Below are 53,393 nucleotides of genomic sequence, written 5' to 3' on the forward strand. Positions count from 1 at the left end.
CCAGGGCGCCCCGCTGTGCCGGGCCCTGGCCCTGCCCGCCCTCCGCGCCGCCGCCGACCCGGACCCGCTGCGCGCCGCGCTCGGCGCCCTCTTCGCCGCCGCGGTGGCCCACGGCACCGACTACCCGACCCTGTTCGCGGAGGCCCGGCAGTGCTTTCCCGGCCTGGGCGGGGGCGCGTTGCCGGGAGCGTGACGGTGTTACCGCGTGACGGATGGGGATGCCGGGGGCTTCACGCGTCGCCGGTGGGCTTCACCAGGGCCGGAGCCGGAGCCGGGGCCGGGGCCCGTCGGGGCAGCAGCAGCGGGGTCGTCAGGAGTACGGCGCCCGCGAGCGCGACCGCCGTACGCGTTCCGGTCAGACCGGCCAGCAGGCCCCAGACCGCGGTCAGCGCCGCGGTCGTGAGCTTCCCGCTGACCGTCCAGGCCGACAGGGTGCGCGCCACCCGGTCCGCGGGCGTCAACTCCAGCCGACGCGTGGCGTACACCGGGTTGTACACGCCGACGGACGTGATCAGCCCGAACTCGACGGCCATCACCAGGACAAGGCCCGCCGTCCCCGGACCCACGAAGGCCAGCCCGACGGGCCAGCACACGCGCAGCACCCCACTGGTGACCAGCACCCGGTGTTCCCCGAAGCGCGCCACGAGCGGTCCGGCCAGCCGCGAGCCGACCAGCCCGCCGACGCACGGCACCGCGAAGGCGAGGGAGTACTGCCAGGGCGCGAAGCCCAGATCACCCAGCATGAGCACGGCCAGCAGCGGTGCCGTCGCCATGATCAGCCCGTTGACCAGGACCGTGTTGAGGAACAGCGGACGCAGACCCGGCGAGGCGAGCACATACCGCCAGCCGTCCAGCAGGTCACCGGCGCGCAGCCGGCCCGCTTCCGTGCTCCGCGGGCACGGCTCCCCGCCCCCGATCGCGCGGATGCCCAGCGCCGAGAGGAGGTAGCTGACCGCGTCGGCCGCCACCGTCACCACCGGACCGAAGAGCCCGACCGCGGCCCCGCCGACCGGGGGTCCGAGCAGGGCCGCGGTCCAGGTCGTCGACTCGAGCCGGCCGTTGGCCCGCAGCAGGTCCGGCGGCCGCACCAGCGCCTTGAGACAGGAACCGGCGGCGGCCCTGAACGTGATGTCCGCCGCGGCGACGACGACCGACACGACCAGCAGCTGGGCGAAGCCGAGCCGGCCGAAGGCGTACGCGAGCGGCACGCTCAGCAGCACCGCGCACCGGACCAGGTCCATCGCGACCATCACCGGCCACTTGCGCCGGAACTCCACCCACGGCCCCAGCGGCACGGCCACCACCGCGCCCACCGCGAGACCGGCCGCCGCGAGCGCCGCCACCCGCGCCGGTCCGGCGTCCAGCACCAGGACCGCGATCAACGGAAAGGCGTCGAAGGCGAGCCGCGTGCCGAACGCGCTGACCGCGTACGCCGCCCACAACCATCCGAACCCCCGCCCCGACGATCCGCCGCCCACCAGGTCCGACTCGACCACACCCGACTCCGTCACGCCCGACATCAAAGCGAGCCGGGCCGGGCGGATCAAACAACCGGACGGGCGGCACGTACAACCGATCGTTGTGCACCTGCCCCGGCGTGCCCTACCGGGCCAGCAGGTCGCGCAGCGCCCCGGCGACCTCGCCCGGCGCCTCCTCCGCCATGAAGTGCCCGCAGCCGACGGTCTGGTGCCGCAGGTCCGGGGCCCACGCCCGCCACAGCGCGGCGGCGTCGTAGCCGAGAGCGGCGCCCCAGTCCTGCTGGAGCACGGTCACCGGCATCCGCAGCCGGTTGCCGTGCTCCCGGTCCGCCCGGTCGTGGTCGACGTCGATACCGGCCGAGGCCCGGTAGTCGGCCACGATGGAGGGCACCGCCTCGCGGGACGCCTTCAGGTAGGCGGCGCGGACGTCGGCGGGCAGGGCGTCCGGGTCGCGGGTCCACACGTCGAGGAAGTGACCGAAGAACGCGTCCGGCGCGGCGCCGATCAGCTGCTCCGGCAGCCCCGGCGGCTGCGCCATCAGATACAGGTGGAAACCCACCGCCGCCGTCGTGCCGTGCAGGACGTCCCACATGTCCAGCGTCGGCAGCACGTCGAGCGCGGCCAGGTGCGTCACCGCGTCGGGATGGTCGAGCCCGGCGCGCACCGCGACCAGCGCGCCCCGGTCGTGACCGGCCAGCGCGAACCGCTCGTGCCCCAGCTCCCGGGCCAGGGCGACCACGTCGGCGGCCATGGCACGCTTGGCGTACGCGGTGCCGTCCGGGTCGGCGGGCTTGTCGCTGGCGCCGTAGCCGCGCAGGTCGGGGCAGATGACCGTGTGGTCGGCCGCCAGGTCGGCGGCGACGTGCCGCCACATCAGGTGGGTCTGGGGAAAGCCGTGCAGCAGCACGACGGGGCTGCCCGCGCCGCCGACGGCCACGTGCAGGCCGATGCCGTCGGCGACCGTCACGCGTTCCTGGGTGAAGCCGGGGACGGCCGGTTCCGTGGTGGTCATGGTGGTCAGTGCCTCTCTGTTCCCGCTCGTGTCACATGTCCCTGTGACGCCTTCGAGGCTGCCGCGCGCCGATCAGCAACCGATCAGCAACCGGCCGGGAGCCCTCCCGCACGCGTACCGTGGTGATCGCGCACGCGGGGGCTGATCGGAGCGGACGGAACACGGAACATGGAAGCGGTCACGTTCGGTGTGCTCGGAGCGGTCACCGCCCGGCGCGGCCCCCGGGCGCTCGCGCTCAAGGGCCCCCGGCACCGGGCCGTGCTCGCCCGGCTGATCCTGGCCCGGCGGCGGGTCGTCCCGGTCGCCCGGCTGGTCGAGGACCTGTGGGAGGCGCCGCCGCCCCGGGCCGTGGGAGCGGTGCGCACCTTCGTCGGGGACCTGCGCCGCGCCCTGGAACCCGACCGCCCGCCGCGCGCCCCCGCCCGGCTGCTCGTCACCGAGGGCCCGGGATACGCCCTGCGCGCGGCGCCCGGCACCGTGGACGCGTGGCGCTTCGAGGCCGCCGTCGCCGAGGCGGACCGGCTGCCGGCCGCTCAGGCCCCCGACCGGCTGCGGGCCGCCCTGGGGGAGTGGCGGCGCCGCCGAGGCGGTCCCCGACCTGGACGCGCACCTCGCCGAGCACCCCTGGCGCGAGGAGTCCTGGCGCCTGCTCGCGCTCGCCCTGTACCGGACCGGACGGCAGGCGGACGCCCTGGCCGTGCTGCGCCGAGCCCGTGCCCTGCTGGCCGGACGGCTGGGCATCGACCCCGGTCCCCGGCTGCGCCGACTGGAGGCCGGGATCCTCGCCCAGGACCCGGACCTGGACCCGCCCGGCGAACCGGCGGACGCGGCGGCCCGGCTGTGGGCCCGGGCGACCGAGGCGTACGACCGCACGGTCGCCGCCGGTTCCCCGGCCCGCCTGGAATCCACCGTCGGCCTGCTGCGGAGCCTCGCGGTCACCGGCGGCGGTGGCCTGGAGGCCGCCCGGGAGCACCGGACGGCGGCGGCCCAGGCGGCGGAGGAGACGGGCGACGCGGAACTGACGGCCCGGGTGATCGGCGCCTACGACGTCCCCGCCAACTGGACCCGCAGCGACGACCCCGAACTGGCCCGGAGCCTCGTCGCCGCGGCCGAACGCACCCTCGCCGCCCTGCCGGAGGACCCCGCAGGCGACGCGGCACGCTGCCGCCTGCTGGCCACCGTCGCCCTGGAGTCGCGGGGCGTGCGCTCCCCGCGCGGGCCCCGTGCCGCCGCCGGGGCCGAGCGGATCGCCCGCCGCCTGGACGACCCCGCGCTGCTCGCGTTCGCCCTCAACGGCGTCTACATGCAGTCCTGCACCCGCGCCGGACTGGCTCCCCGCCGCGACGCGATCGGCGCCGAACTCGTCGCCCTCGGCACCCGGCACGGCCTGGTCAACTACGAGATCCTCGGCCACCTGGTCCGGCTCCAGGCCCGCTCCGCCCTCGCCGACCTCACCGCCGCCGACGCCCACGCGACGGCCGTGGACCGGCTCGCCGAACGGCACGAACGGCCCCTCGTCGCCGTCTTCACCGCCTGGTACGCGGCCCTGCGCCAGGCCGCCACCGCCGGCCCCTCCGCCGACTCCCACGACCGCGCCGAGGCCGCCTACCGGTCGGCCGCCGGGCGGCTCGACGGCGCGGGGATGCCGGGCCTGGAACGCGGGCTGCTGCCGCTCGCCCTGCTCGGCCTGCGCCTGGCCCACGGGCGGCCCGCGCAGGTGGACCCGGGCGCGGACTGGGGACCGTACCGGCCCTGGGCCGAGCCGTTCGCCCTGCTGGCCGAGGGCCGGGACGCCGAGGCCCGCGGCGCCCTGCGCGCCCTGCCCGAACCGCCGCCCGACCTGCTCTACGAGGCGCTGTGCTGCGCCGAGGCCGCGCTCGCCCTCGCCCTCGGCGACCGTCCGGCCCTGCGGCGGACGTACGACAGACTGCTGCCCGCGTCCGGTGAACTCGCGGGCGCGGGCAGCGGGCTGCTCACCTTCGGACCGGTCGACGGCTGGCTCGACGCGATCGGCCGGGCCCTGGACGCCTGACGGCGTCGCGGCGAGGCGTCGTCACCGGCGCGCGGATGCCGACGGGACCGGCGTACGCCGAGACCGGGGTTGCCCCGGGCCGTGCCGGGTACCCGCCGGGCCATGAAGTGGCAGCAGGTCCAGGACGGTCCGTCCGCGGTGTACGTGGTGGTGCTCGACGCGGGAGAGGACGCGGTCGCCGAGCTGACCGCCTTCGCCCGTGACCGGTCGCTGGGGGCCAGCCAGGTGACCGCCGTGGGCGCCTTCTCCGAGGCGGTCGTCGGCTGGTTCGACCGGCAGGCCAAGGACTACCGGCCCCTCCCGGTGGAGGAGCAGTGCGAGGTGCTGTCCCTCATCGGGGACATCGCCGTCGCCGACGACGGACCCACCCCGCACCTGCACGCCGTACTGGGCCTGTCCGACGGCTCCACCCGCGGCGGCCACCTGCTGTCCGGCCGGGTCTGGCCGACGCTGGAGGTCGTCGTCCGGGACAGCCCGACGGAGCTGGCCAAGACCCACCGCCCCGACATCGGCCTGGCCCTGATCGACCTGGGCTGAGCCGGCCGCCACGGCACGGTTCACCGGCCCGGGCGCGGGCCGCGCGGCCCGCAGACCCACCCGTACCGACACCCCGGGAGGCGCGACATGACACAGCGCATCCGAGACGTGATGTCACCGGCCGCGGTGGCCGTGGAGCCCATGACGACCGTGACGCGGGCGGCCCGGCTGATGCGCGAGGAGGACGTCGGCGACGTCCTGGTGACCTACGACTGCGACCTGTTCGGCGTCCTCACCGACCGCGACATCGTGCTCCGCGGCGTCGCCGACGGCCGGGACCCCGACACCACCACGGTCGGCGCGGTGTGCACGCCCCCGCCCGTCGTCACCCTCGGACCCGACGACACCACCGACCGCGCCGCCGAGCTGATGCGCCGCCACGCCGTGCGCCGGCTCCCGGTCGTCGAGCACGGCGGCGTCCCGGTCGGCGTGGTCACCCTCGGCGACCTCGCGGCCACCGACGACCCGCACTCCGCTCTCGCGGACATCAGCCGGGCCGCACCCGGCCACTGACCCGCCCACACCCCACCGCCGGGGAGGAACGGCATGAGCGAACCGGTCCACGCGCGGAGCGCGCTCCGGCTGCGGCTGCTGCTGTCGGCGGTCTTCGTGCCGCTGTTCCTCGCCGGGACCGTGTTCTTCGGCGTGTGGGCCGCCGACACCGGCTCCGGCGACAGCCCGGGCCGCGGCACCCTCGTGGTCATCGCCGTGGTGTGCGGGGCGCTCGCCCTGCTGGCGACGGCCGACCTGCTGGTGGTGATCCGCCGGCTGAGCAGCGAACGCGGGACCGGAGCCCCGTGATCCGGAAGGGGACGGAGGAGACGACATGGCGCCCAAGGCACGCACACCCCAGGCAGGCACCCGGGACGACCGCCGCGCCACCACCCGCACCGCACGGCTGCGCACCCGGATCCCCGAACCCGACGAGGAACCCGATCTGCTCGGCCAGTACCTGACCCAGATCGGCGCCACCCCGCTGCTGACCGCCGAGGACGAGGTGCGGCTCGCCACCCGCATCGAGGCGGGGGTGCGGGCCCGGGAGGAACTGGAGGCGGCCGACACCGGCGAGCCCGCCCCCGCGCCCGGGCGGCGCCGGGCGCTGGAGGAGGCCGTCCACGACGGCCGGGAGGCCAAGGACCACATGGTGCGGGCCAACCTGCGGCTCGTGGTGTCGATGGCCAAGCGCCACGCCCACCGCGGGCTGCCGCTCCTCGACGTCATCCAGGAGGGCAACCTCGGACTGATCCGGGCCGTGGAGAAGTTCGACCACACCAAGGGCTTCAAGTTCTCCACGTACGCCACCTGGTGGATCCGCCAGGCCATCGAACGGGGCCTGGCCACCCACGCGCGCACGGTACGGCTGCCGGTCCACGTCGTGGAGCAGTTGCAGAAGCTCGCCAAGGTGGAACGCAAGCTCCGCGCCGGCCTCGACCGCGAGCCGACCACCGAGGAGGTCGCCGACGAGAGCGGCATCGACGTGGACAAGGTCGTCTGGCTGCGCCGGGTCGGACGGGACGCGGTCAGCCTGGACACCCCCGTCGACGAGACCGGGGACACCGTCGTCGGCGACCTCATCCCCGACACCGAGGTGCTGCGGGCCCCGGAGGTCGCCGAGTTCCAGGCGCTCGCGGCGGAGTTGCGGGAGGCCGTCGGCACCCTCGCGCCCCGCGAGTCCCTGATCCTCAGCCTGCGCTACGGACTGCACGACGGCCGCCCCCGCACCCTGCAACAGGTCGCCCAGCACGTGGGTCTCACCCGCGAACGCGTACGCCAGCTGGAGAAGGAGTCCCTCGCCCACCTGCGCGCCCCCGAGCACCGGGAACGCCTGCTCGACTGGGCGGGCTGACCGGGGACCCGGCCCGGAGCGTCAGTCGGGCCGCCCCGTCCGCAGCCGGGCCCCCTGCCGCAGCAGTTCCCGCTGGACCAGCCGGTAGGGCAGCCCGCGCGGTCCGCGCCCGTGCCGTACGGTCAGCGCCGCGCACACCCCGGCCGCGTGCCCGGTCGCCATGGCGATGGGCATCACCCGGTACGACGAGTGCGCCACGTGCGTCCCGGAGATGCAGCGGCCCGCCACCAGCAGCCGGTCGGTGCCCCGGGGCAGCAGACAGCGCAGCGGGATGTCGTAGAAGCTGCCCCGCGGCACCCTTTTCAGGACGGTGCCGGAGCCGCGCGGGTTGTGGATGTCGACCGGATAGGCGCCGTGCGCGACCACGTCCGGGAAGGTGCGCGCCGCCAGGATGTCGTGACCGGTCAGCTGGTAGTCGCCGAGCACCCGCCGGCTCTCCCGCACACCGATGTGCGTGCCGCTCTGCACCACGTACGACTCCTCGAAGCCGGGCACGCGGGTGCGCAGGAAGCGGTCGATCTGCGCCAGTTGGTGCCGGGCCGTGTACTCGGCGCGGGTGAGGTCCCAGACGCTGGTGCCGAGGACCCGGTTCACCCGGGTGCTGTTGACGGCGACCTCGCGCGGGTGCGGGGTCGCGAAGAAGAGGATGTCCTCGCGCGGCAGCCGCAGTTCGCCGCCCGCCCTGGCCTCCTCGATCAGCTCCCACAGCCCGTGCACACCCCGCCACTGGTCGGGGTGCTCGCGCACGTACGCGGCGAAGTCCGGCCGGGCGAAGTCGGCGACGCGGAACATCAGCGTCATGGGCTGCACCAGCCCGTCCTCCGGCCGCCCGATCTCGTACGGCGCCCCGCACGCCGTCGCCACGTCGCCGTCGCCGGTGCCGTCCACGACCACCCCGGCGTCGATCACCACCGGCCCCGACTTGGTCTCGAACACCACCCGCCAGCCCGAGCCGTCGTCCAGCGGCAGCGCGCCGGAGGCGAAGGAGTGGAACAGCATCCGCACCCCCGACTCGTCCATCATCTCCAGCAGGGACAACTTGAACAGCTCCGGGTCGAAGGGGACCGTGTACCCGGTCTTCGGGGAGGGCGGCAGGCAGCCGCCGCGGCCCATGAGCCGGTCCAGCAACTGCCACAGGACGCCCGCGACCACCGGTTCGCCCTCGCCGTGGTCGGTGGGCAGCAGCCGCGAGGCGTCCCCGGCCTCGGTGAACGCGGCCTGCTTGTGCTCGTTGTGGAACGACATCAGCGGCATCACCAGCGCCACGGTCGCGTTGCCGCCGAGGAAGCCGTACCGCTCCACCAGCACGACGTCGGCCCCGGCGTCGGCCGCGCCGACCGCGGCCGCGAACCCGGCGGGGCCGCCGCCCACCACCAGGACGTCGCAGCGGCCCCCGTGCCGGGCGGGCCGGGGCGGCAGGGTGACGGTGCGGGCGTCGTGGGGCTCTTCGAGGATCGGCATCGCTCACCTCCGGGTCAGGCGTTCAGCGGCCGTGGCTCGGCGCGGTAGGGCCCGTCGCCGGTCGGCCCCTCGTCCGCCGGCCCTTCATCGGTTGCGGGGCCGCCGCCCGATCCTCGTGCGGCGCCGATCTCGTCGAGCAGGGACCCGCACCGTTCGCAGGTCTCCCGCGCCGACGCGGACAGCTCGCCCATCCGGGTCCGCAGGTCGTCCCGGCGCTGCGGATACTCGTCCCAGAGCCGGTCCACCTCCGCCAGCAGCAGCCCGGCCTGCTCCCGCGCCACCCCCACCAGGGCCGGTGCGCCCAGCCTGCGCGCGAAGTCGAAGACCTTGCCGGAGTACGGCAGCGGGAGCACCGGTACGCCGGTGAGCGCCGCGAAGATCACGAAGTGCAGCCGCATGCCCACGGCCACGTCGAGGTGGCGCATGAAGCCGAGGACCTGCCCGGGGCTGTAGTCGCCGTGCAGGATGCGGCCCTGGTCCGGGGCCGTCATGTGGGACAGCACCGCGTGCGCGTGCCGTACGTCGTGCCGCTCCATCGGCAGGAACACCACGCGCGCGTCCAGCCGGCGGACCAGGAAGTCCGCGACGTCGGCGAGCAGCGCGTGGTAGTCGCCCTCGTCGAGTTTCTCGGCGGCCCGACCCGGCTCGCGCACCGACATCCCCACCAGCCGGGTGCCGGACGGGATGCCCTCGTCGCGCATCATCGCCTCGGTGAACGGCTCCGGGGCCAGCAGCAGCGCCGGGTCGGCGGTGACCGCGACCTCCCGCTCCAGGCCGACCTCCTCCAGGACCAGCCGCGACTCCTCGTCCCGCACCACGACGTCGGCCATCTCCGCCAGCACCGTGCGCACCGCGTCCCGGTCCTCCGCGTCGGTCAGCGGGCCGGCGCCGACGGCGTAGGCGAAGGTGGGCACGTGCCGGGTCTGCGCGGCGCGCACCAGCCGCAGATAGCGCCGCGCCTCGCCGTCGTACAGGATGCCGCCGCCGCCCAGTACCAGGAGGTCCAGGCCGGGCAGCACGTCGAGGACGTGGTTGCGGCTGACCCCCTCCCACGGCACCACCTCGTCGGCGTCGGGATGGTGCGCGCGGGTGTGCTCCGCGTCCCGGCTCAGCACGACGAGGTGCGCGTCCGGACGCCGGGCGCGCAGACAGCTCAGCACGCAGGTCAGGATCGCCTCGTCGCCGATGTTGAAGCCGCCGTAGGAACCCAGCACGCCGATGCGCGGGCCCCGGCGGGCGGGGAGCGGATGCGAGGGCCGAAGGTTCATCCGGGGGGCTCCCGTCACGTCGGAATCGGCCGGTGCGCGCCGGTCTCGGTGCGTGGGGCCGCGCACAGCCGGGTTGCCTGCGCGGCATCCCGGAAACACCCTGACCAAGAACCACCCGTACGCGATCCGTCCCGCACGAGGAGCACCGGTGAACGTCTCCCTCAGCGTCTGGCTGCTGACCGTCGCGGGCCTGTGCGTCCTCGTCGCCGCCGACTTCTTCATCGGGCGCAAGCCGCACGACGTCTCCATCCGGGAGGCCGGGATCTGGACGGCCGTCTGGGTGGCCCTGGCCTGCCTGTTCGGCGTGGGGTTGCTGGTGGCCGGCGGCGGCGGGCCCGGGGGCGAGTTCTTCGCCGGCTACCTCACCGAGAAGTCGCTCAGCGTCGACAACCTCTTCGTCTTCGTGCTGATCATGGCCAAGTTCGCGGTGCCCTCGCGGTACCAGCAGCGGGTGCTGATGGTCGGCGTCCTGGTGGCCCTGGTGCTGCGCGCCGCGTTCATCGCGGCCGGCGCGGCGATCATCTCCGCGTTCTCCTGGGTGTTCTACCTCTTCGGCGCCTTCCTGATCTGGACCGCCTGGAAGCTCGTCCAGGACGCCCGCAAGGGAGAGCACGAGCAGGAGTACGAGGAGAACAAGCTGCTGAAGTCGATCGAGCGCCGCTTCGGCGTCGCCGACCGGTACCACGGCACCCGGCTGTGGGTGGAGGAGAACGGCAGGCGGGTGATGACCCCGATGCTGGTCGTGATGCTCGCGATCGGGTTCACCGACATCCTGTTCGCCCTGGACTCCATCCCCGCCATCTACGGGCTGACCCAGGACCCGTACATCGTGTTCACCGCCAACGCGTTCGCCCTGATGGGCCTGCGCCAGCTGTACTTCCTCATCGGCGGCCTGCTGAAGAAGCTGGTCCACCTCTCCTACGGCCTGTCCGTCATCCTCGGTTTCATCGGCGTCAAGCTGGTGCTGCACGCCCTGCACGAGTCCGGCGTCCACGTGCCCGAGATCGGCATCGCGTTCTCGCTCGGGTTCATCGTGCTGGTCCTCGCGGTCACCACGGCCAGCAGCCTGTGGGTCACCAGGCGGCGGGAGCGGGCGTGACGCCTTCGAGCGGACGGGCTACTCCACCAGCTCCTGGGTGCCCAGGACCGTGAGCAGGGCGAGCCGCTCCGCGTCGGCGGTGCCCGGCTCGGCCGTGTAGACCATGATCCGCAGATCGCTGCCCGCCACACCGAGCACGTCGCAGTCCAGGGTGACGGGCCCCACCCGTGGATGGTCCACGACCTTGCGGGCCGCCTCGTGCCGGCCGACCGCGTCCGCCCGCCACAGTTCGTCGAACCGCTCGCTGCGGGCACGCAGCTCCGCGACCAGCCGGGCCAGCTCGCGGTCGGCGGGGTAGCGGGCGGCGGTGGCGCGCAGGTCCGCGACGAGGGCCGCCTCAAAGGCCCGGCGCTCCTCGGGGGTGTACCGGGCCCGGCTGCCCGGCCCGACGAAGTTGCGCCACACGCCGTTGCGCTCCGGGCCCCGCCACCGGGACGGGTCGCCCATCAGCGCCGCGTAGGGCGGGTTGGCGAGCAGCAGCGTCCACGCCGCGTCGTACACGGCGACCGGGGTGCCGGCCAGTCGGTCGAGCAGCCGGTGGACGCTCGGCGGGATGTACGCCGGAACGGTCTCGGGCCCCGGCGGCACCAGCCCGGCCAGCCGGAACAGGTGCGCGCGCTCCTCGGCAGGCAGCCGCAGCGCCCGTACGAGCGCCTCGACGACCTGTGCCGACGGGTTGGCCGCCCGGCCCTGTTCGAGGCGGGTGACGTAGTCGACGGAGACACCGGCCAGCAGGGCCAGCTCCTCGCGCCGCAGCCCCGCCGCCCGCCGGTGCCCGCCCGCGGGCAGCCCGGCCGACCCGGGGGAGAGGCGGTCCCTGCGCAGCCGCAACGCCCGCCCGAACTCCGTAGCCGTCATGCGCCCCAGTGAACACCCCGGGCGCCCGGTCTTCCTGGTACCCGTGGTCCCAGGAAGACCGGACGCCTGGCTGCCGGCGCCGGCGCGCCGCAGGCTCGATCCCATGACGACCACACTGATCACCGGAGCCAACAAGGGCCTCGGCTTCGAGACGGCCCGCCGCCTCGTCGCCGCCGGCCACACCGTCTACGCCGCCGCCCGCGACCCCGAGCGCGGCCGCCGCGCCGCCGGGGAACTGGGCGCGCGCCCCCTCGTCCTGGACGTCACCGACGACGCCTCCGTCGCCGCCGCCGTGCAGACCGTGGCGGCCGACGGCGGCCTCGACGTCCTGGTCAACAACGCCGGCGTCGAGCAGCGCGGCGAGCACAACTCGGTGACCGGGGCGGCGGACACGACCGCCGGCCTGGTGCGCACCGTCTTCGAGACCAACGTCCTCGGCCTGGTGCGGGTGACCCACGCGTTCCTGCCCCTGCTGCGCCGCTCCGCCGCGCCCGTCGTGGTCAACGTGAGCAGCGGGCTGGCCTCGCTGACCGGACTCACCTCACCGGAGAGCCCCGGGTACGGCTACCCGGGCCTCGCCTATCCGGCGTCGAAGACCGCGGTCAACGCGCTGACCGTGCAGTACGCGAAGGCGTTCCCCGGGATGCGGATCAACGCGGTCGAGCCGGGCTTCACCGCGACCGACCTGAACGGCAACACCGGCACGCAGACCGTGGCCGAGGGCGCCGAGGTCATCGTCCGGATGGCCCGGCTGGGCCCGGACGGACCCACCGGGGGCTACTTCGACGCGGCGGGTCCGCTGCCCTGGTAGCGGGTCAGCGGACCGCCGGCGTGGGCCTGCCGCGCGACACCACCCGGGTGCCGTGGCCGTCGACGACGCGGGCCTGGAGCGAACCGCAGGCACACCGGGTCCACAGGGTGCCGCCCGCCCCGGTGGAGTGGGCGGACAGCACCTGGAAGGGCTCGGCACCGTCGGGCCACCCGCAGTGCGGGCAGACGACACCGGTCGTGCTGGGCATGGCGACTCCTCGTCAGTGGTACGTCGGGATGCTGGTGCGGGCCTCGGTCCCACCGTGGCGCCACCGACAGCGTGCGGCCACGGATCCGTTCACGTCCAGGTTGACTTTACGGACTCCACCGTGAAGCGTGCACTTCATGATTGATCTGCGCAGGCTGCACGTGCTGCGGGCCGTCGCCCACTACGGCACCGTCACCGCGGCGGCCCGTGCCCTGCACTTCACCCCCTCGGCCGCCTCCCAGCAGATCCGGCAGCTCGCCCGGGACCTCGGCGTCGACCTGCTGGAGCCGCAGGGGCGCGGGGTGCGGCTGACCGCGGCCGCGGAGAGCCTGCTGGAACACGCCGACGCGATCGAGGCCCGCTGGGACGAGGCCGAACAGGATCTGCGGGCGGGGGAGGGGGCCCCGGCCGGGCCGCTGCGGGTGACGGGGTTCCCGGTGGCCGTCGCCGTCCTGCTGGCCCCGATGGCGGCGCGGCTGCGGGAGCGGCACCCCCGGCTGTCGGTGCGGATCCGGGAGGTCGAGGTGGCGGAGAGCTTCGACCTGCTCTTCGAGGGGGAGAGCGATCTGGCGGTGGTGGAGGCGACCCCGGCCAGCCCGCCGTCGGCCGACACGCGCTTCGAACAGCGGCCGCTGCTGGACGAGCCGTTCGACCTGGTCGTCCCCGCGGACCATCCGCTGGCCGGACGGGAGGAGGCCGACCTCGCCGACGTGGCCCACGAGGGCTGGATCGCGCCGCTGCCGCAGAGCCCGTGCCGGACCCACCTGGTGGCGGCGTGCGGTGCCGCCGGGTTCACTCCCGACGTGGTCCATCTCGCGGTGGACTGGAACGTCACGGCCCACCTGGTCGCCCACGGGCTGGGCGTCGCGCTGGTGCCCCGGCTCGCCCGGCTGACCCCCGAGCTGCCGATCGTCCGCGTGCCCTGCGCCGGCCGCCCGCACCGCAAGCTGCTCACCTGCACGCGCGGCGGCGGCCACCGCCGTGCGGCGGTCGCGGCCGCGCTGGAGGAGCTGCGCACGCTGGCCGTGCAGCTGGGCGACGACCTCGGTCAGCTGGGCGGCGACCTCGGCGTCGTCGGCCGGGTGGGTCTCGGCGAAGCGGGCGCCCGAACCCGGGATGGACAGCTTGATGTCCTCGATCACCTTGCCGCCGGCGATGCCCACGGCCTTGCGGGCCTCGTCCTGCGCCCACACGCCGCCGTACTGGCCGAGCGCGGTGCCCACGACGGCGACGGGCTTGCCGGTGAAGGCGCCGGCGCCGTAGGGGCGGGACAGCCAGTCGATGGCGTTCTTCAGGACGGCCGGGATGGTGCCGTTGTACTCGGGCGAGAAGAGCAGGAAGGCCTGCGCGCCCTGGGCGGCCTCGCGCAGCTTCGCGGCGGCGGCCGGGACGCTGCCCTCTACGTCGATGTCCTCGTTGTAGAAGGGGATGTCGGCGAGCCCCTCGAACAGCTGCACCTCGGCGCCCTCGGGCGCGAACTTGACGGCCGCCTCGGCGAGCTGGCGGTTGTGCGAACCGGCGCGAAGGCTGCCGACGAGCGCAAGGATGCGGACAGACATGAGTACTCCCACTACTGGAACAGATGGTGACGGGCGGGCCGAAACCTGGCGGCAACGATCCGGACCGGGGTCCGTTTAATTTCTAACATCCCAAACGGACCGCGGTCCAGTTTTCTTCCCGATGCTTTACGCTGGCTTCATGTCCGCCGCCCCGCCGCACTTCCCGCAGCCCCAGGAGAACGCCGGTCCGCCCGAGCTGCTGCAACTCGGCACCGGGACCGACGAGGACGAGCCCTGCCTGCGGGCCGACGCCGCGCGCAACCGCGCCCGGCTCCTGGAGGCCGCCGAGCGGCTGGTCGCCGAGCACGGCGCGGGCGCCCTCACCATGGAGGCGGTGGCCGCCGCGGCGTGCGTGGGCAAGGGCACGGTCTTCCGCCGCTTCGGCGACCGCACCGGGCTGCTCGCGGCGCTGCTCGACCACTCCGAGCGGAAGTTCCAGGCCGCGCTCCTGAGCGGTCCGCCGCCGCTGGGTCCCGGCGCCCCGCCGGTCGAGCGGCTGCGGGCCTTCGGCTGCGCGCTGCTGCGCCGCTCCATCGACGAACTCGACCTGCTCCTGGCCGGGGAGCCCAGCGCGGAGCGCCGCCACACCTTCCCGCCGCGCCGTTTCCTGCGCCACCACGTGGCACTGCTGCTGCGCGAGGCCGTGCCGGACGCCGACAGCGAACTCCTCTCGCACACCCTGATGGCCTACCTCGACGCCGCCCTGATCCACCACCTCACCCAGCAGTGCGGGCTGCCCGCCGAACGCGTACGGGCGGGCTGGCTCGACCTGGTCGCACGGGTCACCCGCACCGACACCCCGGCCCCGGGGACCCAGACCCCGGCCACCGCCCCGTCGGACTGAACTCCGTCCGTCGCGGACGACGTTGCCCCGCCCGCCGTCCCGCGTCCGGCTTCTGCCAGGATGCCGTACGTCATGGTGCAGATACCGAATCCGCCGCCCCCCGAGCCCTCCGCAGCGCGCTCCGTGCCCACGAGTGCCGACGTGGCCCGCCTGGCCGGCGTCTCGCGCGCGACCGTCTCCTACGTCCTCAACAACACCGGCGCCGTACGGATCAGCGAACCCACCCGCCGCCGCGTCCGCGAGGCCGCCCGGGAACTCGGCTACGTCCCGCACGCCGCGGCCCGCTCCCTGCGCGCCGGACACAGCCGCATGGTCCTGATGCCGGCGCCGTCCTTCCCCGCCGGCCCGCTCTACAGCCGCTTCCTCGCCGAACTCCAGTGGGCGCTCGGCCGCCTCGACTACACCGTCGTGCAGCACGGCACCGTCGGCGTCCACGGCGACGAGGCCGCCCGCGCCTGGGCCGAGCTGCGCCCGGTCGCCGTCCTGGTGCCCGGCGCCGACCTGGGCCCGCGGGGCGTGGAGATCCTCAAACGCTCCGGCGCCCGGGCGGTCCTCACCCTCGGTCCCGAGGCCGTCGAGGGGGCGCACGCCCTGCTCACCGACCAGGAGGGCGTCGGCCGCGGCGCGACCCGCCACCTGTACGACCGCGGCCGCCGCGGCATCGGCGTGGTCGTGCCCGCCGAACGCGGCCTGGACGTCTTCTCGGCACCGCGCCTCGCGGGCGCCCGCGAGGCCGTGTCCGGCACCGACGCCACCGTCACCGAGCTGCCTCTCGCCTACGACGAGAGGGACGCCGCCCGCCTCGCGGCGCGCTGGCGTCCCCTGGGACTCGACGCGGTGTTCGCGTACAACGACGAGTACGCGATGCTGCTGATGCGGGCCCTCCAGGACGAGGGCCTCGACATCCCCGGCGACGCCGCCGTGATCGGCGCCGACGACCTGATGCTGGGCCGGCTGCTGCGGCCCCGGCTGAGCACCGTCCACCTGGAGCTGCCCGCCGGCCGCGACCTGGCCGCACTCGTCGACCGGGCGGTGCACGACCCGGGCGCCGCGCCCGAGCGCCACAAGGTACTGGGCGCGACGGTGGTGCACCGGGAATCGAGCTGACCGGCGGCCGGACCGCCCGCTACTGGCCTTCCTGGCCGCTCTGCCCGGCCTGCGCCTGCTGCTCGGCGACCGCCTTGCGGACCTCGTCCATGTCCAGGTTCCGGGCCTGGCCGATCACGTCGGTGAGAGCCGCCTCCGGCAGCGCGCCCGGCTGCGCGAACACCGCCACCTGGTCCCGCACGATCATCAGCGTCGGAATCGACTGGATGCCGAAGGCCTGCGCCAGCTCCGGCTGCGCCTCGGTGTCCACCTTGCCGAACACCAGGTCCGGATTGGCCTCCGCGGCCTTCTCGTAGACCGGCCCGAACTGCTTGCACGGACCGCACCACTCCGCCCAGAAGTCGATCAGTACGAACTCGTTGTCCGTGACCGTCTGGTCGAAGTTCTCCTTGGTGAGTTCCACGGTGCTGGTCATGAGGTGATCCCTCTTCCTGGTTTCGGGGGAGAAGCCGTCGGCACAACACTGCCGACCTGGTGGGTATTCCGCGCACGTACCCATGTGGCCAGGGCGCACACCACCCACCAGACTGACCCCATGACGCAATCGGATTCCCTCATGTACGACGTCGTGGTGATCGGCGCGGGCCCCGTCGGAGAGAACGTCGCCGACCGCACCCGCGCGGCCGGGCTGTCCACCGCGATCGTGGAGAGCGAACTGGTCGGCGGCGAGTGCTCCTACTGGGCGTGCATGCCCAGCAAGGCCCTGCTGCGCCCGGTCCTCGCCCGCGCGGACGCCCGCCGCCTGCCCGGGCTCGCGCAGGGGGTCCAGGACCCCCTCGACGCGCAGGCCGTCCTCGCCCGCCGCGACGAGTTCACCTCGCACTGGAAGGACGACGGCCAGGTCCAGTGGGTCGAGGGCATCGGCACCGACCTGTACCGCGGACAGGGACGGCTCACCGGACCGCGCACCGTGGAGGTGGCCGGCCCCGACGGCAGCCGCCGGACCCTGACCGCCCGGCACGCCGTCGCCGTCTGCACCGGCAGCGCCGCCGCCCTGCCCCCACTGCCCGGACTCGCCGAGGTGCGCCCCTGGACCAGCCGCGAGGCCACCAGCGCCAAGAGCGCGCCCGGCCGCCTCATCGTCGTCGGCGGCGGAGTCGTCGCCGTCGAGATGGCCACCGCCTGGCAGGCCCTCGGCTCCCGGGTCACGATGCTGGTGCGCGGCGACGGCGGCCTGCTCGCGCGGATGGAGCCGTTCGCCGGGGAACTGGTCGCCGAGGCGCTCACCGAGGCCGGCGTGGACATCCGCACCGGCGTCTCCGTCGAGTCCGTCACCCGCGAGAACGGCACCGTCGTCGCCGTCACCGACACCGGCGACCGCCTGGAGGCCGACGAGATCCTCTTCGCCACCGGCCGCACGCCCCGCACCGGCGACCTCGGCCTGGAGACCGTCGGCCTCAGGCCGGGCTCCTGGCTGCCGGTCGACGATAGCCTCCGGGTGGAGGGCCACGACTGGCTCTACGCCGTTGGCGACGTCAACCACCGTGCCCTCCTCACCCACCAGGGCAAGTACCAGGCACGCATCGCGGGCGCCGCCATCGCCGCCCGCGCCTCCGGGGTGCCGATCCTGGAGTCCGACCCCTGGGGCGCGCACGCCGCGACCGCCGACCACCACGCCGTTCCCCAGGTGGTCTTCTCCGACCCCGAGGCCGCGTCCGCCGGCCTGACCCTGGCCGAGGCCGAGCAGGCGGGACACCGCGTGCGCGCCGTCGACGTCCCCATCGCGGTGGCGGGGTCCAGCCTGTACGGCGACGGCTACCGGGGCCGCGCCCGCATGGTGGTCGACCTGGAGGACGAGATCGTCCGCGGCGTCACCTTCGTCGGCCCCGGCGTCGGCGAGTTGATCCACTCCGCGACCGTCGCGGTCGCCGGCCGGGTGCCGATCAGCCGGCTGTGGCACGCGGTGCCGTCCTACCCGACGATCAGCGAGGTGTGGCTGAGGCTGCTGGAGGCGTACCGGGACAACTGACGGGTCACCGCACGCGAAAAAGCGGACCCGGCGGGCCGGTCAGGCCGCCGGGTCCGGCAGCTCGAAGCCCAGCGCCGACGCCGCCCGCTCCGGCGTCGGCTGGGACCAGAGGTCCGCCATCGCGGCGTTCGAGGCCAGCGAGCGCGGCTCGGCCCGGTCCAGGTAGAGGGTGCCGTCGAGGTGATCGGTCTCGTGCTGCACGATCCGGGCCGGCCAGCCCGCGAACACCTCGTCCACCGCCCGCCCGTGCTCGTCCCGCCCCCGCAGCCGCACCTCGGCGGGGCGCGCCACCACCGCCTGCCAGCCCGGCACGCTCAGACAGCCCTCGAAGAACGCGGCCCGCCCGGCGCCCACCGGTTCGTACGAGGGGTTGACCAGCACCCGGAACGGCTGCGGCACCCGCCCCCGCGCCACCCGCACCTCCTCAGGCACCGGCGCCGGGTCCTCGATCACCGCGACCCTCAGCCCCACCCCGACCTGCGGCGCGGCCAGCCCGACGCCCGGCGCCGCGTGCATGGTCAGCCGCAGCGCCTCGACGAACCGCTCGAAGAGCGCGGGCGCCAACTGCCCGTCGTACGGCTCGGCCGCGCGCCGCAGCACCGGGTCCCCGGCCGCGACGATCGGCAACGGGCCGCCGACGGCGAGCAGTTCCTCGACCCGCTCGGCAAGCGGGGCACGATCACTCGGAGTTCCCATCGCGGTTCCCATCGCGCCAGGATGCCACGCACGGAGCTCGCGCTCAGGGGCAGCGCTCAGAGTTCGCGCGCTGAGAGTTCGCGTTCACAGTTCGGCGAAGTCGCCCGCGAGGGCCGAGGCGATCCGCAGCTGGGCGTCGGCCTCCTCCTGCCGCCCCTGCCGTTCCAGGGTGCGGCCCAGCATCAGCCGGGCGTACTGCTCGACGGGATCGCGCTCGACGACGTTCCGCAGCTCGGCCTCCGCCCGCCGCAGCTGGGCCGAGTGGTAGTAGGAACGCGCCAGCAGCAGCCGCGGGCCGGTCTGCTCGGGCACCTCCGCGACCAGTCCGTCCAGGACGCGTGCCGCGGCGGCGTAGTCCTTGGCGTCGAAGAACATCCGCGCCCGCTCCCAGCGCTCCGCCGGCGTTCCGTGGTCGTAGTACGTCATGTCCACTGAGACCTCCTTCGGCCCCTGCAACCACGGCACACGGTTGAACATTCCACTACTGGTGGAGGCGTGCGTGGCGGTGCCGTCCCCCGCCACGGTGACGGCCCGCGGTCCGTCTGACGCGAAGGGCCCGCCGGGTCTAGGTTGGGCGGCATGAGCAACCTTGATCGCGAGGCCGTACCCAGTCTCTGCGGCGGCCGCGGCTTCGTGGTGACGGAGCCCGTACGGGAACTTCTCAGCCCTCGCCACGTCAAGCTGGGCGAGTCCACCGAGGTCCGCCGACTGCTGCCCAACCTGGGCCGGCGGATGGTCGGCGCCTGGTGCTTCGTCGACCACTACGGCCCCGACGACATCGCCGACGAGCCCGGCATGCAGGTGCCGCCGCACCCCCACATGGGCCTGCAGACGGTGAGCTGGCTGCACGAGGGCGAGGTGCTGCACCGCGACTCCACCGGCAGCCTGCAGACCATCCGCCCGCGCCAGCTGGGCCTGATGACCTCCGGCCGCGCGATCAGCCACTCGGAGGAGAGCCCGCGGCCGCACGCCCGCCTCCTGCACGGCGCGCAGCTGTGGGTGGCCCTCCCGGACGCCCACCGCCACACCGACCCCCGCTTCGAGTTCCACGCGGAGCTGCCCCGGGTCACGGCCCCGGGCCTGTCGGCCACCGTGCTCCTCGGCACCCTCGACACCGCCACCTCGCCCGGCACCACGTACACGCCCCTCGTCGGCGCCGACTTGACCCTCACCGGCGGCACGGACGTACGCCTGCCGCTGGAACGGGACTTCGAGTACGCCGTCCTGGCCATGAGCGGCGAGGCCCACGTCGACGGCGTGCCCCTGGTGCCGGGCTCGATGCTCTACCTCGGCTGCGGACGCGACGAGTTGCCCCTGCGCGCCGACTCGGACGCGGGCCTGATGCTCCTGGGCGGCGAGCCGTTCGAGGAGGAGCTGATCATGTTCTGGAACTGGATCGGACGGTCGCAGGACGAGATCGTACAGGCCCGCCGGGACTGGATGGAAGGGACGCGGTTCGGGGAGGTCAAGGGGTACGACGGGGGTCCGCTGGCCGCCCCCGAGCTGCCGGCCGTCCCGCTGAAGCCTCGTGGCAGAGTCCGTTGAGTGGAACCGCGCTGGCCGATCCCTGTCGTCCAGCAGAGGCACTTCGCACAGGTCAAAGCTCTCTTCGCTGGTGCCACGGACACCGAAGCGGCCTTGTCCGCCTCAGAGGTCGCTCCGGGCCGGACGGCTGTTCGGCGTCTGCCTCATAGCAGAGGCCGTGTTGCGCAGCGCCTCCAGTCCGGCCTTGACGAGGGGATGGCCAGTGCTGCCGCGTCGGACGGCGGTCAGCAACTGCCGCACCGGAGCCGGTTCACCTACCAGGGGGACCCGGGTAACTGCGTGCTGGGGCAGTGGCACGGCCCTTGGCATGAGGCAGACGCCGAGCCCTTCCGCGACGAGTGCGGAGACTGCGTACCACTCTTTGACCTGGTGGACGATGCGGGGGGTGAAGCCGGCAGCCGCACATGCCGCTATCACCAGCGGGTAGGTGTCGTTCTTGTTCTTCTTCACGATCCAGGCTTGATCGGCCGCTTCTGCGAGGCGGGCCCCTCCGGGCCGGGCGAGCCGGTGGCCTTCGGCGACCAAGAGGTCCTGGCGGTCGGTCGTCAACGGTGCTTGTTCGAGGCGGGCGTCGGTGACGGGTGGCGCGTCCGGGCCGGGGAGCACCAGGGCCACGTCCGCCTCGTCGGCGAGCAACAGCCGGTAGCACTCAGCGCTCTCCTCCTCGTTGATCAGTGGCTCCACCAGCGGGTGCGTCTTGCGCAGTTCGGCGACGGCTGGGGCTGCGAACGCGGCCAGCGCGGAGGACACCCCGCACAAGCGCAGCGTTCCCCGGAGAGCCACGCTCTGTTGAGCGAGTTCCGCCTGGGCCTCCTCCCACTGCATCCGCAAGATGTCGGCGTGCCGGAGCACGATGTGTGCGGCCGGCGTGAGCCGCACTCGCCGTCCCTCTGGTCGCAGCAGTTCCACCTCCAGATCACGGGCCAGCAGGCGCAGCTGCTGGGAGACGGCCGAGGGGGTCAGGTGCAGGGCGGCCGCGGCGGCGGTCACTGTTCCGTGCTCGGCGAGTGTCCGCAGAACGTGCAGCCGGTGGTCAATCATGTAGGCCAACCTAAACGATTACCTCCATAAACATCTGCTGGACGCGGATGATTGCAGCGTCAAGCCTGGAACCATGACGAAACTTCCCGCTCCCGCTCTGATGCTGGGGAGCGTGCTGAGCATCCAGTTCGGGCAGGCCATCGGCAAACAACTTTCCGGTACGGTCGGCGCGCCGGGAGTCGTGGCCCTGCGTCTCGGGCTGGCCGCGATGCTCCTGCTGCTTCTGTACCGCCCTTCGCTGCCGCGCAGCCGTACGGACACGGGACTGATACTCGGCTTCGGCACAGCCATCGCGGGGATGAACTTGGTCTATCCCGCGTTGACCCTCCTGCCTCTGGGACTGGCCAGCGCGCTGCAACTCCTCGGGCCGATCACCCTCGCGCTGTTCACCTCCCGCCGCCCCCGCGACGCGGGCTGCGCCGTCCTGGCCGGAGGCGGCGTGTGGCTCTTTTACGCTCCGCACGGCGCGCACTTCCCGCTCGGCGGCGTGCTTCTCGCCCTGGCCTCAGGAGTCTCTATGGCCGCCTACCTGCTGCTGAGCAAGACAGTGGGGGCCAGGAGTACCGGAGGAGACTCCCTGGCCCTGGCTTTGGCCTGGGCGGCAGTGCTGACGGTGCCGCTGGGGGTGATGGAGCAAGGGACGCACCTGCTAGCCCCCCAAGTGCTGCTGGCCGGGACTGTGGTGGCGGTGCTCTCGGCCGTGCTCCCGTACTCGCTGGAGTTGGCGTCGCTGCGGCGACTGCCGACGAGAACGGTGGGCGTGCTGGCCAGCCTTGAGCCGGCGAGCGCGGGTCTCGCGGGAGTGCTGGTCCTCAACGAACACCTGGGAATGTCGCAATGGGCGGCCCTGGCGTGTGTGGGCACGGCGAGCGCCGGGACGGTGGTCCGAGGCGAGAAGAAGCGGATCAGCGGTAAGGCATTGACAACCTATTCACGCATCCTATTCAGTCGTCTTGTCTCCGCATACTCCCATACAGCAAGTGGCCGAACACCGCCGAACACCGCCGGACAAGAGGCTCCCCATGACCCAACTCGTCGAGTTGCGCTCGATCGACGTCGTCCCCGATGACGAACGGCACGGCAGCGCCTTTTCCCAGTTCACCCTGTGGCTGGGCGCCAACCTGCACATCACGGCCGTCGTCACGGGCGCCCTGGCGGTAGTCTTCGGCGGGGACGTCGTCTGGTCGCTGGCCGGGCTGCTGCTGGGCAACCTGCTCGGTGGCACGGTCATGGCCCTGCACTCCGCGCAGGGTCCGAAGCTGGGCCTGCCGCAGATGATCCAGTCCCGGGCCCAGTTCGGGGTGCGCGGCGCGGTCGTACCGCTGCTGCTCGTGGTGGTCATGTACGTCGGCTTCTTCGCCAGCGGCACGGTGCTGGCCGGGCAGGCGGTCGGCGAGCTGACGCACACCGACGACACCACCGGCATCATCGCCTTCGCACTGGTCACCGGCGTCATGGCGACCGTCGGCTACCGGATCATCCACGCCCTGGGCCGCATCGCGAGCGTCGTCTGCGCCCTCGCCTTCGTCTACCTGGGCGTCCGGCTGCTGGACCGCGCCGACCTCGGCGCGCTGCTCGGTGACGCACACTTCTCGCCGCCGATGTTCCTGCTGGCGATATCGCTGTCGGCCTCCTGGCAGCTGGCGTTCGGCCCGTACGTGGCGGACTATTCCCGCTACCTGCCGCGCACGACGTCCACGCGGGCGACGTTCTGGTGGACGCTGTCAGGCTCGGCGCTCGGTTCGCAGTGGTCGATGGCGTTCGGGGTGCTGGCCGCGGCGACGGCGGGCGAGGCGTTCCTGGACAGCCAGGTGGGCTATGTGGTGGGGCTGGGCGGCACGGGCCTGATGGCGTCGTTCCTCTACTTCGTGATCGCGCTCGGCAAACTGACCGTCAACGTCCTCAACACCTACGGCGGCTTCATGTCGCTCGTCACCGGCGTCACCGGCTTCCGGGAACGGCAGGTGCTCTCGCGGCGGGGACGGACGGCGTACATCGCGCTGATCATGGTGGCGGGGACGGTGGTCGCGCTGGCCGGCAAGGACAGCTTCCTCACCTCGTTCAAGGACTTTCTGCTCTTCCTGCTGACCTTCTTCACCCCGTGGTCGGCGATCAACCTGGTCGACTACTACCTGATCTCCAAGGAGCACTACGACATCCCGGCACTGTTCGACGCGAGCGGCCGGTACGGGGCCTGGCGCTGGGACGCGCTGACGGTGTACGCGGTGGGTCTGCTGGCGCAACTGCCGTTCCTGGTGACCGGCTTCTACACCGGTCCGCTGGTGGCGCCGCTGGGTGGGGCGGACGTGTCGTGGATCGTGGGGCTGGTGGTGCCCGCGCTGCTGTACTGGTGGCTGGCCCGGCGCACCCCGGGTCCCGGAGACCCCACCCCGAAGACGGGGGCGGTCCCCAGCGCGGCGGGCACCCGCGCTCCGTAGCGGAACCGCATGACCGACCTGGGCGATGGTGGCTGGAGGCGACTCGGCCGGCTTCTCGAGCCACACCGGCTTCCCACCGCGCCCTCGCCCGATGCGGCGCGACGAGCCGCATCAGCCCCCGGTGAACCCGCGCACCGTGTGCTGCGCGGCCAGCCGCACGGGGGCGTTGGCCGCGCCGTAGCCGCGGTAGCCGCCGTCGCGCTGGACGACTTCGAAGAAGACCCGGCCGACGGTGAGCGTGTAGCAGTGCCGGAAGGTGCCGTGCGCGTCGCGGTCGTAGAGGATGCCCAGCTCCCGGTACGTCTCCAGCTCGCCGTCGGCGAACTCGTGGCGTGCCGCGAGGTCGTCGTAGTAGTTGGCCGGGATCGGCAGCAGCTCTCCACCGGCGGCACGGTGGTCGCGTGCGGCGGCGACCACGTCGTCGGTGGCCAGCGCGATGTGCTGGGCGTGCGCCGTGTCGTCGACGGGGGCCGCGCCGACGGCCAGGACGATCCGGACGGCGCCGTCGTCGGTGGAGACGGCGCGACTGCGCAGCAGCCCGTAGGGGTCGGCGACGTCCACGCTCCCCTGGGAGCGCAGCCCGAGGACGGCTCGGTGGAAGAGAGCCGCCTCGTCGAACTGGTGCCAGGGCTGGGTCAGGGAGAGGTGGTCGATGCGCAGGCCACCGTCGTTTTCGGCGTCGGGACCGGCGCCCCCGACGTTCTCGAAGTCCGCGCGCCAGTCGGGCAGTCCGGGGCGCTCGGTGGCGCAGAAGAACAGCTCCGTGCCGTCGGGTGCCGCGACCGCCTCCAACAGGGCGTCGCCGTGGGCGCGGCGGCGTGGCAGTACCGGGGCGAGCAGGGTCTCGGCGCGGCGGGCCGCGCCGGCGGGGTCGGGGGACTCGAGGCCGATGGCGGCCAGCCGGGTGCCGTCGCGGCGCTCGGCGGGACCGGTGTTGACCAGTACGCGGGCGTCGCCCCGCTGCCACAGGTCGACGGGCTTGCGGCCCGGACGGCGACGACTGGTTCGCGGTGGCGCTCTTCACGGCGGCGCTGTGCGTACCGCCGGTGATCGCCGCGTTCTCGGCCCGCGAGACCCATACGGTGCCGACGGAGGAACTGGGCGAGGGTGTCCGCCGGAAGGGCGCACGGCCGGAGCCGGAGACGGTGCGGGCCTGACACCCCGGGCCGGACTCCTTCCCGAAGCACCGCCGTCGAGGCCGGAGGGACCGCCACCTTCGACGGCGGCGCCTCCCACACCTACCGCGGCGCGGGCACCGGAACCTGCCGTCTGATCATGACCGTGCACCTCCCGCCCGGCCCCGGCTCCGTGCTGACCTGCGCGGCAGGGCGGGTGGTGCCGGAGGCGAGGAGTGGCGCTTCACGGAGTGTGATGTTCAAACGTCTGATGTTTGTGTAGGATGCGGTCATGAAACGCATCAGTGCACCGCGGCGGGCGGCCAGCCTGTCCGCCCAGCTCGTGGACAGTCTCCGAGCCCACATCGAGGCGGGGGGCTGGCCGGTGGGGACGCGGATCCCGCCGGAGCAGGTCCTCATGGAGGAACTCGGAGTCGGACGCAGCACGCTGCGGGAGGCGATCGGTGCCCTGGTGCACCTGGGGCTGCTGGAACCCCGGGCGGGGGACGGCACCTACGTCCGTTCCTCCAGCGAGCTCCAGTCGGTCATGGTGCGGCGGGCGAGTTCCGTGCAGCGGGACAAGGTGCTGGAGCTGCGGACCGTTCTGGAGGAGTACGCCTCCGGAGCCGCGGCCCTGCGCCGGAGCGAGGAGCAGCTGCGGCAGCTGCGGGAGCTGGTCGCCGACGCCGACGCGGCCAACGCGGGTGAGGACACGGCCGCGGCCACGAGCGTCGACGCGCTGTTCCACCGGGCCGTGGTCCGGGCGAGCGGGAACGACCTGCTGATGGAGGTGTACGACCACCTCGGTACGGCACTCACGTCGTCCCTGGGCGGTCTGCCCTGGGACGCCGCCCTCGCCGAGGACCACGCCCGCCTGCACCGGCGGCTCGTCGACGCGATCGAGGCCCGGGACGCGGGCGGCGCCCGTACCGCGGCGGCCGCGATCGTCCGGCTCACCCGCGACCAGGAGAACGACGCGTCACGAGCGGTGGAGGAACAGTGAGTCCGCAGTCGCCTTCGGCATCCCGTCAGCGCTCCGCCTCCGGGTCACCGGTCGCCGACCGCGCCGGCACCGCCGGGCCCACCGTGTCGGTCGGGCTCGTCATCGCCATCTGCCTGGTGGCGGCCAACCTGCGCACCACGCTCACCGGTGTCGGCGCGCTGCTGCCGGAGATCGAGCGCGGCAGCGGCCTGACGTCGAGCTGGGGAGGGCTGCTGAGTACCCTCCCGCTGCTGACGTTCGCCGCGACCTCGCCCCTGGTGGCCCGGGCCTCCCACCGGTGGGGCAGCGCCCGCCTGCTGGTGGCGGCGCTCGGTGTGCTGGCCGTCGGCACGGTGGTCCGCTCCCTCCCCTCGGTGATCTGCCTCTTCGCCGGAACGGTGATCCTCTCCGCGGCCATCGCCTTCGGCAACGTGCTGCTGCCCGCCCTGATCAGACGCAATGTGCCCGCGCACCGCATCCAGGGCGTCAGTGCTCTCTACGTGACGGTCATGGGCCTCATGGCCGCGGTCTCCTCCGGAATCTCCGCGCCGCTGGCCCACAGCGTGCCGGGCTCCTGGCACACCGCGCTGGCCTGGGGCGTCGCCTTCACCGTCGCGGCGTTCCTCGCCTGGCTGCCCCGGATGCGCGGTGACAAGCCGCAGGCGTCGACCGGCGGAACCCACAGCCCCGTGCCCTGGCGGTCGCGGGTCGCCTGGCAGGTCACCTTCTTCATGGGCCTGCAGTCCCTGGCCTTCTACACCGCCGTCGCGTGGCTGCCCAGCATCCTGATCGACCGCGGCACGAGCAGCACCACGGCCGGATGGATGCTGTTCTACTACCAGGTGGTGTCGCTGGCCGCCAGCAGTCTCCTGCCCCTGCTCACCCGGGGCCGGCACGACCAGCGCTGGATCGCGGCCGGGGCCTCGGTCCTGGTGGCGGCCGGGTTCACCGTACTGGTCGCCGCCCCCGCGCTGGCCGTCCCGGCGTGCACCCTGCTCGGACTCGGCGGCGGCGCGTGCCTCGTCCTCGCGCTGAGCTTCCAGAGCCAGCGCGCGGGCAGCTCCGGCGAAGCCGCCGCGCTGGCCGGCATGGCACAGTCCATCGGCTACCTCGTGGCGGCGGCCGGGCCCCTTCTCCTCGGCATCCTGCACGACACCACCCGCAGTTGGACCCTGCCGCTCACCGTCCTGGCCGTCCTCGGGATCGCCACCGCGGTCGCCGGGCACGGCGCGGGGCAGGACCGCCACATAGGCCGGGCCTCGCGCTGAGACCACGTGGTCGCACGGCCGACCGGCCCGGCGGTGAGCCGGCCCGGTCGGCCGTGTTCTGGTTTCGCGGTGGTCAGTGGTGGCCGTGCGGCCGCAGCCACTGCGGCCGATGGGCGGCGGGGCGGCGGTGTCCGGCCGGCTCGTCCGCGGTGTCCGTGCTGCCGCCCGGACCCTCCAGGCGGCCGGCCATCGCGTCACGCTCGGCGGTGGCCCGCCTGGCGGTCTCCCGCTCCGTGCGGCGCTTCTTGCCGCGGTGGCGCGCCAGTACCGTCCCGGCCATGAGCATCCACATGCCCAGGCCGAAGATCAGGGTCAGGGCGATGCCGCCGAGAAACGCCCCGAGCGTACTGATCGTGAATGGCTCGCTCCCCAGCAGCGTCACGGTGTAGTCCGGACCGCCGGACAGGTTGTACGCGATCAGCAGGCCCGCGAAGGCGGCGGCGCCCGCCATGAGCAGGAGGCCCAGCACCAGCATGTCTCTCACCTCGTCGCACGTGGATGTCCTCCGTCCGGGTCACCATCAGAAATGGGGCAAAACACGCAACTTGGATGTCCTGGGTGACGCCTGTCGACGGGATGCGGACAGCCGTCGCACCGCCTCCCGCACCGCCCGGCCTCCGGCGAGGCGCGGCGGCGTTCTACCCTGGCCGCCGGGTGCCGCCGTGTGCGGGCCGACGCCTATGACCCCTGATGCCCGAAGTAGGAGACCCGCCTGTGGATCTGCGAGCCGCCCTGGAAGCCCACCGCCTCGTCGCCATCGTGCGCGGCGGCGACGCCGACGCCGCGCTGCGCACCGTGCTGACGCTGGCCGAGGAAGGCGTGGAGCTCATCGAGGTGTCGCTGACCGGCAGGGACGCCCTCCTGGTCATCGAGCGCGCCAGAGCGGCCCTCGGGCCCGACCGCCCGCTGGGCGCCGGCACGGTGCTCACCGCCGACGACGCCGTGGCCGCCCACCGCGCCGGCGCCGGCTTCGCGGTCACCCCGGGGCTGGGGGAGGGCGTCACGGCGGCCCGGGAGAGGGGCATGCCCGTCCTGGCCGGCGTCATGACACCCACCGACGTCATCACGGCGCGCTCCCTCGGCGCCACCGCGCTGAAGATCTTCCCGGCGGCCCAGGCGGGCGGACCGGCCTACGTGAAGGCCCTGCGCGGACCCTTCCCGCACGAGGCCCTCGTGCCCGTCGGCGGCGTCGACGAGGCGGCGGCCCGCGCTCACCTCGCGGCCGGCGCCACCGCGGTCGGGGTCGGTTCCCCGCTGATCGGCGACGCCGCCGACGGAGGCAGCCTGGACGGTCTCCGTGCCCGCGCCCGCGCCTTCCGCGCCGCCGTGCGGGAGGCCCGGCCGTGACCGGCGCACGGCCCGTGCCGGACAGGGACGGCGACACCGCCGCACCCGGGCGCGAGAACACCGACGCCGATCCGGACCCGAGCCCCTGGCGGCCGCCGCGGGGACCGGTGGTGTGCCTGGGGGAGACCATGGCGGCCATGGCCCCGGCTCCGTCGCACTCACTGGACGACACCGGGTCCCTGTGCCTCTCGGTGGCGGGCGCGGAGTCGAACGTGGCCATGTACCTCGCGGACCTGGGCGTGCCCGTCTCCTGGCTCTCCGCGGTCGGTGACGACGCGCTCGGCCGGAGGGTGCGCTCGGTCGTCGCGCGGGCGGGCGTGGACGTCTCGGGCGTGCGTACCGACCCGACGCGGCCGACCGGCCTGCTCCTGAAGGACCCGGGCGCCACGGGGACCCGCGTGCACTACTACCGCACCGGCTCGGCGGCCTCGGCCCTCGGCCCCGGTCTGCTGGACGACGCCCGGATCGGCGGGGCCGCCCTGGTCCACCTGACCGGGGTGACGCCCGCCCTGTCCCCGTCCTGCCGCGCCCTGGTGGAACGGGCCCTGCACACCCCGCCGGAGCGACGCGCCCACGCCGTCAGCTTCGACGTCAACCACCGCCCCGCACTGTGGCCCCCGGACACGGCCGCCACGGTGCTGCGGGAGCTGGCCGACCGCGCCGACATCGTCTTCGTCGGACTGGACGAGGCCCAGGGTCTGTGGGGCGCCGACCTGCGCGCGACGGACGTCCGCCGGCTGCTGAGCCGCCCGCGCGTCCTCGTCGTCAAGGACGGCGGGCGAGGTGCCACCGCGTTCACCGGGCACGGCGTGTGCACCGTGCCCGCTCTGGCCACCGAGGTCGTGGAGCCGGTCGGCGCGGGCGACGCCTTCGCCGCCGGGTTCCTCGCCGGACTGTGCGGCGGCAGGGATCTCACCAGGGCCCTGCGGCTGGGTCACCTCACGGCCGCGTCCGCGCTGAAGGTCGTCGGGGACCACGGACCCCTGCCCGGCGAGGACACCATCGAGGCGATGATGGCCCTCGCCGAGCAGGACTGGTGTCAGGCGCCGATGTCGTAGAGCGCGAACTCCTCCCACGAGCCCGTCACCTCGGTGGAGCGGGCGCGCAGCGCGTACTGGAGCGAACCGGTGTAGCCGTTCTCCATGGCGACGAAGAGCCCGTTGAGCGTGGACTGCAGCGCCCAGCGGTCCAGGGTCTCGTTGTAGTAGAGGACGAACCGCTCCCAGCCGCCCACGCTGGTGGAACGGGCGCGCAGGACGTTCTGCGCGCTGCCGGTGTAGTTCTTCTCCACCGCCACGTAGCGGTTGTTGGCCAGGGAGCGCAGCGCGTAGGTCCCGGTGGCCTCGTCCCACTCGAAGGCGTAGCTCTCCCAGGAGCCGCCGAACTCGGTCGAACGGGCCCGCTGGAGACCGGTGTTCGGCTCGGCGTAGTTCTTCTCGGTGGCCACGAAACGGTCGTTGCGGGCCGACTGCACGGCCAGCAGCTCGGGCTCCGCGGCCGCGGCGGCGGTGTCCCCGGCGGCGAGCGGGGCCCGCCGGGCGTCCTTCTCCCCGGTGATCCGCGCCAGGGCGGTCGCGTCCACCGCCTCCCAGCCGGCCGGAGCGGCGGCGGGCCCGTCGGCGCGCGGGGCGGCGACGGCGGTGGGAACGGTCAGCGCGGACGCCGCGAGCAGGGCGCTCAGGGACAGCAGGACGGAGGTCGTACGTCGCACGGTAATTCCTCGGCTTTCGTCATACGGATACCGGGGCGGCGGGACGAGAATCCCGCGGGGAAAGGGCACCCAGACATGACGGCGTCACCCCCGAATTTCTCCGCACCCCCCAAAGGCCGCCGTCGGCACCCCTCCCCGGGTACGTCGGCAGCCGCCGCGCCGAACTCGGCGAAGCGGTTTCAGCATAGTGATGTTGAAGTCCGAACCGGTACTGTCACGCCCTCAATTCGGCGATCTCGGACCGGAATTGGACAGTATTACGGATTCCGTGGTCCGCCGTTAATTCCCCGGCAACTCGCCGTTACCCCGGCGGCCGGGGCGCCGGCCGGCCCGGTGCGGTCAACGCGACCTGCTGGTGGCTCCGTCCACGACGAATCCGACCCCGATGCCGAGCATCCAGGTGTCCTTCGCCAGGGCCGTTCCCTCCTGCGTCGGGCGCAGGCTGCCCTCCTCGCGCATTCCCGGGGTGCGCAGATAAAGTCCCACCAGTCCCGCCGAGAACGCGGTCAGGCCGATGCCCGCCAGAGCCGTCGGTACGACCGGCAGGAGCAGCGCCGTGCCGAGCGCGATCTCACCGGCGGAGAGCAGCCGGACGAATGTCGAGGGCCGCAGTCTGCCGAGGAACGGATAGGTGTTCTTCGCCATTCCGTGCATCATGGCGGCGGCCTGCTCGTCGGCTCCGCGCTTGGCGAGGCCGGAGTTGAGAATGAAAGCCCCGGTGGCCAGTCGCGGGGCGACATGCCTGAGCTCGACGGGCAGACGCATGGGGACTCCTAGCGGCGTTTCCTCGAAGACACGCTCAGGCTAGGGCGCCCCCGTTCCCCGCGCAGCGCGGACGTCCGGGAGCTGCTCCGATCGGGTCATGGCGACCCCCGGCGCGTACGCCCGGCTCAGTACGGGCGGTTACTCCCGCCGCGGGACGCCTCGGCGGCCGCCGACCGGCAGCGTGGGCGGGGTGAAACTCAGCCGCCCCGCACGCAGGGCCTCCCTCGTCGTCCACGTCGTCGCCTCCGCCGCCTGGCTCGGGCTCACCGTCGGGCTGCTGGCGCTCGGCGTCACCGCGGCCACCGGCGCCTCCCCGGTGGCGGTGGAGGCCGCCGTCCGGTGCATGAAGCTGTTCGCCGACTGGCTGCTGCTCCCCCTCGCCCTGCTCACCCTGGCGAGCGGTCTGGTGCTGGCCCTGGGCACACCGTGGGGCCTGGCCCGGCACCGGTGGGTGTACACGAAGTTCTGGCTGACCCTGGGCACCACCGTCGCCACGTTCTTCGCGCTGCGCCCCGGGGTGAACTCGGCGGTCGCCGCCGTGGCCGCCGGAGGGCCGCTGCCCGACGCGGGGGACGTGCTCTTCGGGCCGGTGGTCTCCCTGTCCGCCTACGTCTTCATGACCCTGCTCTCGGTCCTCAAGCCCTGGGGACTCACCCGGCGCGGTCGCCGGCTGCGCGACCACCGTGCCGGTGGACGGCGAACGCGAGCCGACGAGCCGGCGGGGCGGCGGCGCTCCGCTGCGTCGCCGTCGGGCGGTTCGTAGCATGGGATCATGAACGGCTCAGTCCCCGACACGATGCGGGCGGCGTACATCGACGCCGTCGGACCGGCCGGCGCCATCCGCCACGGGGAACTCCCCGTGCCGCCCGTGGGCCCCACGGACGTGCTCGTGCGGGTGACGGCCGTCGCCGCCGACCCCGTGGACACCTTCGTACGGTCCGGCGCGTACGCCACACCGCTGCCGCTGCCCTTCGTCGTCGGCCGCGACCTGGTGGGCGAGGTCGCCGTGGCCGGGCCGGGCGCCGCGGGTTTCACGGCCGGGCAGCGGGTGTGGTGCAACAGCCTGGGCCACGCGGGCCGGCAGGGTTCCTTCGCCCAGTACGCGACGGTCGCCGCCGAACGCCTCTACGCGGCGCCGCCCGGCATCGACGCGGAACACCTCGTGGCGGCCGCCCACCCGGCCGCCTCCGCCTGGCTCGCGCTGTTCCGGCACGGGCGGCTGCGGGCGGGGGAGACCGTCTACGTCGGGGGCGGCGCCGGGAACGTGGGCGGCGCCGCCGTCGCCCTGGCCGCCCGGGCCGGGGCCCGGGTGATCGCCACGGCGCGTGCGGAGGACGCCGAGGAGGTGCGGGGCCTGGGCGCCGCCGAGGTCCTCGACCACCGCGCCCCCGGCCTCGACGCGCGCGTGCGCCGGGCCGCCCCCGACGGCTACGACGTGCACCTGGACACCTCCGGCCACGGGGTGCTCGCCGACGCCGTGGAGTCGCTGGCCCGGGGCGGACGGCTCGTGGCGATGGTGGGCCTCGGCACCGGCCCCGCCGCCCTGCCCGTGAGCCGGCTCTACACCAGGGACGCGAGCATCGTGGGCTTCGCCATCAGCAACGCCACGACCGCCGACCTCGCCGAGGCGGCCCGGGGCGTCGTGGACGTCCTCACGGACACCCCGTGGCGTCCGCGCGTCGCCGACCGGCTGCCGCTGTCGATGACGGCCGAGGCCCACCGCAGACTGGAGGCCGGGGACGTGCGGGGGCGTCTGGTCCTCACCCCTTCTTGATCGTCTTTCCGGACCGGCGGGCCCGGTCCATGATGGACACGAGGGGGAGATCCGCACCGCCCGCCACAGGAACGTGGGGTCCAGGAATGCGCCGTGAAGACCTGCCGGCCCCGGAGTCGGGGCTGCTGCTCACCCACTTCCTCACCGTGGCCGACGTGCCGCGCTCGCGTGCCTTCTACTCCGAGGTGCTCGGCGGCGAGGTCGTGCTCGCCGAGAACCCGTGCATCGTCAAGCTCGCGAACAGCTGGATCATCATGAATCCGGGCGGGGGACCGACGCCGGACAAACCCGACGTCACCCTGCGTCCGCCGGACGACCCCGGGACGGCGACGAGCTTCCTCAACATCCGGGTGGCCGACATCGAGCGCTGCCACCGCGAGTGGACCGCGCTCGGCGCCGAGTTCCTCACCCCGCCGATCGACCGCAAGGCCGAGCTGCGGTGCTACCTGCGCGACCCCGACGGCTACCTGATCGAGGTCGGCCAGGCCACCGGGCTGCTGGAGGGCATCCTCGCCGACCCGCCCGCGGGCCGGGGCTGACGCGCCCGGCGGGTCCGGCAGGGCCGCCGCTCAGGGCTGCGGACGGACGGTCAGCAGCTGCTGGGCGTGGCCCACGGGGCCGTCCAGATCGTGCAGCACGGTGCTGGTGACGCCCTGACCGGTGGGCCCGAAGACGACGGTGGTGTCCAGGCCGGTCCAGCGGCCCCGCGGCGCGCGGTGCAGGTGCAGGGTCAGATCCACGTTCGGGAACATCCACTCCCGCGGCGACTGCCGCACCGCGATGCCGTTGGCCGTGTCGACCAGCGCGACGTACGAGGCCAGCGGGCTCGCGCTCTCCCCGGCGACCAGGTCGAGGCCGGTGGAGATCCAGGCGGTGGTGCGACCCGGCCGGGGCGGGGCGAGCGGACGTACGTCCAGGGAGGCGATGTACCCGCCGGGCCACTCGGAGTCCATCGGCCAGCGGGCGAGCGTGTCCGGTCCGGTGAGCCGGTCGGCACCGCCACCGGCGACGGCGCCGGTGTCCCCGTCCGCCAGCAGCCACGCCCTGGCCCGCGCCACCGACCGGTCCGCTGTCAGCACGGTCGCCTCGACCAGCTCGATGGTGCGTCCGGGCCGGACGGTCTCCACCCGTATCTCGCACTCGTCCAGCGCCGGGCGGCCCAGGATGTCGAAGCTGATCCGGCTCAGCGACATCCCCGCACCGGCACGGCCCGCCAGATGGCGGTCGACGGCGTGGACGATGAGACCCCCGAGCGGGCTGAAGTGCTGTTCGTCCGGGCTCCACGCGCCTCCCGCGTGCGGGGTCGGCTTGTAGCGGTGCTCGTCGACGCGCTCGTAGTAGCTGTCCGGGGACGCTGTGCTGGTGTTCAACGGGCTGCTCCTGGAACGACGGCGGTGACGAGGACGACGGCGGGCCAGGACGGCGCCGCCGGGGCCGCGACCAGGATAGTTCGGCGGCGGATCACCCCTTTGCCCGAGTGGGGCGCCCCCGGCTGGGCACCCTGACCGTCCAGGAAGCCGAAGGCGGCGCGCAGGCGAAGGAGTACCGCGATGGCCGAGAACCGCGACGACGGCGAGCGCCTGAGGAAGGGCGACAGGGTCAGCTGGAGCAGCCACGGCTCCCGCACCGAGGGCGAGGTGGAGAAGAAGATCACCAAGCGCACCGAGGCGGCCGGCCGCACCGTGGACGCCTCCTCGGAGGACCCGCAGTACCAGGTGCGCAGCGACAAGTCGGGCAGGCCGGCGGTGCACAAGCCGTCCGCGCTGAAGAAGCTGAAGAAGAAGTGAGGAAGTGAGGCGTCATGGACGGCGACGAGCAGGACGAGACCCGGGACGCCTTCCACGACCTGGTGAACATGACACCGGCCGAACTGGACCGGTGGCTCGACACCGACGAGTCGCGGGACGCCGGGCACCACCAGGACGGGGGCGAGTCCGTCGGGCACGCGTCCGGCCGCCGGATCGTCGAGATCCTGCACAAGAACAAGGGCGACCTCTCGGACGACGACTACGAGCACATGCGCAAGGTCGTCGGCTACGTCCGCCGGCACCTGGCCCAGCGCCCGTCGGGCGACGTGGAGGACACCCGGTGGCGGCACTCGCTCATGAACTGGGGCCACGACCCCCTGGCACGCCATGGATGACGACGACTCGCACCGCCGCCCCGAGGGCGTCAGCGACGAGACGGTCGAGGCCCTCGGGTCCCTGTCCAAGGCGCTGGAGACCACCGAGTGCGCCCGGGGCCACCTGTTCGCCTTCCACCAGCACACCGGTGCGGCGGACTTCGAACTCGACCGCGCGGTCGAGCTGCTGCGTGCCGGGGGGCACCCGGAGCTGGCGGAGCGCGTGCGCACCGAGATCCTGGGCCGCAACGTCATCCCCGGCCACTGGACGTTCCAGATCGTCGACGCCTACGACCGGACGTACTACCAGCCGTTCCGGGACCTGGAGCGGGAGGCGGTGGCGCGCCTGGCCGCGGGCCGCCGCCACCTGTACGAGGCGGAGCTGAAGGAGGTCCGCCGGACCCGGAACCACCCGGACCACACATCCCGCCCGGACCGCCCCCGCGCCTGACGGTCGGCCCGCCGCACGGTTTCAGCAGCCCGGGCCGTCGCGCCCCTGGTCGCACGGCCGGGGGGCGCGGGCGGCGGCGCGGGCGATGTTGCGGGCCATGCCGCCGAAGACCACGGCGTGGAAGGGCCACACGCTCCACCAGTACGCCTGGCCCGCCAGCCCGTGCGGATGGAACAGCGCCCGCTGCCGGTACCGCGTCCGCCCGGCGTCGTCGGTCTCGGCGTACATCTCCAGCCAGGCGAGCCCCGGCAGCCGCATCTCGGCGCGCAGCCGCAGCAGCCGCCCGGGGACGATCTCCTCCACCCGCCAGAAGTCGAGCGAGTCCCCGACCCGCAGCCGCGCGGCGTCCCGTCGCCCCCGGCGCAGGCCCACCCCGCCGACCAGCCGGTCGAGCCGGCCCCGTACCGCCCAGGCCAGGGGGAAGGAGTACCAGCCGTTGTCGCCGCCGATGCCCTCGATCACCCGCCACAGCGCCTCGGGCGGCGCGTCGACGATCAGCGCGCGGTGGTCGGTGTAGAGGCTGCCGCCGGCCCAGTCCGGGTCGGTGGGCAGCGGGTCGCTGGGTGCCCCCGGCACGGACGCGGAAGACCAGCGGGTGGTGACCCGCGCCTCGCGCACCCGGCGCAGCGCCAGCCGCACCGCGTCGTCGAAGCCGAGCGGGCAGCCCGGCGGCGGCGGGACGTACCGGACGATGTCGTTCTCGCCGCACACCACCTCGTGCCGCAGCGACTCGGTGAGCGGGCGCGCGATGGCCGCCGGGACCGGCGTCACCAGCCCGACCCAGTGGCTGGACAGCCCGGGGGACAGCATCGGCACCGGCAGGATCAGCCGCCTGGGCAGCTCGGCGACCTCGGCGTAGCGCACCATCATGTCCCGGTAGGTGAGGACGTCGGGGCCGCCGATGTCGAACGCCCGGGAGACCTCGTCCGGCATGGTCGCGCTGCCGACCAGGGCGCGCAGCACGTCCCGGACGGCGACCGGCTGGATGCGGGTGCGGACCCAGCTGGGCGTGACCATCACCGGCAGCCGCTCGGTGAGGTAGCGCAGCATCTCGAAGGAGGCCGACCCGGAGCCGATGACGACCGCCGCGCGCAGCACGGTCGTGGGCACGCCCGAGGCCAGCAGGATGCGGCCGACCTCGGCGCGGGAGCGCAGGTGCGGCGACAGTTCCCCCTCCGGCACCCCGGACGGGGTCAGGCCGCCCAGGTAGACGATGCGCCGCACGCCGGCCGCCGCGGCCCGTTCGGCGAAGGTGCGTGCCGCCCGCCGGTCGGTCGCCTCGAAGTCACCGCCGGTGCCGAGCGCGTGCACCAGGTAGTAGGCGACGTCGACGCCCTGCATCGCCCGTGCCACCGAGTCGGCGTCGGTCACGTCCCCGCGCACCACCTCGGCCCTTCCCGCCCACGGATGGTCGCGCAGCTTGTGCGGGGAGCGGGCCAGGCACCGCACCCGGTGTCCGGCGTCGAGCAGTTCCGGCACGAGCCGGCCCCCGACATATCCCGTCGCACCGGTGACCAGGCAGCGCGGGCCCGCTCCACCGCCCTCGCCGCTCGTCCGGCCGGGTCCTTCGGCTGCCTGGCTCATGTGGCTCCGTCGCTCGCGGGACAGTCGTCACCGTGACCCCTTCCCCCGCATGTGCCGCGGCGGACGCGTCCCGGCCCAGGTCGACCCTTCTATACGCTGATCGCGTGGCGACAGCGAACCAGCGCGGACAGCACGCGCACGAGCGGGGGACCGGCCCCGGCCCCGAGGCGGGCGACCTGCACGTCCTCGCCGCACAACTGCGGCGGATGAACGGCGAGATCAACCGCCTCGTGCACGGTTTCGCCGGCGGCCACGGCCTGCATGCCACCGACGTCCAGGCGCTCGCCGCGATCCTGGACGCGTCCGAGCCCATGACGCCGGGGCGGCTGCGCGAGCACCTGGGGCTGACCTCGGGCGCGGTGACGGCCTGCGTGGACCGGCTGGAGCGCGCGGGTCACGTGCGCCGGGTCCGGGAGAGCGCCGACCGCCGGGTCGTGCACCTGCGCTACGTACCCGAGGCCCGGGAAGCGGCCCGGAGGTACTTCCGTCCGCTGGCCGAGGCCGCCGCCGCCACCCGCTCGCGCTTCGACGACGACGAACTCGCGGTCGTGGTCCGCTTCCTGACGGCGATGAACGCGGAGCTGGGCCTCCTGCGGTCGGACGAGCGCTGAGCCTCCCGGCGGTTCCGCATACGAGGAGTGACCCGGGGTACACGCGGTGTGTCATGACGGCCGAAAGTAACTCGATCATTGAGATTGTTTATGATCGAGTCACTTTCCCACCGCCCCGCAGAGCTGGAGACCCGACACCGATGTCCACCCCCTCCCGGCGGGCCCGCCGGCTCGTCCCCGCCGTCCTCCTCCTGGTCTGGCTCGGCATCGGCGGAGCGCTCGGGCCGTACGCCGGAAAGCTGGGCGAGGTCGCGACCAACGACCGGGCCGCCTTCCTGCCCCGCAGTGCGGAGTCCACCCGGGTCATCGACGCCCAGAAGGCCTTCCAGCAGGACGAGACGCTCCCGGTGATCGTCGTGTGGACCGCCGACGGCGGCGGCTCCGTCACCGGCCACCGGGCCGAGGCCACCCGCTCCGTCGCCTTGCTGGAGGGCGAGCCCGGTGTCGTCGGACGGGCGTCGCCCGCGCTGCCCTCCGACGACGGCGAGGCCCTCCAGGCCGTCGTCCAGGTCGAGCCCGACCTCGGCGACGCGCTGCCCGACGTCCTGGAGCGGGTCGGCGACGCGGCCGGGCGGGTACCGGGCACGCAGGCCCGGCTGGCCGGTCCCGCGGCCTCCCAGGCCGACCTCTCCGACGCCTTCTCGGGCATCGACGGACTGCTCCTCGGGGTCGCGCTGATCACCGTCCTGGTGATCCTGCTGCTGGTCTACCGCAGCGTCCTGCTGCCCCTGGTCATCATCCTGGGCGCGGTCTTCGCCCTCGGCCTGGCCTGCGCGATCGTCTACGCGCTCGCCGAGCGGGACGTGGTACGCGTGGACGGGCAGGTCCAGGGGATCCTCTCCATCCTGGTCATCGGCGCCGCCACCGACTACGCCCTGCTGCTCACCGCCCGCTTCCGCGAGGAACTCGCCCGGCACCCGGACCGCTTCGCCGCCGTGCGCGCCGCCCTGCGGGCCTCCTGGGGGGCGGTGGTGGCCAGCGCGGCGACCGTGGCCCTCGCGCTGCTGGCCCTGCTGCTCAGCGACCTGACCAACAACCGCGCGCTCGGGCCGGTCGGCGCCATCGGCATCGGCTGCGCCGTACTGAGCACGCTCACCTTCCTGCCGGCCGTCCTGGTGCTGCTCGGCCGGGCCGCCTACTGGCCGGCCAGGCCCGTACGGACCGGTGACCCGGAGGCCGGGCACCGGCTGTGGCACCGGGTCGCGGAACGGGTGGACCGGGCCCCGCGCCGCATCTGGGCGGTCTCCCTGGCCGCGCTGCTCGCCTGTGCCGCCTTCGCGCCGACCCTGTCCTCCAAGGGCGTACCGCTGGACGAGATCTTCGTGAACGACACCCCGTCGGTCGCCGCGCAGCAGACGCTGGCACGGCACTTCCCCGGCGGTTCCGGCAACCCCGCCGTCATCATCGCCGAGGCCGACCGGCTGGCCCCGGTCCTCGCGGCCGCCCGCGCCACCCCCGGCGTCGCCTCGGCGGACCCGGTCACCGCGTCGGGCCGTCCCGGCGGCGGCGGACCGAAGGTGGTCGACGGGCGGGTACGCGTCGACGCGACGCTCCGGGCGCCGGCCGACAGCGACGCCGCCAAGAACGCGGTGGCCCGGCTCAGGACGGCCGTCCACGACGTCCCCGGCGCGGACGCCCTCGTCGGGGGCTACACCGCCCAGCAGTACGACACCCAGCGCACCGCCGAGCACGACCGGACGCTCATCGTGCCGGTGGTCCTCGCCATCATCCTGGTCATCCTGATCGCCCTGCTGCGCTCCCTGCTGATGCCGGTGCTGCTGGTGGCGACGGTGGCACTGAACTTCGTGGCCACCCTGGGCGTCTCCGCGCTGGTCTTCACCCACGTGTTCGGCTTCAGCGGCACGGACGCCTCCGTCCCGCTCTACGGCTTCGTCTTCCTGGTCGCCCTCGGCGTGGACTACAACATCTTCCTCATGTCCCGGGTCCGGCAGGAGGCGCTGCGCCACGGGGTGCGGGAGGGCATCCTGCGCGGGCTGACCGCCACCGGCGGCGTGATCACCTCGGCCGGGGTCGTCCTCGCCGCCACCTTCGCCGCGCTCGGGGTGATCCCGCTCGCCTTCCTGGTGCAGATCGCCTTCATCGTGGCCTTCGGCGTGCTGCTGGACACGCTGGTGGTGCGCTCGCTGCTGGTCCCGGCGCTCGCCCGCGACCTCGGCGCCGTCGCCTGGTGGCCCGGACGGCCGGGGCACCGGGACCGGGCGGGGCAGGGGTGATCCGCCCGGCCCGGGGCGGCGTCACGCGTCGGGACGCCGTACGAGGGGGCGCACCGTGCCGAGGAAGCGCCGTACGTCGATCTCGATGACGACCCGCTCCGGGTTCGCCCGGGGCTGCCGGTAGCGGGCGGCGTAGCGGGTCTCCGCGTCGCGGACCGCCCCGGCATCGTCCCGCACGGTCGCGACGCCCTCCAGCGTCGACCAGCGCCTGCCCTCGACCTGGCCCACGGCGACGACCGCTCCGGCGGCCCGCCGTACGTTGCGCGCCTTCGTGGTGTCCCGGCTCGTGATGACCCGCGCCGTGCGGGTGGCGTGGTCGTACGTCACCCCGACCGGGACCAGGTGGGGCGTCCCGTCGGCCCGCGGCGTCGACAGGAAGCACACCCGGCGCTCCTGCCAGAACCGGACGAACTCGTCGTCCGCGTCGTGCCGTTCCCCGGCGTCCATCCGCTCTCCTCGCCCGCGCCGCGTGTGTCCCGTCCGGGACAGCATCGCCCGGCGGGGCGGGCGCCCGCACGGCGGGGTCCGCGCACGCGCGGGCCGGCGCGACGGGGAACGGCCTCAGGCGGCGTCCCGCTCGGCGCCGTGGCCGACGCCGTGGTCGATGCCGCGCCCGCCGCCCGGAAGCAGGCGCAGGTGGCGGCGCCGGGCGTGCCGGGGCGGCGCCGGATCTCCGAACAGCCGGTCCTCCAGACACGTCATGGCGAACAACAGCAGCCCCAGACCGGGCAGTAGCAGTACGGCAACGACAACCACGCCGCGGGCCCCTTCCGCTGTGGGACGACTCCCGGCGGGTGCCCAGCCGGGCGCCGGTGAAAGCCGTCATGTTCGACCGGTCCGCGGGTAGGCGGCCCCGACGGCAGACAAGTCGTCCCCGAGGAACGGAGCAGCCGAGCCGATGTCGCACATCTCCCCGCCCGCCGAACCGGCCACGAACCCGCAGCCGGCGGCCTCGTGGTCGGACTGGGTCGGCGACCACACCACGGCACTGATCGGGATACCGCTGCGCATCGCGCTCATCGTCGTGATCCTGCTGGTGCTGCGCGCGGTGGCCAAGCGGGCCATCACCCGGGTCGTCCAGCGGGTCCTGGAGCCGTCGGCGAGCGAGGCCGAGCGCAGCCGCCCGCGCAGGCCGGTCCGCGGTGCCGCCGTCCTGCACCGCGACCGGTCCCGTGCGCGGCAGCGCCGCGAACAGCGGGCCCGCACCATCGGCTCGGTGCTCAGCAGCGTCGTGACCATCGTGCTGTTCATGGTCGGCGTGGCCATGGTGCTCGACCAGGTCGGCATCGCCCTCGGCCCGCTGCTGGCCAGCGCCGGAGTGGTCGGCCTGGCCATCGGCTTCGGCGCCCAGAGCCTGGTCGCGGACTACCTGTCCGGGCTGCTCATCATGGTCGAGGACCAGTACGGTGTCGGCGACTCGGTCGACCTCGGCGAGGCCGTCGGCGAGGTGGAGCACGTCGGCCTGCGCCTGACCCATGTGCGCGACCTCAACGGCGGCCTGTGGCACATCCGCAACGGCGAGATCCTGCGGGTCCGCAACGACAGCCAGGAATGGGCCCGCGCCGTCCTGGACGTCGCCGTGGCCCACGACGCGAACCTCGACACCGTCTACCGGGTGCTGGAGGACACCGGCCGCGCGCTGCGCGAGGAGCCGGACTTCGCGGACGTCCTGCTGGAGGACCCCGCGGTGTGGGGCGTGCAGTCCCTGGACGCCGACGGGGTGCTGGTGCGCCTCGCCGTCAGGACCGCGCCGCTCCAGCAGTGGGGCGTCACCCGCGAGCTGCGCCGCCGGGTCAAGGAGGCGCTGGACGACGCGGGCGTCGAGATCCCCTTCCCGCGCCGGGCGGTGTGGGTGCGCACCGACACCCCCGACGGCGGGGCGGAGGCGCTCACCCGCTGACGGAGACGCCCGCCGACGCCGTATTTGCCGATCCGGCAAACATCTTTGGCGCTTCCTGACCGGCCGGGGCAGCCTGCACCCGGGGGCGCGCGGTTCTCGCGCGCCCCGCCGTGCAGACGACCGCGCCCGCCCCAGGAGGCACCATGACCGACACCCCCGCGCCGGCTCCCGCCGCGGAGTTCTGGGAAGCCCGCTACCGCGACGCCGGCCGCGTGTGGAGCGGCCGCCCCAACGAACTGCTGGTCCAGGAGGCGGGTGACCTCGCGCCCGGTACCGCGCTCGACCTCGGCTGCGGCGAAGGGGCGGACGCCGTGTGGCTGGCCTCGCGCGGCTGGCGGGTCACCGGCGTGGACATCTCCGCCACCGCCCTCGAACGCGCCGCCGGGCACGCCGCCGAGGCCGGGGTCGGCGACCGCGTCGTCTGGGAACGCCACGAGCTGGGGCCCTCGTTCCCCGCGGGCTCCTTCGACCTGGTGAGCGCCCACTACCTGCAGTCCCCGGTCGCGCTCGACCAGCAGGCGGTGCTGCGCGCCGCCGCGCGGGCGGTGGCCCCGGGCGGCACCCTGCTGGTCGTCCTGCACGCCGGCTGGCCCTCCTGGCAGACCGAACCGCCGTTCGACGCCGTCTTCCCCACCCTGGACGGCGTCCTCGCCGAACTGGCCCTGCCCGAGGGGGAGTGGAGCGTCGAGACCCGTCGGACCGCCCGCCGGCCGAGCGTCTCGCCCGACGGGGTCGAGGGTTTCCGTGAGGACCACGTGTGGCGCCTGCGGCGGGCCGGAGGTTGTTGAACGAGTTACCTTCTGGGAATTTTGTGAAGAAAGGCATGTTCTGGGACTTACCGGACACCCTTGGGTGTGAAGGCCATTTGGCTACCAGAGGGAGATGGTGAAATGCCTTCCAAGGACAAGGTGCTCAAGGAAGTCACCCGCACCGAGAACATCGACATCGACGCGGTACTCGACCCCGCCGAGCCCGACGGAGTCTTCCGCGACAGCCGCGAGTGCGCCGCGCTCGCCCTCCAGTCCGGAGGTACCAACCTGCTGCTCTCGCCGCCGACCCCGCGCCCGAAGAAGGGCTGACGGACCGACGGGAGTCGTGAAATGGAGCAGTCGAGCACATCGGCCCTCCTGCAGGGAACGGTGCTGGACCTCGCTTCCGACGTGGTCTCCGCTCTTCGGAGCGGAGACCACGTGCGAGCGGGGAGCACTCTGACGGGAGGCGGCGCCGGTGAGGGCGTCACCCGTGCGGCGGTACGCGTCCTGGGCGCCGACACCCTGTTGCCCAGCGTCCTGCTGCGCGTCCCGCCCGACCCCGCGCAACTGGTGGTGTTCAAGGACGCCGTGGCGGCCCATCCGCCGCACGGCGACGCGGCACCGACCGTCGTGTGGAGTCACTGGGCCATGACCCGCGCCCTGCGCCGGACCGAACAACCCCTGACCGCGCCGTCCGCCGACGGGCCGGACGCCGAACCCGACGCCCGCTGGCTCGACGACGCCGGCTGGCAGTTCCTGACCCACCAGCTCGCCGTCCTCGCCCCGCTCGCGCTGCCCGGCGAGGAGTGCGCCGTGACCCGCGTGGCGCGCAGCCGTCCGGTGGACGTCGCCCGCGGATTCGTACGGGCCGTACGCCGCCGCGACTGGCAGCAGGCGGCCGGAGCCGGGCGCTGGCTCACCCTCCTGGACGGCGTGCCGGACACCCTCGGCCTGGCGGCCGGACTGGACTTCGTACGCCTCATGGGCGGCTCCGACCCCCGGGTGGCGCTGCAACTGGAGGCGGCGCGGCTGATGCCGGCCGGAGTCCTGCTGTGAGCGTCCGCGACGTCGAGGCGGCCGCACTGGACTGGGTGTGGACCCACCGTGACCGCTTCGCGCTGGGCGACGACGCGCTGGCCGCCGAAGGCCAGGTCAACCGGACCTGGAAACCCCTGGGGGAGCTGACCCAGGTCTGCGCCTCGATCTCCCGGTGCACCCCACCGGGGGACCCACTGCACACCCGCCTGTCCGAACTGCTGGACTTCGCCTGGCAGCAGACCCACCGGGGTGAACTCTTCCCGCTCATGCAGACGCTGGAGCCCTTCGCCACCTACCCGCTGGAGGTCTACGCGGCCTTCGCCTCCGCCGGACTGCGGCACCCCGGCTACGAGGCGTCCGCCGCGGTGCTGACCCGCACCCGCGGCTGGCGGCTCACCGAGCAGTACCCCACCCGCCGCCTCGGCGTGCTGGAGGCCGAGCGGCGCAGCGGCATCGACCCGCACGGGGACGTGCCGCAGGCACTGGGCCGCACCTGGCTGGGCGGCCTGCCGGAACCCTGGACCTTCGAACGCGCGGCCGGTTACGCGCTCACCCACGTCGTCTTCCACCTCACCGACTGGGGGCGAACGCCCCGGGGAGTGCCGGCGGACCTGGCGGACTACCTCCTGCACTGGCTGCCGCCCTGGCTCGACACCTGCCTGGACGCCCGGATGTGGGACCTGAGCTGCGAGTTGCTCGCCGTAGCGGCGAGCCTGCCGCGCCCGCCGGAACCGGCCGTCCTGGAGGACGCCTGGCAGCGGCTCGCCGCCGCCCAGGCCGCGTCCGGCGCGATCCCCGAGGAGGGCGCCGCCCAGGACGCCGCCGGTCCGGACCCGGGACCGGACCCCTACGACTTCACCGACTGCTACCACTCCACCCTGATGGCCGCGTTCGCGGCGGCACTCGCCACGGCGGCCACCGCCCGCCCGCCGGACGTGCGGCACGCGGCGCGACACGCCGGACAAGGAGCGCCGGGATGACGGACACCCGCCTGATCCACCGCGTCGGAGCCGGTGCCCTGGAGTGGCTGTGGGCCCACCGGGACGGATTCCGCCTCGAACCGGACGTGGACCCCGAAATCGGCTTCCTGGAGCGCTTCAAGCCGATCGGCGAACTCGCCCTCATCTGCAAGGTGCTCTTCCGCGAGGGCGTCGCGGGCTCCCGCCAGGCCCAGCTCGCGCGCCAACTGCTCGACCACACCTGGCGCGAGACCCTGGACGGCGGCCGCATGCTGGTGCGCGGCCAGCGCGTCGAACCCTTCTCGCCCGCCCCCTTCGAGGTCTACCTGCCGTTCAAGGAGCTGGGCTACAGCCAGCCCGAGGTGGAACGCGCCACGGTCCTCAACCACCGGCTGGACGGCTGGGCGCGCCTCCCGGTGACGCCGACCCGGCGCCTGGGCCTGTCCGCCTTCCAGCGCCGCTTCGGGCTGACCGCCCGACCGCCCGAGGCCGACCTGATTCCCACCACCTGGCTGGCCGGCACCCCCGAGCCGTGGACGGTCGAGGGCCACACCGCCTACGACATCACGCACACCGTCTTCCACCTCACCGACTGGGGTGAGAACCCCGGCGGCCTGCCGCCCGACGTCGCCGAATACCTCGCCACCTGGCTTCCGGTGTGGATCGACGACTGGCTGGACCTCCAGCGCTGGGACCTGCTCGGCGAACTGCTCGTCGTGGACGCCTGCCTGCCCCGGCCCACCCTCGACGAGGCCGCCTGGCAGGGCTTCGCCGCCGCGCAGCAGCCCGACGGCGCCATGCCGGCCGTACGCACGATGCCCGAGGGCGACCCCGACACGGTGTTCGACGTGGTCTACCACCCGACGCTGGTCGCCGCCTTCGCCTCCCTGCTGGCCACCTCACGCGCCCTCACCGAGCTGGCGCACTCCGCGTCGTGACGGGCCGCCGCGCGCCCTGGCCGGGCGAACCCGCCACCGAGGAGGACGCGGAGTACGCCCCGCCGGAGCCCGGACCGGCCGCCGAGGCGGCCTCGCGGGAGCGGCTGGCCGAGGCCGTGGACGCCTCCGACGCACCCGACGTCGTCTTCGCCGTCTCCCGGCGCGGGCGGCGCACCCTGTGCACCGGCGGCACCGCCCCGCCGCCCGGCGTCCCCCGCGAGGACCTGCGCTACGAGATCGGGTCGGCGTCCAAGACGTTCACCGCGCTGCTGCTCACGCGGCTGATCCGGCGCGGTGTGCTCACCGGCGGCGAGGCGGCGGCCACCTGCCTGGACCCCGGCCGGACGGCCGGCCGGCACCCCGTGACCCTCGCGCACCTGATCACCCATACGGCGGGGCTGCCCGCTCTGCCGGCCGACTTCGTGCGCCGGGGCCTGCCCGCCTGGCGCACCAACCCCTACGCCCGCTACCCCGCCGAGCGGCTGACCGGCACTTTCCTGCGCCACGAGCCGAAGCACCGTCCCGGAACCCGCTGGCACTACTCCAACTACGGCGTCTCCGTCCTCGGCCACGCGATCGCCGCGGCCACCGGCACCGCGTGGGAGGACCTGATCACCGGGCAGGTACTGCGTGCCCTCGGCCTCAGTGGCACGGCTCTGCGGGCGGAGGGGCCCGGGACCGACGCCGTGGGACACCGCAAGGACGGCCGCACCCCCGTGCCGCCCTTCGACGCGGGTGGCTTCCAGGCGGCCGGAGCCGTCCGGTCCACGCCCAACGACCTGCTCACCTTCCTCGAGGCCCACCTCGACCCGGCCCGCTCACCGGCCGCCGGCGCGCTGCGCGCGGTGCGGGTGCCGGTGCTGCGGCGCGGACTGGGGCACCGGCACGTGCACACGGTGGGGTGGTTCCGGCATCCCACGGACGGCGGGCCCCTGTACTTCCACAGCGGCGCCACCCTGGGGCAGCAGGCGTTCCTGGGCTTCCGGCCCGACACCGGCACCGGCCTGGCCGCCGTGTGCACCCGGCGGTTCCGCGCCCGTGACCCGTTCATCGCCACCGCCTACGCGCTCCTCGCGGAGGGATAGCACGGACGAAGACCGGCGCGGGGCCGCTTCGCGCGGCCGCGCGCCGGACGGCGGTCCGTCAGACCCGCTGCCACAGGGCCGGCGTGCTCGCCGGTGCGCCGGCGCCCTGCGCCTGGTGGCCCTGCAGACACCGGTACCGCACACCGTCGAAGGACACGGTGGCGCCGACCTCGTAGACCCGGCCCGCGGCCCAGGCGTCCGCCGCCGCGTTGTCCTGCGGCGCGGGTGTCTGGGTCGCGGCGGAGGTGGTCTTCAGGGTGAGGCCGAAGTCGCTGAGCAGCGGGTTGATCGGCTGGTAGAAGGTGGTCCCGCCGTTGGTGCAGTCGCCGGACCCGCCGGACGTGGTGCCCTGCGCCTGGGTGCCCGACACGAAGGGGCCGCCGGAGTCGCCGGGTTCGGCGCACACCGTCGTCTCGGTCAGCCCGTCGACGGTGCCCTCCGGGTAGGTGACACTCGTGTCGTGCTGCTGGATCGTGCCGCAGTGCCACCCCGTGGTCGAGCCGGAACGGCACACCGACGCCCCCGCGAGCGCCTCCACCGACCCGGCGAGCTGGATCTTCTCGCCGTCCTGCGCCTTGACGTCCGGCGTGGCGGTCCAGCCGGAGTTGACGCCCACCCAGGCCATGTCCTTGCCGGGGAACGTGGAGGCCTGGAAGGTGCCCTGGTCGGCCTCGTTGAACCCGGTGGTGGTGGCGCCCGGGTCGCCGCAGTGCCCGGCCGTGGCGAAGCCCTGCTGGTCGTCCTTGGTGACGGAGAAGCCGATGGAGCAGCGGGCCTGGTCGTTGATGTAGTAGGCGTCGCCGCCGACCAGGTCCTCAAGCACCCGCGGCTGGTCCGGCGAGATGCGGACGCCCACGTCCTCGGCCGGCACACCGGCGGCCTCGACGAAGGCGGCCGCGGCCGACTCGGCGGTGGCCTGGACGGTGACCCGGTTGGTCTTCACGTCGACGTACCAGACCGGCGTCTGCCGGGTCCGGGTACGGACGGCGGCGGCGTCCAGCTTCTCCTTGACGGCGCGCAGCTCGGCGAGGTTCCTGCCGACGACGGCCGCCTTGGCGCCCTGTGCCTCGATGGCCGCGGTGTCCGCGGCGTCGGTGGTGGCCACGGTCAGCTCGGCGGAGGTCGCGCCGCTCACCCAGGCCCCGGCGAAGCGGTCGCCCAGCGTGTTGCGCAGCATGCCCGCGCGGGTGCCCGCCTCCGCCTCGTTGACCAGCCGGGCCGCCGCCTGGCCGGGCGCCAGCTTCAGGTCGCGCTCCATCGCGCTCAGCATGCGGGCCGGAGCGGTGGCGGCGCCGGGCGCCTGGGCCACGGCGGGCCGCGGTCCGGGAACGGGCGGCGGTGCGGCCGACGCGGCCGAGGGGAGTGCGGTCAGGACCAGGGCGCCGAGCGCGGTGAGGGCTGCGCGGCGGCTGCGCGCGGCATGTCTGCCGACCATGCGATGTGCCTCCTTCGGACGCTGTGCGAGACAGCGGTGTTCGGTGGGCGACCGCGGGTCACGGCCGCCTGCGGCGAAGTCACAGGCATTGCCGCAAAGATCCGCGGCGATGCCCGACCCCGGTCTGTTTCGCGCTATGGGGGACGCCGTGGGTGCCATGTGCAGTACGCGGACGCCCTTGCGCCCGGCGGGCCCGGATCAGGCGGGCTTCAGCCCCGGTTCACCCGCCTCGGTGACGAAGGACGCGGCCGTGGTCACGGCGGCGCCGGGCGTGCTGATGGCGGACACCGTCTTGAAGTCCAGGTGAGTGGCCTGACGGCCGAGTTCGGCCCGGACGTAACCGCGCTTGCCGTTGTAGAACTTCATGTGCGGGTTGGCCTGCATGTACAGGTCCCAGTTGGCGGGCTTCTCCACGCCGTCCCGGCCGCTGGCCACCGAGGTGCAGGTGACCTCGGTGGCGACGGTGGCGGACGCCGGGTCGTCGAAGTCCTCCTTGACGTCGAGGGCGTAGCCCACGTGCACGTCCCCGGTGAGGATCAGCCAGTTGTCGATCCCGGCGGCCTTCGCCCCGGCGACCACCCGGGCGCGCGAGGCGCGGTAGCCGTCCCAGGCGTCCATGGAGAGCGCGGCGTCGGCGGTCACGTCGAACTTGCGCTGGGCGAAGCACACCTGCTGGGGCATCACGTTCCACAGCGCCGTCGAGCCCTTCCAGCCGTCGAGCAGCCACTGCTCCTGCTCGGCGCCGGTGATGGTGCGCGCCGGATCGTCCGACTCGGCCCCGGGGGCGTGCGGCCGGTCGTCGTAGGCCTGGTCGGAGCGGTACTGGCGGGTGTCCAGGATGTCGAACTGGGCGAGCGAACCCCAGTGCAGCCGCCGGTACAGCCGGGCGTCCGGACCCTGCGGCAGCTGGGCGGCGCGCAGCGGCTGGTTCTCCCAGTACGCGCGGTAGGCGGCGGCGCGGCGCAGCAGGAACTCCGACGGCGGGATGTCGTTCTCGGGGAAGCTGCCCGCGTAGTTGTTCTCCGTCTCGTGGTCGTCCCAGGCGACGACGAACGGGTGCGCGGCGTGCGCGGCCCGCAGGTCCTCGTCGGTCTTGTAGAGCGAGTAGCGCAGCCGGTAGTCCGCGAGGGTCATCGTCTCGCGGTTGAACACGTCGGGCAGGGTGACGTCGGTGTAGTGGCGTTCACCGCCCACGGAGTTCACCGCGTACTCGTACAGGTAGTCGCCGAGGTGGAACACCACGTCCACGTCGTCCTGGGAGACATGGCGGAGCACGGTGTAGTAGCCGTCCATGTAGGCCTGGCAGGCGACCGCCGCCAGCTTCAGCGAGGAGGTGGCGCTGCCCGCCGCGGGCGCGGTGCGGGTGCGGCCCGCCGGGCTGAGCCAGGCGCCGGCGCGGAACCGGTAGTAGTAGACGGTGCCGGGCGTCAGGCCCTTCACGTCCACGTGGACGCTGTGGTTGTACTCGGCGTGGGCGTCGGCGGTGCCCCGGAACAGGACACCCGCGAAGTACTCGTCCAGGGCCACCTCCCACTCGACCGTGACCCGCTCCGTGCCCATCCCGCCGTCCTCCAGGAACGGTTCGGGCGCCAGCCTGGTCCACAGCAGCACCGAGTCCGGCAGCGGGTCGCCGGAGGCCACGCCGAGGGTGAAGGGGTCCTTGCTGATCCGGGCGGCGCGTTCGGGGGCGGCGACCGCGCCGCGGGCCGGCAGGTTGGTGGAGAAGGCGAGCGCGGCGGCGGCCGCGGTGACGGTGAGGAAGCGCCGACGGCCCAGGTGCCGGGCGGCGGCGCCCATCACGGCGTCGTGCGGGGAGAAGGCGTGCTCGGCCAGTGCGCTGGGACGGCCCGTGGGCGCCATCTGGTGTCCTCTCGTACAACGGGGCGATGCGCGGACCCCGCATGCTAAGCAGACAAAACGCCCCAAACGGGCAGGGCTTGCGGAGTGATCACACAGGAGGAGGTACGCGCGTGTGGGCGCGCCCCCCGCGGGGCACCCGGGAGCCATGGCCAGGACACGGCGCTACGACGTGGCGGCCTCCGGCCGCTGGTGGGACGAGGACGACAACCGCTGGCTGCCGGCCGGTGAGGCGCACGCCTGGGAGCAGGGCAGGAACGAGACCGTGTGCGGTCTGTCGATCCACCGCTCGCGGCTCTCCCGGTTCCCGGCGGTCGTCTGGACCGACGTGCTGCCCGAGTCCGGCGGCGCCGCCGACGCCGTCCGCCGGGTCTGTCCCCGCTGCGCCGCCGCGGCCGGCCGCCGGGGCGCGGACGCCCGGCCCGCCTGGCGGCGTGTCAACCCGCGCCCGTAGGGGCGGGAGGAACGGTCCGGCCCCCCCAGGGCGTGCGATCGGCCGCTACGACGGCAGCGGTGCGCGGCTCACCCGGATCTTGGACTGGCCGTGCGGCCGCTTCTCCCAGTCCTCCATGAACCGCGCGTGCAGGTTGTGCTGGGCGGCCAGGGTGAGCAGCGTGTCCGTGCGGTAGTAGAAGTCCTCGCGGAGCACCTGGTGCTCGGTGCCCTCCGTCCGGTCGAAGGTGAAGTCGAAGAACCCGGTCTCCGTCAGGACGCGGCCGACGTGCGCGAGGCACTCGTCGACGACGCTCAGCGGTGAGTGCGAGAAGACGCTGTGCGCGTGGACGACGTCGAAGTGGCCGTCGGGCAGGAAGTCCAGCCGGAGGTCCCCGGTGAGGGTCAGATGGGGCAGCTTGGCCTGGAGTCCGCGCTCGGTCAGGGTCTCCTTGGCGGCGATCAGGATGTCCGGGGAGATGTCGACGCCGTAGTAGTGGCCGGTGTCGAGGTGGTCGATGAAGCGCCAGCCGCCGCGCAGGTTGCCGCAGCCGATGTCGAGCATGCGGTGCCGGGGGCGCAGCCCGTGCTCGATCAGGTAGTCGAACTGCATCCGCCCGAGCGCCAGCCAGCGGTCGTGGGTCCGGCTGCCGACCGCGGCCTCCGGGTCGCGCCGGGCGTCGGAGGCCATCACCGCCCGGTAGTAGCCGACGTGGTCGCGGTGCTGGAGCCGCAGCCACGCGTCCCGGCCGGCCCGGCGGACGTAGGGACCGACGCGCTCGGGGTGGCGCAGCGCGTATCCGACCTTGTGCGTGAGCGCGGCACGGTTGCCGCGCGGCTTCTGCGGGGACTGGGCGTCCTTGGGCATGGGGGGAGCGACCTCCGTACGAGGGACTCGGACAGTGAGCGGTGCCGGGCGGGGATGCCGGACCCGGTGGTCTCGTGGCAGCGGGAGACATACCCGTTCAGGGTCGTGCGCTCCCGCGGTTCCGCCCCGGAGGCGACGGCGCACTCCGGCACGGAGACCCGATGTGAGGTACGAAAAAGAGACTTGGACTCCCCGTCCAGAGATTGGACGTGTAGTCTGGAACTCCACGAAGTCCCAGACTGGAGATCCGGATGAGTGACCCCGCGCTGGACGCCGAACGCGACGCCGTACTCGCCGCGCTGCGCCCCGTCGTCGACGGGATCGCCGCCACCTTCGGACCGGTCTGCGAGGCGGTGCTCCACGACTACCGGCGCCCCGAGCGGTCGGTCGTCGCCGTCGCGGGGTCGGTGACCGGGCGGACGGTGGGCGGGGCGATGAGCGAGATCGGCATGCGCGTGCTGGCCCGCGGCGACGAGGCCCGCGACGAGCTGAACTACGTCACGCGTACGGCCGACGGCACGCTGCTCAAGTCCTCCACCATGGTGCTGCGCGACTCCACGGGCGCCGTCTTCGGAGCCCTGTGCGTCAATCTGGACGTCACCGCCGTCGACCGGGCCCACGCCTTGCTCGGCGCCCTCGCCGGGACCGCCCGCACCCCCGCCGAAGTACCGGCGACCACCTTCGGCGACGACATCGACGCCGTGGTCGACGCCATCGTGGACGCCCACCCGCTGCGCCGGGACACCAGCTGGGCCGCGCTGGACCGGGAGCGGCGCCTCGAACTGTTCCGCGACCTCGACGGGCGCGGCGTCTTCGCCGTACGCCGCTCGGTCGAGCACGTCGCCACCCGGCTCGGCATCTCCCGCGCCTCCGCCTACCACTACCTCTCCCAGGCCCGCGCCGAGACCGGCCCGGCCGCCGACACCCCCTGAGGACACCCGTGACGACCACCACCCCGCCGGTCACCCTCGACGACGTCCGCTCCGCCGCCGCCCGCATCGAGGGCGTCGCGCACCGCACCCCCGTGCTGCGCTCGCGCACCCTGGACGCCCTCGTCGGCGCCGAGGTCTTCCTCAAGTGCGAGAACCACCAGCGGGTCGGCGCGTTCAAGTTCCGCGGCGCCTACAACGCGGCCTCCCGCCTCACTCCGGAGCAGCTCGCCCGGGGCATCGCCGCGTACTCCTCGGGCAACCACGCCCAGGCGGTCGCCCTGGCCGCCCACGAGCTGGGCACCACCGCGGTGATCGTCATGCCCGAGGACGCGCCGCCCTCCAAACGGGAGGCCACCGCGGGCTACGGCGCCGAGATCGTCACCTACGACCGCTACACCGGCGACCGCGTCGCCCTCGCCGAGGCGCTGGCCGCCGACCGGGGACTGACCCTGATCCCGCCCTACGAACACCCGCACGTCATCGCGGGCCAGGGCACCGCGGCCCTCGAACTGGTCCAGGAGACGGGCGACCTGGACGCGCTGGTCGCACCGGTCGGCGGCGGCGGACTGATCGCCGGGAGCGCCACCGCGGTCAAGGGCCTGCACCCCGCCACCCGGGTGATCGGCGTCGAACCGGAGGCCGGTGACGACACCAGACGCTCCCTGGCCGCGGGTCGGCGGGTCACGGTGCCGGTCCCGCGCACCATCGCCGACGGCCAGGCGCTGCCCACCCCCGGCGAGCTGACGTTCTCCGTCAACCGGCGGCTGCTGGACTCGGTCGTGGTGGTGTCCGACGACGAGATCCGGGACGCGATGCGGTTCGCCTTCGAACGGCTGAAGACCGTCCTCGAACCCAGCGGCGCCACCCCGCTGGCCGCCCTCCTGAACGGCCGGATCGACGCCCTGCCCCGCCGCGTCGGCGTGATCCTCTCCGGGGGCAACGTGGACGCCGCCCGCTTCGCCGAACTCTGCGGCACGCCCCGCTGACGACGCGCCTCCCCCGGATGGCGGCGCCGAGTTGACAGGCGGACGATGGAGTGGTGGGGCCAGGGAAAGGAGGAGCGTCATGCTGGAGGCAAAGACGCTCGACAAGCCGGACGAGCGGCGCGATTTCCCCCGCGGTCACATCGAGGCCGTGCACATGGAAGGACTCGACTTCGCCGTCGCCACCTTCGAACCGGGCTGGCGCTGGTCGGAGTCCGTGGCGCCGATCGCCGGCACCGACAGCTGCATGATCCACCACAACTGCTACGTCGTCGAGGGACGCATGCACGTCCGCATGGACGACGGCACCGAGAGCGAGGTGGGCCCGGGCGACGTCTTCGTCTGCTCGCCCGGCCACGACGCCTGGGTCGTCGGCGACGCACCGTGCGTCGTGTACGACTTCGCCGGCAGCATGGCGAAGGAGTACGCCAAGGCCGACTAG

At 73.9% G+C, this 53,393-nt stretch carries 55 protein-coding genes and 7 pseudogenes; 40 read left to right on the forward strand and 22 right to left on the reverse strand.

Annotated elements, in window-relative coordinates:
• Positions 1–193 (forward strand): annotated as a pseudogene (locus BZZ08_RS18865) (hypothetical protein); the annotation flags it as partial.
• A 37-nt stretch (positions 194–230) separates the two neighbouring features.
• On the opposite strand, the gene BZZ08_RS18870 reads toward BZZ08_RS18865, so the two are convergent.
• Both BZZ08_RS18870 and BZZ08_RS18875 read right to left on the reverse strand, forming a co-directional pair.
• Entirely contained in the window at positions 231–1,520 is a 1,290-nt protein-coding gene (locus BZZ08_RS18870) for an MFS transporter (protein WP_104633427.1), read from the reverse strand.
• Positions 1,521–1,602: 82 nt separating this feature from the next.
• The gene (locus BZZ08_RS18875; RefSeq protein WP_198601568.1) at positions 1,603–2,490 is read right to left on the reverse strand and encodes an alpha/beta fold hydrolase; all 888 of its coding nucleotides are present in this window, start codon (positions 2,488–2,490) and stop codon (positions 1,603–1,605) included.
• A 168-nt stretch (positions 2,491–2,658) separates the two neighbouring features.
• Here BZZ08_RS18875 and BZZ08_RS18880 point away from each other — a divergent pair.
• From BZZ08_RS18880 to BZZ08_RS18900, 5 genes and pseudogenes are all read left to right on the forward strand, one after another.
• Positions 2,659–4,522: pseudogene (locus tag BZZ08_RS18880) on the forward strand (BTAD domain-containing putative transcriptional regulator).
• A 102-nt stretch (positions 4,523–4,624) separates the two neighbouring features.
• Complete coding sequence (locus tag BZZ08_RS18885; protein ID WP_104633429.1) at positions 4,625–5,059, forward strand: PPC domain-containing DNA-binding protein; 435 nt, start codon at positions 4,625–4,627, stop codon at positions 5,057–5,059.
• Between the two features lie 87 nt (positions 5,060–5,146).
• Complete coding sequence (locus BZZ08_RS18890; RefSeq protein ID WP_104633430.1) at positions 5,147–5,572, forward strand: CBS domain-containing protein; 426 nt, start codon at positions 5,147–5,149, stop codon at positions 5,570–5,572.
• A gap of 33 nt (positions 5,573–5,605) precedes the next feature.
• Entirely contained in the window at positions 5,606–5,860 is a 255-nt protein-coding gene (locus BZZ08_RS18895; protein ID WP_104633431.1) for a DUF6343 family protein, read from the forward strand.
• 25 nt (positions 5,861–5,885) lie between these two features.
• Positions 5,886–6,905 carry a sigma-70 family RNA polymerase sigma factor gene (locus BZZ08_RS18900; RefSeq protein ID WP_104633432.1) on the forward strand — a complete coding sequence of 340 codons (1,020 nt, stop codon included), beginning with the start codon at positions 5,886–5,888 and terminating at the stop codon, positions 6,903–6,905.
• 21 nt (positions 6,906–6,926) lie between these two features.
• Here BZZ08_RS18900 and BZZ08_RS18905 read toward each other — a convergent pair whose 3' ends face one another.
• Both BZZ08_RS18905 and BZZ08_RS18910 read right to left on the reverse strand, forming a co-directional pair.
• Complete coding sequence (locus tag BZZ08_RS18905) at positions 6,927–8,366, reverse strand: FAD-dependent oxidoreductase (protein WP_104633433.1); 1,440 nt, start codon at positions 8,364–8,366, stop codon at positions 6,927–6,929.
• Between the two features lie 14 nt (positions 8,367–8,380).
• The gene (locus BZZ08_RS18910; RefSeq protein ID WP_104633434.1) at positions 8,381–9,634 is read right to left on the reverse strand and encodes a polysaccharide pyruvyl transferase family protein; all 1,254 of its coding nucleotides are present in this window, start codon (positions 9,632–9,634) and stop codon (positions 8,381–8,383) included.
• Positions 9,635–9,782: 148 nt separating this feature from the next.
• Between BZZ08_RS18910 and BZZ08_RS18915 the strand changes: the two genes are divergently transcribed.
• Positions 9,783–10,733: a TerC family protein gene (locus tag BZZ08_RS18915; RefSeq protein ID WP_104633435.1), complete on the forward strand. Its 951-nt coding sequence runs from the start codon at positions 9,783–9,785 to the stop codon at positions 10,731–10,733.
• An 18-nt stretch (positions 10,734–10,751) separates the two neighbouring features.
• On the opposite strand, the gene BZZ08_RS18920 is transcribed toward BZZ08_RS18915, so the two are convergent.
• Complete coding sequence (locus BZZ08_RS18920; RefSeq protein WP_104633436.1) at positions 10,752–11,591, reverse strand: helix-turn-helix transcriptional regulator; 840 nt, start codon at positions 11,589–11,591, stop codon at positions 10,752–10,754.
• A 103-nt stretch (positions 11,592–11,694) separates the two neighbouring features.
• On the opposite strand from BZZ08_RS18920, the gene BZZ08_RS18925 reads away from it, so the two are divergent.
• Positions 11,695–12,402, forward strand: coding sequence for an SDR family NAD(P)-dependent oxidoreductase (locus tag BZZ08_RS18925; protein WP_104633437.1), 708 nt, complete (start codon positions 11,695–11,697; stop codon positions 12,400–12,402).
• A gap of 4 nt (positions 12,403–12,406) precedes the next feature.
• Here the strand turns inward: BZZ08_RS18925 and BZZ08_RS18930 are convergent, their stop codons facing one another.
• A complete protein-coding gene (locus tag BZZ08_RS18930; RefSeq protein WP_104633438.1) occupies positions 12,407–12,610 on the reverse strand; it encodes a hypothetical protein in 204 nt (67 codons plus the stop codon).
• 136 nt (positions 12,611–12,746) lie between these two features.
• Here BZZ08_RS18930 and BZZ08_RS18935 point away from each other — a divergent pair.
• Positions 12,747–13,634 (forward strand): annotated as a pseudogene (locus tag BZZ08_RS18935) (LysR family transcriptional regulator); the annotation flags it as partial.
• Here the strand turns inward: BZZ08_RS18935 and BZZ08_RS18940 are convergent.
• Positions 13,620–14,168, reverse strand: a pseudogene (locus BZZ08_RS18940) (NAD(P)H-dependent oxidoreductase); the annotation flags it as partial. The pseudogenes BZZ08_RS18935 and BZZ08_RS18940 overlap by 15 nt on opposite strands.
• 139 nt (positions 14,169–14,307) lie before the next feature.
• Between BZZ08_RS18940 and BZZ08_RS18945 the strand changes: the two are divergent.
• Together BZZ08_RS18945 and BZZ08_RS18950 are read left to right on the forward strand one after the other, a co-directional pair.
• Positions 14,308–15,012 (forward strand): TetR/AcrR family transcriptional regulator, encoded by a 705-nt coding sequence (locus BZZ08_RS18945; RefSeq protein ID WP_104633500.1) that lies wholly within the window; start codon positions 14,308–14,310, stop codon positions 15,010–15,012.
• A gap of 72 nt (positions 15,013–15,084) precedes the next feature.
• Positions 15,085–16,119, forward strand: a complete 1,035-nt coding sequence (locus BZZ08_RS18950) for a LacI family DNA-binding transcriptional regulator (RefSeq protein ID WP_104633439.1) — start codon at positions 15,085–15,087, stop codon at positions 16,117–16,119.
• Between the two features lie 19 nt (positions 16,120–16,138).
• On the opposite strand, the gene trxA is transcribed toward BZZ08_RS18950, so the two are convergent.
• A complete protein-coding gene (gene trxA, locus BZZ08_RS18955) occupies positions 16,139–16,534 on the reverse strand; it encodes a thioredoxin (RefSeq protein ID WP_104633440.1) in 396 nt (131 codons plus the stop codon).
• A gap of 120 nt (positions 16,535–16,654) precedes the next feature.
• Here trxA and BZZ08_RS18960 point away from each other — a divergent pair, with 120 nt between their 5' ends.
• The gene (locus BZZ08_RS18960) at positions 16,655–18,088 is read left to right on the forward strand and encodes a dihydrolipoyl dehydrogenase family protein (RefSeq protein ID WP_104633441.1); all 1,434 of its coding nucleotides are present in this window, start codon (positions 16,655–16,657) and stop codon (positions 18,086–18,088) included.
• A 39-nt stretch (positions 18,089–18,127) separates the two neighbouring features.
• Here BZZ08_RS18960 and BZZ08_RS18965 read toward each other — a convergent pair whose 3' ends face one another.
• Both BZZ08_RS18965 and BZZ08_RS18970 read right to left on the reverse strand, forming a co-directional pair.
• On the reverse strand, positions 18,128–18,784 hold the full coding sequence (locus tag BZZ08_RS18965; RefSeq protein ID WP_104633442.1) for a peptide deformylase: 657 nt from the start codon (positions 18,782–18,784) through the stop codon (positions 18,128–18,130).
• An 84-nt stretch (positions 18,785–18,868) separates the two neighbouring features.
• Positions 18,869–19,216, reverse strand: a complete 348-nt coding sequence (locus BZZ08_RS18970) for a tetratricopeptide repeat protein (protein ID WP_104633443.1) — start codon at positions 19,214–19,216, stop codon at positions 18,869–18,871.
• Between the two features lie 147 nt (positions 19,217–19,363).
• Between BZZ08_RS18970 and BZZ08_RS18975 the strand changes: the two genes are divergently transcribed.
• Entirely contained in the window at positions 19,364–20,329 is a 966-nt protein-coding gene (locus tag BZZ08_RS18975) for a pirin family protein (protein WP_104633444.1), read from the forward strand.
• Positions 20,330–20,431: 102 nt separating this feature from the next.
• On the opposite strand, the gene BZZ08_RS18980 is transcribed toward BZZ08_RS18975, so the two are convergent.
• Complete coding sequence (locus BZZ08_RS18980) at positions 20,432–21,370, reverse strand: LysR family transcriptional regulator (protein ID WP_104633501.1); 939 nt, start codon at positions 21,368–21,370, stop codon at positions 20,432–20,434.
• 73 nt (positions 21,371–21,443) lie between these two features.
• On the opposite strand from BZZ08_RS18980, the gene BZZ08_RS18985 reads away from it, so the two are divergent.
• On the forward strand, positions 21,444–22,439 hold the full coding sequence (locus BZZ08_RS18985; RefSeq protein WP_241965511.1) for an EamA family transporter: 996 nt from the start codon (positions 21,444–21,446) through the stop codon (positions 22,437–22,439).
• The gene (locus tag BZZ08_RS18990; protein ID WP_104633446.1) at positions 22,393–23,808 is read left to right on the forward strand and encodes a purine-cytosine permease family protein; all 1,416 of its coding nucleotides are present in this window, start codon (positions 22,393–22,395) and stop codon (positions 23,806–23,808) included. Before BZZ08_RS18985 ends, BZZ08_RS18990 begins: the two co-directional genes overlap by 47 nt.
• A gap of 111 nt (positions 23,809–23,919) precedes the next feature.
• On the opposite strand, the pseudogene BZZ08_RS18995 reads toward BZZ08_RS18990, so the two are convergent.
• Positions 23,920–24,816: pseudogene (locus BZZ08_RS18995) on the reverse strand (VOC family protein); the annotation flags it as partial.
• Here BZZ08_RS18995 and BZZ08_RS19000 point away from each other — a divergent pair.
• The 4 genes and pseudogenes from BZZ08_RS19000 to BZZ08_RS19015 form a co-directional block, all read left to right on the forward strand.
• Positions 24,792–24,965 (forward strand): annotated as a pseudogene (locus BZZ08_RS19000) (MFS transporter); the annotation flags it as partial. The pseudogenes BZZ08_RS18995 and BZZ08_RS19000 sit on opposite strands and share 25 nt — an antisense overlap.
• A gap of 34 nt (positions 24,966–24,999) precedes the next feature.
• Positions 25,000–25,116 (forward strand): annotated as a pseudogene (locus BZZ08_RS39580) (XRE family transcriptional regulator); the annotation flags it as partial.
• Between the two features lie 99 nt (positions 25,117–25,215).
• The gene (locus BZZ08_RS19010) at positions 25,216–25,926 is read left to right on the forward strand and encodes a FadR/GntR family transcriptional regulator (protein ID WP_104633447.1); all 711 of its coding nucleotides are present in this window, start codon (positions 25,216–25,218) and stop codon (positions 25,924–25,926) included.
• Entirely contained in the window at positions 25,923–27,173 is a 1,251-nt protein-coding gene (locus tag BZZ08_RS19015) for a CynX/NimT family MFS transporter (RefSeq protein WP_104633448.1), read from the forward strand. The genes BZZ08_RS19010 and BZZ08_RS19015 overlap by 4 nt, the downstream gene beginning before the upstream one ends.
• Positions 27,174–27,246: 73 nt before the next feature.
• On the opposite strand, the gene BZZ08_RS19020 is transcribed toward BZZ08_RS19015, so the two are convergent.
• A complete protein-coding gene (locus BZZ08_RS19020) occupies positions 27,247–27,648 on the reverse strand; it encodes a hypothetical protein (protein ID WP_104633449.1) in 402 nt (133 codons plus the stop codon).
• A 239-nt stretch (positions 27,649–27,887) separates the two neighbouring features.
• Here BZZ08_RS19020 and BZZ08_RS19025 point away from each other — a divergent pair, with 239 nt between their 5' ends.
• A complete protein-coding gene (locus BZZ08_RS19025; RefSeq protein WP_104633450.1) occupies positions 27,888–28,520 on the forward strand; it encodes a bifunctional 4-hydroxy-2-oxoglutarate aldolase/2-dehydro-3-deoxy-phosphogluconate aldolase in 633 nt (210 codons plus the stop codon).
• Positions 28,517–29,578: a sugar kinase gene (locus BZZ08_RS19030; protein ID WP_104633451.1), complete on the forward strand. Its 1,062-nt coding sequence runs from the start codon at positions 28,517–28,519 to the stop codon at positions 29,576–29,578. Before BZZ08_RS19025 ends, BZZ08_RS19030 begins: the two co-directional genes overlap by 4 nt.
• Here BZZ08_RS19030 and BZZ08_RS19035 read toward each other — a convergent pair.
• Both BZZ08_RS19035 and BZZ08_RS19040 read right to left on the reverse strand, forming a co-directional pair.
• A complete protein-coding gene (locus BZZ08_RS19035) occupies positions 29,560–30,231 on the reverse strand; it encodes a fascin domain-containing protein (protein WP_104633452.1) in 672 nt (223 codons plus the stop codon). The genes BZZ08_RS19030 and BZZ08_RS19035 overlap by 19 nt on opposite strands.
• Before the next feature lie 339 nt (positions 30,232–30,570).
• Entirely contained in the window at positions 30,571–30,996 is a 426-nt protein-coding gene (locus BZZ08_RS19040) for a hypothetical protein (protein ID WP_104633453.1), read from the reverse strand.
• A 190-nt stretch (positions 30,997–31,186) separates the two neighbouring features.
• On the opposite strand from BZZ08_RS19040, the gene BZZ08_RS19045 reads away from it, so the two are divergent.
• The 3 genes from BZZ08_RS19045 (at position 31,187) to BZZ08_RS19055 (ending at position 33,309) form a co-directional block, all read left to right on the forward strand.
• The gene (locus BZZ08_RS19045; RefSeq protein WP_104633502.1) at positions 31,187–31,759 is read left to right on the forward strand and encodes a DUF2269 domain-containing protein; all 573 of its coding nucleotides are present in this window, start codon (positions 31,187–31,189) and stop codon (positions 31,757–31,759) included.
• 9 nt (positions 31,760–31,768) lie between these two features.
• Positions 31,769–32,770, forward strand: coding sequence for an NADPH:quinone reductase (locus BZZ08_RS19050; protein ID WP_104633454.1), 1,002 nt, complete (start codon positions 31,769–31,771; stop codon positions 32,768–32,770).
• Between the two features lie 86 nt (positions 32,771–32,856).
• Entirely contained in the window at positions 32,857–33,309 is a 453-nt protein-coding gene (locus tag BZZ08_RS19055) for a VOC family protein (RefSeq protein ID WP_198601569.1), read from the forward strand.
• 30 nt (positions 33,310–33,339) lie between these two features.
• Here the strand turns inward: BZZ08_RS19055 and BZZ08_RS19060 are convergent, their stop codons facing one another.
• Entirely contained in the window at positions 33,340–34,140 is an 801-nt protein-coding gene (locus BZZ08_RS19060; protein ID WP_104633455.1) for a thioesterase family protein, read from the reverse strand.
• Between the two features lie 180 nt (positions 34,141–34,320).
• Between BZZ08_RS19060 and BZZ08_RS19065 the strand changes: the two genes are divergently transcribed.
• The 3 genes from BZZ08_RS19065 to BZZ08_RS19075 are packed head-to-tail and all read left to right on the forward strand — an operon-like array spanning position 34,321 to position 35,343.
• Entirely contained in the window at positions 34,321–34,557 is a 237-nt protein-coding gene (locus tag BZZ08_RS19065) for a DUF2945 domain-containing protein (RefSeq protein WP_104633456.1), read from the forward strand.
• 14 nt (positions 34,558–34,571) lie between these two features.
• A complete protein-coding gene (locus BZZ08_RS19070; protein WP_104633457.1) occupies positions 34,572–34,913 on the forward strand; it encodes a DUF3140 domain-containing protein in 342 nt (113 codons plus the stop codon).
• A complete protein-coding gene (locus tag BZZ08_RS19075; protein ID WP_104633458.1) occupies positions 34,906–35,343 on the forward strand; it encodes a hypothetical protein in 438 nt (145 codons plus the stop codon). Before BZZ08_RS19070 ends, BZZ08_RS19075 begins: the two co-directional genes overlap by 8 nt.
• Positions 35,344–35,364: 21 nt before the next feature.
• On the opposite strand, the gene BZZ08_RS19080 is transcribed toward BZZ08_RS19075, so the two are convergent.
• On the reverse strand, positions 35,365–36,927 hold the full coding sequence (locus tag BZZ08_RS19080) for an SDR family oxidoreductase (protein WP_104633459.1): 1,563 nt from the start codon (positions 36,925–36,927) through the stop codon (positions 35,365–35,367).
• A 104-nt stretch (positions 36,928–37,031) separates the two neighbouring features.
• Between BZZ08_RS19080 and BZZ08_RS19085 the strand changes: the two genes are divergently transcribed.
• Positions 37,032–37,538 (forward strand): MarR family winged helix-turn-helix transcriptional regulator, encoded by a 507-nt coding sequence (locus BZZ08_RS19085; RefSeq protein WP_104633460.1) that lies wholly within the window; start codon positions 37,032–37,034, stop codon positions 37,536–37,538.
• Positions 37,539–37,678: 140 nt separating this feature from the next.
• On the forward strand, positions 37,679–39,772 hold the full coding sequence (locus tag BZZ08_RS19090) for an MMPL family transporter (protein ID WP_104633461.1): 2,094 nt from the start codon (positions 37,679–37,681) through the stop codon (positions 39,770–39,772).
• A 21-nt stretch (positions 39,773–39,793) separates the two neighbouring features.
• Here BZZ08_RS19090 and BZZ08_RS19095 read toward each other — a convergent pair whose 3' ends face one another.
• Entirely contained in the window at positions 39,794–40,219 is a 426-nt protein-coding gene (locus BZZ08_RS19095; protein WP_104633462.1) for a TIGR03618 family F420-dependent PPOX class oxidoreductase, read from the reverse strand.
• A gap of 114 nt (positions 40,220–40,333) precedes the next feature.
• Positions 40,334–40,528 (reverse strand): hypothetical protein, encoded by a 195-nt coding sequence (locus BZZ08_RS19100; protein ID WP_104633463.1) that lies wholly within the window; start codon positions 40,526–40,528, stop codon positions 40,334–40,336.
• A gap of 142 nt (positions 40,529–40,670) precedes the next feature.
• On the opposite strand from BZZ08_RS19100, the gene BZZ08_RS19105 reads away from it, so the two are divergent.
• The 7 genes from BZZ08_RS19105 (at position 40,671) to BZZ08_RS19135 (ending at position 46,444) form a co-directional block, all read left to right on the forward strand.
• On the forward strand, positions 40,671–41,672 hold the full coding sequence (locus BZZ08_RS19105; RefSeq protein ID WP_104633464.1) for a mechanosensitive ion channel family protein: 1,002 nt from the start codon (positions 40,671–40,673) through the stop codon (positions 41,670–41,672).
• 143 nt (positions 41,673–41,815) lie between these two features.
• Positions 41,816–42,460 carry a class I SAM-dependent methyltransferase gene (locus tag BZZ08_RS19110; protein WP_104633465.1) on the forward strand — a complete coding sequence of 215 codons (645 nt, stop codon included), beginning with the start codon at positions 41,816–41,818 and terminating at the stop codon, positions 42,458–42,460.
• A gap of 102 nt (positions 42,461–42,562) precedes the next feature.
• The gene (locus BZZ08_RS19115) at positions 42,563–42,751 is read left to right on the forward strand and encodes a hypothetical protein (protein WP_104633466.1); all 189 of its coding nucleotides are present in this window, start codon (positions 42,563–42,565) and stop codon (positions 42,749–42,751) included.
• A gap of 21 nt (positions 42,752–42,772) precedes the next feature.
• Positions 42,773–43,480 carry a hypothetical protein gene (locus BZZ08_RS19120; RefSeq protein WP_104633467.1) on the forward strand — a complete coding sequence of 236 codons (708 nt, stop codon included), beginning with the start codon at positions 42,773–42,775 and terminating at the stop codon, positions 43,478–43,480.
• Positions 43,477–44,442 carry a DUF6895 family protein gene (locus tag BZZ08_RS19125; RefSeq protein WP_104633468.1) on the forward strand — a complete coding sequence of 322 codons (966 nt, stop codon included), beginning with the start codon at positions 43,477–43,479 and terminating at the stop codon, positions 44,440–44,442. The genes BZZ08_RS19120 and BZZ08_RS19125 overlap by 4 nt, the downstream gene beginning before the upstream one ends.
• Positions 44,439–45,359: a DUF6895 family protein gene (locus BZZ08_RS19130; RefSeq protein ID WP_104633469.1), complete on the forward strand. Its 921-nt coding sequence runs from the start codon at positions 44,439–44,441 to the stop codon at positions 45,357–45,359. The genes BZZ08_RS19125 and BZZ08_RS19130 overlap by 4 nt, the downstream gene beginning before the upstream one ends.
• The gene (locus BZZ08_RS19135; protein ID WP_104633470.1) at positions 45,356–46,444 is read left to right on the forward strand and encodes a serine hydrolase domain-containing protein; all 1,089 of its coding nucleotides are present in this window, start codon (positions 45,356–45,358) and stop codon (positions 46,442–46,444) included. The genes BZZ08_RS19130 and BZZ08_RS19135 overlap by 4 nt, the downstream gene beginning before the upstream one ends.
• 58 nt (positions 46,445–46,502) lie before the next feature.
• Here BZZ08_RS19135 and BZZ08_RS19140 read toward each other — a convergent pair whose 3' ends face one another.
• Together BZZ08_RS19140 and BZZ08_RS19145 are read right to left on the reverse strand one after the other, a co-directional pair.
• Positions 46,503–47,879: an alpha-lytic protease prodomain-containing protein gene (locus tag BZZ08_RS19140; RefSeq protein WP_104633471.1), complete on the reverse strand. Its 1,377-nt coding sequence runs from the start codon at positions 47,877–47,879 to the stop codon at positions 46,503–46,505.
• A 198-nt stretch (positions 47,880–48,077) separates the two neighbouring features.
• Entirely contained in the window at positions 48,078–49,739 is a 1,662-nt protein-coding gene (locus BZZ08_RS19145; RefSeq protein ID WP_104633472.1) for an alkaline phosphatase D family protein, read from the reverse strand.
• A 145-nt stretch (positions 49,740–49,884) separates the two neighbouring features.
• Between BZZ08_RS19145 and BZZ08_RS19150 the strand changes: the two genes are divergently transcribed.
• Positions 49,885–50,190 (forward strand): hypothetical protein, encoded by a 306-nt coding sequence (locus BZZ08_RS19150; protein ID WP_198601570.1) that lies wholly within the window; start codon positions 49,885–49,887, stop codon positions 50,188–50,190.
• A 45-nt stretch (positions 50,191–50,235) separates the two neighbouring features.
• Here BZZ08_RS19150 and BZZ08_RS19155 read toward each other — a convergent pair whose 3' ends face one another.
• Positions 50,236–51,036 (reverse strand): class I SAM-dependent methyltransferase, encoded by an 801-nt coding sequence (locus BZZ08_RS19155; protein ID WP_104633474.1) that lies wholly within the window; start codon positions 51,034–51,036, stop codon positions 50,236–50,238.
• 251 nt (positions 51,037–51,287) lie between these two features.
• Between BZZ08_RS19155 and BZZ08_RS19160 the strand changes: the two genes are divergently transcribed.
• From BZZ08_RS19160 to BZZ08_RS19170, 3 genes are all read left to right on the forward strand, one after another.
• Positions 51,288–51,968, forward strand: a complete 681-nt coding sequence (locus BZZ08_RS19160; protein WP_104633475.1) for a helix-turn-helix transcriptional regulator — start codon at positions 51,288–51,290, stop codon at positions 51,966–51,968.
• Positions 51,969–51,976: 8 nt separating this feature from the next.
• A complete protein-coding gene (locus BZZ08_RS19165; RefSeq protein WP_104633476.1) occupies positions 51,977–52,954 on the forward strand; it encodes a pyridoxal-phosphate dependent enzyme in 978 nt (325 codons plus the stop codon).
• Between the two features lie 79 nt (positions 52,955–53,033).
• Positions 53,034–53,393 (forward strand): cupin domain-containing protein, encoded by a 360-nt coding sequence (locus BZZ08_RS19170; RefSeq protein ID WP_104633477.1) that lies wholly within the window; start codon positions 53,034–53,036, stop codon positions 53,391–53,393.

Source organism: Streptomyces sp. MH60, from assembly GCF_002939385.1.
In the GTDB taxonomy this organism is placed as follows: domain Bacteria; phylum Actinomycetota; class Actinomycetes; order Streptomycetales; family Streptomycetaceae; genus Streptomyces.

Excerpts from the sequence above, each read along its gene's own strand:
- BZZ08_RS18930 (WP_104633438.1), bottom strand. The coding sequence starts at position 12,610 with ATGCCCAGCACGACCGGTGTCGTCTGCCCGCACTGCGGGTGGCCCGAC.
- BZZ08_RS18985 (WP_241965511.1), top strand. The coding sequence starts at position 21,444 with ATGACGAAACTTCCCGCTCCCGCTCTGATGCTGGGGAGCGTGCTGAGC.
- BZZ08_RS19140 (WP_104633471.1), bottom strand. The coding sequence starts at position 47,879 with ATGGTCGGCAGACATGCCGCGCGCAGCCGCCGCGCAGCCCTCACCGCG.
- trxA (WP_104633440.1), bottom strand. The coding sequence starts at position 16,534 with ATGACCAGCACCGTGGAACTCACCAAGGAGAACTTCGACCAGACGGTC.
- BZZ08_RS19160 (WP_104633475.1), top strand. The coding sequence starts at position 51,288 with ATGAGTGACCCCGCGCTGGACGCCGAACGCGACGCCGTACTCGCCGCG.
- BZZ08_RS19075 (WP_104633458.1), top strand. The coding sequence starts at position 34,906 with ATGGATGACGACGACTCGCACCGCCGCCCCGAGGGCGTCAGCGACGAG.
- BZZ08_RS18905 (WP_104633433.1), bottom strand. The coding sequence starts at position 8,366 with ATGCCGATCCTCGAAGAGCCCCACGACGCCCGCACCGTCACCCTGCCG.
- BZZ08_RS19065 (WP_104633456.1), top strand. The coding sequence starts at position 34,321 with ATGGCCGAGAACCGCGACGACGGCGAGCGCCTGAGGAAGGGCGACAGG.
- BZZ08_RS18950 (WP_104633439.1), top strand. The coding sequence starts at position 15,085 with ATGGTGCAGATACCGAATCCGCCGCCCCCCGAGCCCTCCGCAGCGCGC.
- BZZ08_RS19070 (WP_104633457.1), top strand. The coding sequence starts at position 34,572 with ATGGACGGCGACGAGCAGGACGAGACCCGGGACGCCTTCCACGACCTG.
- BZZ08_RS19120 (WP_104633467.1), top strand. The coding sequence starts at position 42,773 with ATGGAGCAGTCGAGCACATCGGCCCTCCTGCAGGGAACGGTGCTGGAC.
- BZZ08_RS19040 (WP_104633453.1), bottom strand. The coding sequence starts at position 30,996 with ATGCGTCTGCCCGTCGAGCTCAGGCATGTCGCCCCGCGACTGGCCACC.
- BZZ08_RS19105 (WP_104633464.1), top strand. The coding sequence starts at position 40,671 with ATGTCGCACATCTCCCCGCCCGCCGAACCGGCCACGAACCCGCAGCCG.
- BZZ08_RS19080 (WP_104633459.1), bottom strand. The coding sequence starts at position 36,927 with ATGAGCCAGGCAGCCGAAGGACCCGGCCGGACGAGCGGCGAGGGCGGT.
- BZZ08_RS18960 (WP_104633441.1), top strand. The coding sequence starts at position 16,655 with ATGACGCAATCGGATTCCCTCATGTACGACGTCGTGGTGATCGGCGCG.
- BZZ08_RS19055 (WP_198601569.1), top strand. The coding sequence starts at position 32,857 with ATGCGCCGTGAAGACCTGCCGGCCCCGGAGTCGGGGCTGCTGCTCACC.
- BZZ08_RS18900 (WP_104633432.1), top strand. The coding sequence starts at position 5,886 with ATGGCGCCCAAGGCACGCACACCCCAGGCAGGCACCCGGGACGACCGC.
- BZZ08_RS18920 (WP_104633436.1), bottom strand. The coding sequence starts at position 11,591 with ATGACGGCTACGGAGTTCGGGCGGGCGTTGCGGCTGCGCAGGGACCGC.
- BZZ08_RS18965 (WP_104633442.1), bottom strand. The coding sequence starts at position 18,784 with ATGGGAACTCCGAGTGATCGTGCCCCGCTTGCCGAGCGGGTCGAGGAA.
- BZZ08_RS18990 (WP_104633446.1), top strand. The coding sequence starts at position 22,393 with ATGACCCAACTCGTCGAGTTGCGCTCGATCGACGTCGTCCCCGATGAC.
- BZZ08_RS18945 (WP_104633500.1), top strand. The coding sequence starts at position 14,308 with ATGTCCGCCGCCCCGCCGCACTTCCCGCAGCCCCAGGAGAACGCCGGT.
- BZZ08_RS18975 (WP_104633444.1), top strand. The coding sequence starts at position 19,364 with ATGAGCAACCTTGATCGCGAGGCCGTACCCAGTCTCTGCGGCGGCCGC.
- BZZ08_RS18895 (WP_104633431.1), top strand. The coding sequence starts at position 5,606 with ATGAGCGAACCGGTCCACGCGCGGAGCGCGCTCCGGCTGCGGCTGCTG.
- BZZ08_RS19095 (WP_104633462.1), bottom strand. The coding sequence starts at position 40,219 with ATGGACGCCGGGGAACGGCACGACGCGGACGACGAGTTCGTCCGGTTC.
- BZZ08_RS19050 (WP_104633454.1), top strand. The coding sequence starts at position 31,769 with ATGAACGGCTCAGTCCCCGACACGATGCGGGCGGCGTACATCGACGCC.
- BZZ08_RS19110 (WP_104633465.1), top strand. The coding sequence starts at position 41,816 with ATGACCGACACCCCCGCGCCGGCTCCCGCCGCGGAGTTCTGGGAAGCC.
- BZZ08_RS19145 (WP_104633472.1), bottom strand. The coding sequence starts at position 49,739 with ATGGCGCCCACGGGCCGTCCCAGCGCACTGGCCGAGCACGCCTTCTCC.
- BZZ08_RS19150 (WP_198601570.1), top strand. The coding sequence starts at position 49,885 with ATGGCCAGGACACGGCGCTACGACGTGGCGGCCTCCGGCCGCTGGTGG.
- BZZ08_RS18870 (WP_104633427.1), bottom strand. The coding sequence starts at position 1,520 with ATGTCGGGCGTGACGGAGTCGGGTGTGGTCGAGTCGGACCTGGTGGGC.
- BZZ08_RS19020 (WP_104633449.1), bottom strand. The coding sequence starts at position 27,648 with ATGCTGGTGCTGGGCCTCCTGCTCATGGCGGGCGCCGCCGCCTTCGCG.
- BZZ08_RS18885 (WP_104633429.1), top strand. The coding sequence starts at position 4,625 with ATGAAGTGGCAGCAGGTCCAGGACGGTCCGTCCGCGGTGTACGTGGTG.
- BZZ08_RS19090 (WP_104633461.1), top strand. The coding sequence starts at position 37,679 with ATGTCCACCCCCTCCCGGCGGGCCCGCCGGCTCGTCCCCGCCGTCCTC.
- BZZ08_RS19115 (WP_104633466.1), top strand. The coding sequence starts at position 42,563 with ATGCCTTCCAAGGACAAGGTGCTCAAGGAAGTCACCCGCACCGAGAAC.
- BZZ08_RS19155 (WP_104633474.1), bottom strand. The coding sequence starts at position 51,036 with ATGCCCAAGGACGCCCAGTCCCCGCAGAAGCCGCGCGGCAACCGTGCC.
- BZZ08_RS19130 (WP_104633469.1), top strand. The coding sequence starts at position 44,439 with ATGACGGACACCCGCCTGATCCACCGCGTCGGAGCCGGTGCCCTGGAG.
- BZZ08_RS19010 (WP_104633447.1), top strand. The coding sequence starts at position 25,216 with ATGAAACGCATCAGTGCACCGCGGCGGGCGGCCAGCCTGTCCGCCCAG.
- BZZ08_RS18980 (WP_104633501.1), bottom strand. The coding sequence starts at position 21,370 with ATGATTGACCACCGGCTGCACGTTCTGCGGACACTCGCCGAGCACGGA.
- BZZ08_RS18910 (WP_104633434.1), bottom strand. The coding sequence starts at position 9,634 with ATGAACCTTCGGCCCTCGCATCCGCTCCCCGCCCGCCGGGGCCCGCGC.
- BZZ08_RS18875 (WP_198601568.1), bottom strand. The coding sequence starts at position 2,490 with ATGACCACCACGGAACCGGCCGTCCCCGGCTTCACCCAGGAACGCGTG.
- BZZ08_RS18890 (WP_104633430.1), top strand. The coding sequence starts at position 5,147 with ATGACACAGCGCATCCGAGACGTGATGTCACCGGCCGCGGTGGCCGTG.
- BZZ08_RS19170 (WP_104633477.1), top strand. The coding sequence starts at position 53,034 with ATGCTGGAGGCAAAGACGCTCGACAAGCCGGACGAGCGGCGCGATTTC.
- BZZ08_RS18925 (WP_104633437.1), top strand. The coding sequence starts at position 11,695 with ATGACGACCACACTGATCACCGGAGCCAACAAGGGCCTCGGCTTCGAG.